General features: G+C 65.7%; 55 protein-coding genes and 2 pseudogenes (2 of these 57 running past the window's edge). 28 read left to right on the top strand and 29 right to left on the bottom strand.

Annotated features, from left to right (window positions below; all coding sequences use genetic code 11):
- Positions 1-566: the 5' portion of a S1C family serine protease gene (locus J2X01_RS10385; protein ID WP_310056529.1), read on the bottom strand. The gene continues 415 nt to the left of window position 1, outside the view; the window shows 566 of its 981 coding nt (coding positions 1-566); it begins with the start codon at positions 564-566; the stop codon falls past the left edge of the window.
- 182 nt (positions 567-748) lie between these two features.
- Between J2X01_RS10385 and J2X01_RS10380 the strand changes: the two genes are divergently transcribed.
- Complete coding sequence (locus J2X01_RS10380) at positions 749-1252, top strand: HtaA domain-containing protein (RefSeq protein ID WP_310056527.1); 504 nt, start codon at positions 749-751, stop codon at positions 1250-1252.
- A 181-nt stretch (positions 1253-1433) separates the two neighbouring features.
- Positions 1434-1793 (top strand): annotated as a pseudogene (locus J2X01_RS10375) (ATP-binding protein); the annotation flags it as partial.
- Positions 1794-1817: 24 nt separating this feature from the next.
- Here the strand turns inward: J2X01_RS10375 and J2X01_RS10370 are convergent.
- Positions 1818-1916 (bottom strand): annotated as a pseudogene (locus tag J2X01_RS10370) (response regulator transcription factor); the annotation flags it as partial.
- A gap of 157 nt (positions 1917-2073) precedes the next feature.
- Complete coding sequence (locus J2X01_RS10365; RefSeq protein WP_310056525.1) at positions 2074-2343, bottom strand: hypothetical protein; 270 nt, start codon at positions 2341-2343, stop codon at positions 2074-2076.
- Between the two features lie 307 nt (positions 2344-2650).
- Here J2X01_RS10365 and J2X01_RS10360 point away from each other — a divergent pair, with 307 nt between their 5' ends.
- Positions 2651-2953: a DUF4193 domain-containing protein gene (locus J2X01_RS10360; RefSeq protein WP_310056523.1), complete on the top strand. Its 303-nt coding sequence runs from the start codon at positions 2651-2653 to the stop codon at positions 2951-2953.
- Positions 2954-3036: 83 nt separating this feature from the next.
- Here the strand turns inward: J2X01_RS10360 and J2X01_RS10355 are convergent, their stop codons facing one another.
- From J2X01_RS10355 to J2X01_RS10345, 3 genes are all read right to left on the bottom strand, one after another.
- Positions 3037-4884 carry a glycoside hydrolase family 15 protein gene (locus tag J2X01_RS10355; protein ID WP_310056522.1) on the bottom strand — a complete coding sequence of 616 codons (1848 nt, stop codon included), beginning with the start codon at positions 4882-4884 and terminating at the stop codon, positions 3037-3039.
- 95 nt (positions 4885-4979) lie between these two features.
- Positions 4980-5324 (bottom strand): GNAT family N-acetyltransferase, encoded by a 345-nt coding sequence (locus J2X01_RS10350; protein WP_310056520.1) that lies wholly within the window; start codon positions 5322-5324, stop codon positions 4980-4982.
- A gap of 65 nt (positions 5325-5389) precedes the next feature.
- Positions 5390-6388: a pirin family protein gene (locus J2X01_RS10345; protein ID WP_310056518.1), complete on the bottom strand. Its 999-nt coding sequence runs from the start codon at positions 6386-6388 to the stop codon at positions 5390-5392.
- 70 nt (positions 6389-6458) lie between these two features.
- Here J2X01_RS10345 and J2X01_RS10340 point away from each other — a divergent pair, with 70 nt between their 5' ends.
- Positions 6459-7130 (top strand): alpha/beta hydrolase family protein, encoded by a 672-nt coding sequence (locus J2X01_RS10340; RefSeq protein ID WP_310056517.1) that lies wholly within the window; start codon positions 6459-6461, stop codon positions 7128-7130.
- A 20-nt stretch (positions 7131-7150) separates the two neighbouring features.
- On the opposite strand, the gene J2X01_RS10335 is transcribed toward J2X01_RS10340, so the two are convergent.
- Positions 7151-8434, bottom strand: coding sequence for a class I SAM-dependent methyltransferase (locus J2X01_RS10335; protein ID WP_310056516.1), 1284 nt, complete (start codon positions 8432-8434; stop codon positions 7151-7153).
- A gap of 149 nt (positions 8435-8583) precedes the next feature.
- Between J2X01_RS10335 and J2X01_RS10330 the strand changes: the two genes are divergently transcribed.
- Both J2X01_RS10330 and J2X01_RS10325 read left to right on the top strand, forming a co-directional pair.
- Entirely contained in the window at positions 8584-8943 is a 360-nt protein-coding gene (locus J2X01_RS10330) for a spore germination protein GerW family protein (protein ID WP_310056514.1), read from the top strand.
- Between the two features lie 50 nt (positions 8944-8993).
- Positions 8994-9503 (top strand): GNAT family N-acetyltransferase, encoded by a 510-nt coding sequence (locus J2X01_RS10325; protein ID WP_310056513.1) that lies wholly within the window; start codon positions 8994-8996, stop codon positions 9501-9503.
- Positions 9504-9587: 84 nt separating this feature from the next.
- On the opposite strand, the gene J2X01_RS10320 is transcribed toward J2X01_RS10325, so the two are convergent.
- Complete coding sequence (locus J2X01_RS10320) at positions 9588-10325, bottom strand: TetR/AcrR family transcriptional regulator C-terminal domain-containing protein (RefSeq protein ID WP_310056512.1); 738 nt, start codon at positions 10323-10325, stop codon at positions 9588-9590.
- Positions 10326-10632: 307 nt separating this feature from the next.
- Here J2X01_RS10320 and J2X01_RS10315 point away from each other — a divergent pair, with 307 nt between their 5' ends.
- Complete coding sequence (locus tag J2X01_RS10315) at positions 10633-10905, top strand: hypothetical protein (RefSeq protein WP_310056511.1); 273 nt, start codon at positions 10633-10635, stop codon at positions 10903-10905.
- Between the two features lie 19 nt (positions 10906-10924).
- Here the strand turns inward: J2X01_RS10315 and ligD are convergent, their stop codons facing one another.
- Positions 10925-11947 (bottom strand): non-homologous end-joining DNA ligase, encoded by a 1023-nt coding sequence (ligD, locus tag J2X01_RS10310; RefSeq protein ID WP_310056509.1) that lies wholly within the window; start codon positions 11945-11947, stop codon positions 10925-10927.
- A 243-nt stretch (positions 11948-12190) separates the two neighbouring features.
- Between ligD and trxB the strand changes: the two genes are divergently transcribed.
- Together trxB and J2X01_RS10300 are read left to right on the top strand one after the other, a co-directional pair.
- Entirely contained in the window at positions 12191-13180 is a 990-nt protein-coding gene (gene trxB, locus J2X01_RS10305) for a thioredoxin-disulfide reductase (protein ID WP_310056507.1), read from the top strand.
- A gap of 53 nt (positions 13181-13233) precedes the next feature.
- Positions 13234-14556 carry a nicotinate phosphoribosyltransferase gene (locus J2X01_RS10300; RefSeq protein ID WP_310056506.1) on the top strand — a complete coding sequence of 441 codons (1323 nt, stop codon included), beginning with the start codon at positions 13234-13236 and terminating at the stop codon, positions 14554-14556.
- Here J2X01_RS10300 and J2X01_RS10295 read toward each other — a convergent pair.
- From J2X01_RS10295 to J2X01_RS10280, 4 genes are all read right to left on the bottom strand, one after another.
- A complete protein-coding gene (locus tag J2X01_RS10295; protein WP_310056505.1) occupies positions 14547-14846 on the bottom strand; it encodes a hypothetical protein in 300 nt (99 codons plus the stop codon). The two genes, J2X01_RS10300 and J2X01_RS10295, sit on opposite strands and share 10 nt — an antisense overlap.
- A 375-nt stretch (positions 14847-15221) precedes the next feature.
- Positions 15222-17876 carry an ATP-dependent helicase HrpB gene (gene hrpB, locus J2X01_RS10290; RefSeq protein ID WP_310056503.1) on the bottom strand — a complete coding sequence of 885 codons (2655 nt, stop codon included), beginning with the start codon at positions 17874-17876 and terminating at the stop codon, positions 15222-15224.
- Positions 17877-18035: 159 nt separating this feature from the next.
- Positions 18036-19049 (bottom strand): isopenicillin N synthase family dioxygenase, encoded by a 1014-nt coding sequence (locus J2X01_RS10285; RefSeq protein WP_310056501.1) that lies wholly within the window; start codon positions 19047-19049, stop codon positions 18036-18038.
- Positions 19050-19176: 127 nt separating this feature from the next.
- Entirely contained in the window at positions 19177-19887 is a 711-nt protein-coding gene (locus tag J2X01_RS10280) for a DUF2306 domain-containing protein (RefSeq protein WP_310056499.1), read from the bottom strand.
- Between the two features lie 105 nt (positions 19888-19992).
- Between J2X01_RS10280 and J2X01_RS10275 the strand changes: the two genes are divergently transcribed.
- From J2X01_RS10275 to J2X01_RS10265, 3 genes are all read left to right on the top strand, one after another.
- Complete coding sequence (locus J2X01_RS10275) at positions 19993-20724, top strand: TetR/AcrR family transcriptional regulator (RefSeq protein ID WP_310056498.1); 732 nt, start codon at positions 19993-19995, stop codon at positions 20722-20724.
- A gap of 82 nt (positions 20725-20806) precedes the next feature.
- Positions 20807-21784, top strand: coding sequence for a dienelactone hydrolase family protein (locus J2X01_RS10270; RefSeq protein WP_310056496.1), 978 nt, complete (start codon positions 20807-20809; stop codon positions 21782-21784).
- A gap of 207 nt (positions 21785-21991) precedes the next feature.
- Complete coding sequence (locus tag J2X01_RS10265) at positions 21992-22327, top strand: YegP family protein (RefSeq protein ID WP_310056493.1); 336 nt, start codon at positions 21992-21994, stop codon at positions 22325-22327.
- Between the two features lie 41 nt (positions 22328-22368).
- Here J2X01_RS10265 and J2X01_RS10260 read toward each other — a convergent pair whose 3' ends face one another.
- The 6 genes from J2X01_RS10260 to J2X01_RS10235 all read right to left on the bottom strand — a co-directional run bounded on the left by J2X01_RS10260 (position 22369) and on the right by J2X01_RS10235 (position 30962).
- Positions 22369-23346 carry a prenyltransferase/squalene oxidase repeat-containing protein gene (locus tag J2X01_RS10260; protein WP_310056491.1) on the bottom strand — a complete coding sequence of 326 codons (978 nt, stop codon included), beginning with the start codon at positions 23344-23346 and terminating at the stop codon, positions 22369-22371.
- A gap of 91 nt (positions 23347-23437) precedes the next feature.
- A complete protein-coding gene (locus J2X01_RS10255) occupies positions 23438-23740 on the bottom strand; it encodes a DUF4193 domain-containing protein (RefSeq protein ID WP_310056490.1) in 303 nt (100 codons plus the stop codon).
- 440 nt (positions 23741-24180) lie between these two features.
- On the bottom strand, positions 24181-26112 hold the full coding sequence (gene ribA / locus J2X01_RS10250; RefSeq protein ID WP_310056489.1) for a GTP cyclohydrolase II RibA: 1932 nt from the start codon (positions 26110-26112) through the stop codon (positions 24181-24183).
- A gap of 166 nt (positions 26113-26278) precedes the next feature.
- The gene (cls, locus tag J2X01_RS10245; RefSeq protein ID WP_310056488.1) at positions 26279-27745 is read right to left on the bottom strand and encodes a cardiolipin synthase; all 1467 of its coding nucleotides are present in this window, start codon (positions 27743-27745) and stop codon (positions 26279-26281) included.
- A gap of 67 nt (positions 27746-27812) precedes the next feature.
- A complete protein-coding gene (locus tag J2X01_RS10240) occupies positions 27813-28199 on the bottom strand; it encodes an SHOCT domain-containing protein (RefSeq protein WP_310056486.1) in 387 nt (128 codons plus the stop codon).
- Positions 28200-28400: 201 nt separating this feature from the next.
- Entirely contained in the window at positions 28401-30962 is a 2562-nt protein-coding gene (locus J2X01_RS10235) for a helix-turn-helix transcriptional regulator (protein WP_310056484.1), read from the bottom strand.
- Positions 30963-31181: 219 nt separating this feature from the next.
- On the opposite strand from J2X01_RS10235, the gene J2X01_RS10230 reads away from it, so the two are divergent.
- The 4 genes from J2X01_RS10230 (at position 31182) to J2X01_RS10215 (ending at position 34355) form a co-directional block, all read left to right on the top strand.
- Positions 31182-31742: a potassium channel family protein gene (locus J2X01_RS10230; protein ID WP_310056482.1), complete on the top strand. Its 561-nt coding sequence runs from the start codon at positions 31182-31184 to the stop codon at positions 31740-31742.
- A gap of 268 nt (positions 31743-32010) precedes the next feature.
- Positions 32011-32439, top strand: a complete 429-nt coding sequence (locus J2X01_RS10225; protein WP_310056481.1) for a DUF6325 family protein — start codon at positions 32011-32013, stop codon at positions 32437-32439.
- A gap of 28 nt (positions 32440-32467) precedes the next feature.
- On the top strand, positions 32468-32776 hold the full coding sequence (locus J2X01_RS10220) for an SHOCT domain-containing protein (RefSeq protein WP_310056480.1): 309 nt from the start codon (positions 32468-32470) through the stop codon (positions 32774-32776).
- 322 nt (positions 32777-33098) lie between these two features.
- Entirely contained in the window at positions 33099-34355 is a 1257-nt protein-coding gene (locus J2X01_RS10215; protein ID WP_310056479.1) for a hypothetical protein, read from the top strand.
- A gap of 17 nt (positions 34356-34372) precedes the next feature.
- Here J2X01_RS10215 and J2X01_RS10210 read toward each other — a convergent pair whose 3' ends face one another.
- The gene (locus tag J2X01_RS10210) at positions 34373-35203 is read right to left on the bottom strand and encodes a class II glutamine amidotransferase (RefSeq protein WP_310056478.1); all 831 of its coding nucleotides are present in this window, start codon (positions 35201-35203) and stop codon (positions 34373-34375) included.
- A 111-nt stretch (positions 35204-35314) separates the two neighbouring features.
- On the bottom strand, positions 35315-35692 hold the full coding sequence (locus J2X01_RS10205; RefSeq protein WP_310056477.1) for a PLD nuclease N-terminal domain-containing protein: 378 nt from the start codon (positions 35690-35692) through the stop codon (positions 35315-35317).
- Positions 35693-36027: 335 nt separating this feature from the next.
- Between J2X01_RS10205 and J2X01_RS10200 the strand changes: the two genes are divergently transcribed.
- From J2X01_RS10200 to J2X01_RS10185, 4 genes are all read left to right on the top strand, one after another.
- The gene (locus tag J2X01_RS10200) at positions 36028-36489 is read left to right on the top strand and encodes a hypothetical protein (RefSeq protein ID WP_310056476.1); all 462 of its coding nucleotides are present in this window, start codon (positions 36028-36030) and stop codon (positions 36487-36489) included.
- 95 nt (positions 36490-36584) lie between these two features.
- A complete protein-coding gene (locus J2X01_RS10195) occupies positions 36585-36971 on the top strand; it encodes an SHOCT domain-containing protein (RefSeq protein WP_310056475.1) in 387 nt (128 codons plus the stop codon).
- Positions 36972-37102: 131 nt separating this feature from the next.
- Positions 37103-38257 (top strand): AI-2E family transporter, encoded by a 1155-nt coding sequence (locus J2X01_RS10190; RefSeq protein ID WP_310056474.1) that lies wholly within the window; start codon positions 37103-37105, stop codon positions 38255-38257.
- 39 nt (positions 38258-38296) lie between these two features.
- The gene (locus J2X01_RS10185; protein ID WP_310056473.1) at positions 38297-38962 is read left to right on the top strand and encodes a GAP family protein; all 666 of its coding nucleotides are present in this window, start codon (positions 38297-38299) and stop codon (positions 38960-38962) included.
- A 122-nt stretch (positions 38963-39084) separates the two neighbouring features.
- Here J2X01_RS10185 and J2X01_RS10180 read toward each other — a convergent pair whose 3' ends face one another.
- The 8 genes from J2X01_RS10180 to J2X01_RS10145 all read right to left on the bottom strand — a co-directional run bounded on the left by J2X01_RS10180 (position 39085) and on the right by J2X01_RS10145 (position 48261).
- A complete protein-coding gene (locus J2X01_RS10180; protein ID WP_310056471.1) occupies positions 39085-39471 on the bottom strand; it encodes a PLDc N-terminal domain-containing protein in 387 nt (128 codons plus the stop codon).
- A gap of 196 nt (positions 39472-39667) precedes the next feature.
- A complete protein-coding gene (locus J2X01_RS10175; RefSeq protein ID WP_310056470.1) occupies positions 39668-41263 on the bottom strand; it encodes an MFS transporter in 1596 nt (531 codons plus the stop codon).
- A gap of 184 nt (positions 41264-41447) precedes the next feature.
- Positions 41448-43169, bottom strand: a complete 1722-nt coding sequence (locus J2X01_RS10170; RefSeq protein ID WP_310056469.1) for a SulP family inorganic anion transporter — start codon at positions 43167-43169, stop codon at positions 41448-41450.
- 28 nt (positions 43170-43197) lie between these two features.
- Complete coding sequence (locus J2X01_RS10165) at positions 43198-44331, bottom strand: DUF998 domain-containing protein (RefSeq protein WP_310056468.1); 1134 nt, start codon at positions 44329-44331, stop codon at positions 43198-43200.
- Positions 44332-44725: 394 nt separating this feature from the next.
- The gene (locus tag J2X01_RS10160; protein ID WP_310056466.1) at positions 44726-45130 is read right to left on the bottom strand and encodes a universal stress protein; all 405 of its coding nucleotides are present in this window, start codon (positions 45128-45130) and stop codon (positions 44726-44728) included.
- Entirely contained in the window at positions 45127-46659 is a 1533-nt protein-coding gene (locus J2X01_RS10155) for a tripartite tricarboxylate transporter permease (protein WP_310056464.1), read from the bottom strand. The genes J2X01_RS10160 and J2X01_RS10155 overlap by 4 nt, the downstream gene beginning before the upstream one ends.
- Positions 46660-46669: 10 nt before the next feature.
- Positions 46670-47254, bottom strand: a complete 585-nt coding sequence (locus J2X01_RS10150; RefSeq protein WP_310056461.1) for a tripartite tricarboxylate transporter TctB family protein — start codon at positions 47252-47254, stop codon at positions 46670-46672.
- A gap of 5 nt (positions 47255-47259) precedes the next feature.
- Complete coding sequence (locus tag J2X01_RS10145) at positions 47260-48261, bottom strand: Bug family tripartite tricarboxylate transporter substrate binding protein (RefSeq protein WP_310056459.1); 1002 nt, start codon at positions 48259-48261, stop codon at positions 47260-47262.
- Positions 48262-48402: 141 nt separating this feature from the next.
- On the opposite strand from J2X01_RS10145, the gene J2X01_RS10140 reads away from it, so the two are divergent.
- The 8 genes from J2X01_RS10140 to J2X01_RS10105 all read left to right on the top strand — a co-directional run.
- A complete protein-coding gene (locus J2X01_RS10140; protein ID WP_310056458.1) occupies positions 48403-49287 on the top strand; it encodes a LysR family transcriptional regulator in 885 nt (294 codons plus the stop codon).
- Positions 49288-49436: 149 nt separating this feature from the next.
- Complete coding sequence (gene kdgD / locus J2X01_RS10135) at positions 49437-50351, top strand: 5-dehydro-4-deoxyglucarate dehydratase (RefSeq protein WP_310056457.1); 915 nt, start codon at positions 49437-49439, stop codon at positions 50349-50351.
- Between the two features lie 10 nt (positions 50352-50361).
- Positions 50362-51972 carry an aldehyde dehydrogenase (NADP(+)) gene (locus J2X01_RS10130; RefSeq protein ID WP_310056456.1) on the top strand — a complete coding sequence of 537 codons (1611 nt, stop codon included), beginning with the start codon at positions 50362-50364 and terminating at the stop codon, positions 51970-51972.
- Entirely contained in the window at positions 51969-53297 is a 1329-nt protein-coding gene (locus tag J2X01_RS10125) for an enolase C-terminal domain-like protein (protein ID WP_310056454.1), read from the top strand. The genes J2X01_RS10130 and J2X01_RS10125 overlap by 4 nt, the downstream gene beginning before the upstream one ends.
- A gap of 56 nt (positions 53298-53353) precedes the next feature.
- A complete protein-coding gene (locus J2X01_RS10120; protein ID WP_310056452.1) occupies positions 53354-54274 on the top strand; it encodes an AEC family transporter in 921 nt (306 codons plus the stop codon).
- 99 nt (positions 54275-54373) lie between these two features.
- The gene (locus tag J2X01_RS10115; protein WP_310056450.1) at positions 54374-55501 is read left to right on the top strand and encodes an L-talarate/galactarate dehydratase; all 1128 of its coding nucleotides are present in this window, start codon (positions 54374-54376) and stop codon (positions 55499-55501) included.
- Positions 55502-55511: 10 nt separating this feature from the next.
- Positions 55512-56225, top strand: coding sequence for a FadR/GntR family transcriptional regulator (locus J2X01_RS10110; protein WP_310056448.1), 714 nt, complete (start codon positions 55512-55514; stop codon positions 56223-56225).
- 11 nt (positions 56226-56236) lie between these two features.
- Positions 56237-56679: the beginning of an MFS transporter gene (locus tag J2X01_RS10105; protein WP_310056446.1), read on the top strand. 946 nt of this gene lie beyond the right edge of the window; the window shows 443 of its 1389 coding nt (coding positions 1-443); the start codon lies at positions 56237-56239; the stop codon falls past the right edge of the window.

Here is a 56679-nt window from a genome sequence, read left to right as displayed (position 1 = left end):
CCCCGTGCGTCCGCAAGGGCACCGCCGGAGCTTCCCGGGTTCAGCGCCGCGTCCGTCTGGATGACGTCCTCGATAATACGGCGGTTTCGTCCGGACCAGACCGGAATGGAACGGCCCAGGCCGCTGACCACGCCGGCGGTCACGGATCCTGCGAGTCCAAGGGGGTTCCCGACCGCAATCACCAGCTGCCCGACCCTGAGCGACTCCGCATCGCCGAGCTCCGCCGGCTTCGCCGTCGGGGCCCTGCCGCGCACGACCGCAAGATCCGAGAGCGGGTCCGAGCCGATTACTTCCACTGCGGTCCGGGTCCCGTCGGAATACACCGCGCTGCCGCTCCGGGCTCCGCCCACCACGTGCGCGTTGGTGAGCAGATAACCGTCCGACGTGAACAGGACGGCGGAACCGGCGCCCGTGCGGAATCGGCCGCTGCGGCCGGTGCCGTTCACTTCCAGCGCCGCCACATGGGGCGTCACGGCAGCGGCGACACGAATCACCGTTGCCGAATACGAATCGAGGGGGTCCTCGGACGCCTCGGGGTCAGGGACCCGGCTGATTGCAGTGGCCACAGCGCACCTCCTGAACTGGTACTCATCTAAGTCAACCACCGGCCCCGCAGGCGTAGTCCGCGCCTCCCTACGCCCTCAGAGAACTACGCAGGATGTCACGCCACCACGGCGGCAGTTCAACCCGCAGGCCATCGGCCGCTAGGCTCAGAGGAGACCAGCCTTACAGCCACAGGAGAACCTACGTGAACCCAGCGTCCGCTTCACCCGATCCGCTGCCTCCGCTGGGCCTGAGCTGGGGCATCAAGCGCAGCTTCATCGACTACATCACGGGCCTGCCGGACGGATCCGTTTCAGCGGCCGGCGGTGCGACCGTTGCCGAACATTCCCTGTTCTGCTTCAGCCCCGAGTCGTCCGACTACGACCTCGCACGCGGCACCGGCGTGCTGCGCTTCCGCGGGGACGTCCGGCTCGCCGGCCACCACGGCATGCTGCTGGTCCGGCTGCTGGACCCGTGGATCACCTTCACGAGCGGCAGCGGCGTGCTCTCAATCAGCACCGGCGACGGCGGCGGCCAGGACCGCACCGCCGTCGCGTTCCTCAGCCCTTCGCAGCCCCGCGCCACCGACGGGTCCCTGGTCTGGGACCACGTCGACGTCGTCATTTCCCCGGAAGGATCCGAACTATTCGACGGCCAGTACGCCGCCGGGCAGCCGATGGATCCGCTCTTTATCCGCGTCGCCGTCTAATCCCCCGCCTGGCCTGGCCGACGGCCCGCTTCATCACGCACAAATGACCGGCCGCACACTGGTTGAGGAGAGCGTGCGGCCGGTAGCCTGTGTCGGCCCGGGATCTCGGCCGGGGTTTTGAACCGTCCGGCGGATTCCGGGACTTCGTCCTGCCTAGCTGTGCCTCAAAGCACCTGAGAGGATGCTGAGAACGTCCCGCACCCACCCGGGCAGCGGAAAAGGGTCCTGCCGGCCGTTGTTCGGCGGGGGCGGGTGTCGCATTCTTGGAACATGGACCCGTCCACGTCCACGGCCAGGCGGTCCCGCCGCCGGAGCAGCTGGGGCTTGCGTCGCCGCGGAGCTCACACCGGTCCGTATCCGCGGTGATGCCCGGCGCATCGGCCAGGTGCTTCGCAATGTCCTGGACAATGCCGAGCGGCATGCCCTGTCCCGGATTCGGATCGCCCTGCGCAGTACGCCGGCCGGCGCTGTGATCACAGTCGACAACGACGGCGAGCCAGTTCCCGCGGCGGACCGGGTCCGGATCTTTGAGCGCTTCGTCCGGCTCGACGGGAGCCGGTCTGACGCCGTCGTGCACGACGTCGACAACGAAGCCTTCGTTCACGAGCCCGCGGCGGACGGTGTCGGCGAGGTGCCGTTCATCCTCCACCATCAGAATCCTCATCGCAGGACTCCTCTCCTCGGACACAGTATCGCGCCTGCGGTGCCTGTCGGGGGTGCCTGCGGAGCCCAGGGCGAGGAACGCCGGTACTGGCGCTTAACGCCGGAAACCCCCTCAGTGGAGGGGGTTTCCGGCGTCGGCCGATGCGGCCGGCGGATTCCTATCGGTCCTCAAGCGCCTGCTGCACCTGGGAAGCGGATCCGAAAAGCCAGCCGGAGACATCGCTGCGCAACACGAAGTGCGGTCCACCGGTGGCACTGACGCTGCCGGTGGGAACGTAGTAACCACGTCCGGCGCCTGGACCCCCCGCGGCGCGGTCCAGGGCATCGGTGAGCTGTCTGGGCAGATGCCCGGCCGGGCCGAGGGCCCTGAGGTCATCCAATTCCTCGGTGTTGAGCCTTCCGAGTACTACAGCGATATCGGCCATCATGGATCCCTTCTGGCGGACGGTGCCTGAAGAACAAGCCTAGGACCGCGTCATGAACGGCACGTGAAATCCGGACGACGATAATCGAACAGATACCCGGCCGGGACCGTGCCGGGGAACGCCACACCCGAAGTGCCGGTGGTCCACGAACAGGCTTCAGAGGCGGCCGCCATCCAGCAGTCATCCTTGGCCCCCTTCGGTGTTGTGAGTGTCACTGCCTCCCACAGCCATACACCCAGCAAATTAACGGTTGGATGCTGTACCGTTCAATTCCGGGAAACCCAGACCAACGGAATCGAGAATTTACCAGGTGGCAACCGACTATGACGAAGTCCGATCCGACGTTGCGGAATCACGCAACGCCTCGCTTGAGGCCTTGCGCTCCGCGAACGCACCGGACGCCCGCAGCGTAACCCGTGAGCTCGACGAGGCGGACACCTCCGAAGGCGTCGAGCTGCCGGGCGCCGATCTCTCCGGCGAGGAACTGACGGTCACCGTCATTCCGCAGAAGGAAGACGAGTTCACTTGCTACTCGTGCTTCCTGGTCCGGCACCGCTCGCAGCTCGCCCGCGAGAAGGCAGGCCATTCGTACTGCGCCGACTGCTTGAGTTAACAGCGGCCCTGCCTTACAGTCCGGCCGTCGACAGCCCGGCTCCAGCCACCGGCTGGAGCCGGGCTCGAGATTGGAGCCGTGCTTCAGCTTTCTGAAGCGGCACGCCGTCCGGCTTTCAGCAGACGCAATCCGCTGGCGAGGACACCTACGTGGCTGAAGGCCTGCGGAAAGTTGCCCAGGAACTCGCCGGTGTCGGGATGGATTTGTTCCGGCAGCAGCCCGAGCGGGTTCGCGCGGCCGCAGAGGGCCTCGTAGAGCGCATATGCCTCATCGATCCGGCCCTGACCGGCCAGGTTGTCCACGAGCCAGAAACTGCACAGCAGGAACGCGCCCTCGGTTCCCGGCAACCCGTCCGGTGACACCTTGGGGAGGTACCGGTAAAGCAGTCCGTTTCCGGCATCGAGGCCTTCCGAAATCGCCTTGGTGGTCGCGATCATCCGCGGATCGTCGAAGGCGATGACATTGCGGACCGGCAGAGTCAGCAGCGCCGCGTCGAGGCCACCGCTGCCACCGAGGTTTTCGGTGAATGTCTGACGTTCGGGGTTCCACGACTGTGTCAGCGCGGCCTCGCGGATGGCTTTGGCGGCGGCTTCCCATCGTCCCTTCGGGTACGAGAGCCCCTGCTTTCGGGCAATCTGGATGGCGCGGTCGACGGCCACGTAACACAAGGCCGCCGAGTAGGTGAACGGTCGTCCCGGTGCGCGGATCTCCCAGGGACCGCTGTCCGGGGTCCGCCAGCGGGCGATGGCCAGCTCGACGATCGGGACCAGTGCTGCCCACAATCTGCCGTCCACATGCCCGCCGCTGCTCGACCACTGGAAGGCGATATCGATGATCTCGCCGTACACGTCATGCTGGAGCTGGTGGATCGCCCCGTTCCCCCATCGGACCGGGGCCGAACCGCGATAACCGCGCAGCAGTGGGTCCTGGACCTCGTCCGGCGGCTGCGAGCCGTCGAGTGCATACATCACATGCGGTGCACCATCCCGCTCTACATTGGTGAGCACCCATGCGAGGAAGACATCCGCGTCGCTGGGGTCACCGATGCGCCGGAACACATAATTCGAGAATGAAGCGTCCCGCACCCAGGTGTAGCGGTAGTCCCAGTTGCGCGGTGCGCCGGGCCACTCCGGCAAAGACGACGTCGCTGCCGCCATGATGGCACCCGTCTCAGCATGGTCCAGCAGCTTGAGCGTCAGCGCCGAGCGCTTCATCAGCTCCGCCTGGGATCCCTGACAGTCCAGGCCGGAGGACCAGCGCCGCCACGCGGCAACCGTCTGGTCGATCAGCCTCCTCGAATCCGGTCGCTGCCGGAGCCGGAACCGGCCCGACCAGTGCAGCGCAGCCGTGATTGTTTCGCCGGCCCGCAACGTCAGCTCGGCCGACAGCCCCCGCCCGTCCGGGACAAGATCCACCGACGACCACAGATAGACCTCCGAAACGCGGCCGCTGTCCCACTCGAAGCGCCAGCCACCGGCGAGCTCGTCAAAACTGACGCCGGTCTTGGGCACCAGCCTGATCCGGAGGCGCACGTCCCCTCCCACGGCCTGGACAAAGCGGAGCAGCTCACTGCGGCCGGCGGGAACTGGTTCAACCAGGTCGGCACCGGAACGCAGGGTCAGGCAATCCGTGATCTGGAGGATGCCCCGGTCCGAGGCAAGGGTTGTGACCAGGACGCAGGAATCCTCCATGTAACGCTGGGCCGAGGCATGGACGGTAACGGGGGAGATTTCAAAGAGTCCCCCGTTTTCCGCGTCAAGGATTCCGGCAAGGAACGGCGGGCTGTCGAACTCCGGTATGCACAGCCAGGAGATTCCGCCGTCCCGGCCCACGAGCGCACAGGTGGACCCGTCGCCGATGAGACCATGGTCCTCGATGGGCAGGTAACCCTCCCGGCGATCAACAGTGCGCAGGTGCGCAGCAGGAAACACTACTGCGGGCTCCTTCAATTTCCTTTCGGGCTTCTGTCATCATTCTCCACCTGTCGGGCCCCGGAAACCACAGACTCGACTGCGGTATCAACGGATTAGCGACGGGCACGCTGCGCCAACGCGTTGTTGAGAAATGCAAGGAGTGCGGGGGTGGGATTTTGGATATTGGCCGCGTACTGGGTGTGCTTGACGAGGTAGTTCTTGATGTACGGGCACACCGGCACAATCCTCAAACCGGCGGCAACGGTCTCGTCGAGCGCCTGCGCCGCGAGCCGACCGGCAAGGCCCTGCCCGCCATATTCCTCGTCGATGACCGTGTGGTAGAAAATGCGGTGTCCGTCCCCATCATCCACATAGGCCGCCTGGCCGATGGCAGAGTCGCCGTCGAGCACTTGAAAGCGCTGCCGGTCGGGGTTGTTTCGGACGGTGATTGCGGTCAACAGCTTCTCGCTTCTCGTCGGGCCTGCTTGTGCACGGGCGGCGTGAACGGCCGCATGGACCTGATTCAGTCCCGGGGGCGGAGCCGGGCATTGGGCAGGGCCGGCGCCGGCAGCGGCGCGGGTTCCCCGGCCGGGAAACTCCCGAACCGCGGGGCCGCGGCGTCCGTTACGACAGCAACGGGGGGCTTCTCAACGCCGATTTCCGCCTGCCACTGCGCCCGGTACGCGACGATTTCCTCGTGGCTGCGGCCCACAAAGTTCCACCACATGACGATCTGCTCGCCCAAGGGTTCGCCGCCGATCAGCAGCACGCGCAGGGGTTCCACGCCGGCCTCCAGAGTGACGGATGTGCGCCCGACCGGCAGGTAGGCGAGGTGGTCTTTGGCGACGGCGTGCCCATCCAGGATGGGCGCTCCGGTATCAACCAACAGGCCATGTTCAAAGGACGGATCGGTATCCAGTCTCAGTGTGGATCCCGCGTCCATCAGGATCTCAGCGCCGAGCAATGCGGTATGGGTGGTGACCGGCGAGGTGGCACCGGCGATTGATCCGAGAAAGACCCGCATGATCCAGCCGGGTCCGGTCAGTGGATCGGGGCGGTAGTGCTCAAACGTGGGCTCCATCTGGCGGGCGCGGTCCGGCAGAGCCACCCAGAGCTGGGCACCGTGCAGGATGTCCGTTCCAGGCGTGGAGAATTCCGAGTGGCTGATGCCACGTCCGGCGGTCATCAGGTTGACCTCGCCGGGCCGCACCGCAGCGTGGAAGCCTGCCGAGTCGCGGTGCTCAATCTCGCCGGTAAAGAGCCAGCTGACCGTCTGCAGACCCGTGTGCGGGTGGCGGGGTACCTGCATGCCCCCGGACTCGCCCACCCGGTCCGGGCCATAGTGGTCCAGGAAGCACCAGGCGCCGATGAGGCTCCGCTGGCGCTGCGGCAGGGTCCGTCTCACGTCCATGGCGCGCGGCCCGCCGAGCGGGACCTTCCGGGGCACGAGGATTTCCACGCCCACGCGGCCGGCGTCAGACTCGCATAGGGTTTCTTGGGGGGCCACCTCGGTATTGCTCATAACGACAGCCTAGCGATCGAACCGCCGGATCCGCAGTAGCCGGAAGCTCTGCAGGCGCCATGATGGAGTAATGACCATCCCCGAGTTGCCCGTCACGATCAGTGTGGGCGAAACCTCCGTTTCAGCCGCCTATGCCCGCCCCGCGATGCCAACCGCAACGCTCGTCGTCGCCCACGGGGCCGGGGCCGGCATGGACCACCCGTTCCTGGCCGGATTCAGCCGCGCCCTGAACGAACTGGGGATTGCCACGCTCCGCTTCAACTTCCCCTACCGGGAGGCGGGCCGGAAGTTCCCCGACAGGCCGCCCGCTGCCATAGCTGCCTGGCGCGCGGCCATGGCTGAGGCCGCTGCACGGTCCACCGGCGAGCCTGTCTGGGCAGGCGGCAAGTCCTTCGGCGGTCGGATGGCCTCGATGGCGGTTGCCGAAGGCATGCCCGCGGCCGGACTCGTCTACCTTGGCTACCCGCTTCACCCTCCCGGCAAGCCGGACAAGGTCCGTGATGAGCACCTCTACGGGCTGACGCTGCCGATGCTCTTTCTGCAGGGCACGCGCGACCCCTTTGCCACCCCGGAGCTGCTGGAGGCGGTCGTCGCCCGAATCGGCCCGTCAGCAACCCTGGAGTGGCGCGACGGCGGCGGACACACCTTTGAGGTCAAGGGGACCAGACACAGCCAGGAGGAACTCGGGGCATCCCTGGCGGGGCCGGCCGCCGCCTTCATCGCGTCCCACGGCCCCCGCTGAGGCGTCCGGTGTTCGGCGCCTCAGACCCAGCCGGTTCGGCGCAGCGGCGGTTCGTCGCCGCCGGGCCGCTGCACCAGGATCTGGTTGACGCCGGTTAGTCGGGACTCGAAGCCCAGGGCACTGGCGGCCATGTAGAGCCGCCAGACCCGGGCACGCCCTTCGCCGGCAAGGTGCGCGGCCTCGCTCCAGTGATCCTCCAGGTTCCGCACCCAGGCCCGCAGGGTCAGTGCGTAGTGCCGCCGCAGGGCCTCCACGTCGAGCACTTCCAGTCCGCCGGACTCGAGCGCGCCAACCATCTCGGCAAGGCCGAGCATCTCACCGTCCGGGAACACGTAGCGCGGGATAAAGGAGTTCGGATCCGGCGGGGTTGGGCCCGCGTTCCAGGAAATTGCGTGGTTGAGCAGCCGCCCGCCCGGGCGGAGCAGCCCGCGAAGCCTGGCGACGTACTCGGGCATCTGCTCGCGGCCCACGTGCTCTGACATGCCGATGGAACTGATCGCGTCAAATGGACCATCGGTGACGTCCCGGTAGTCCTGGACACGGATGGAAACACGGTCCGTGAGGCCGGCGTCCGCTACCCGCTTTCCCGCCATGGCCGCCTGTTCCCCCGACAGTGTCACACCCACGACGTCGACTCCGAAGTTTTGCGCCGCACGCACTGCGAAGCTCCCCCATCCGCATCCGACATCCAGCACCCTCATGCCGCGTCGCAGCCCCAGCTTCCGGCAGACCAGGTCGATCTTGGCGTACTGCGCGGCCTCAAGTCCGGTGCCTTCGTCCTCCCAAACGGCGCAGGAGTAGACCATGGAGGGTCCCAGGACAAGGGCATAGAAGTCGTTACCGACGTCGTAGTGGTGGGAGATGGCCGCAGCGTCACGCGTCCGCGTGTGCCGCCGGCCGGCGCGGACGATTTTCGCTTCCTCCGGCGGTGGCGCCGGGTTGGGTCCCAGGGCGCCGAGCAGGGCGGCGTTCTTGAGGATGGTCCCGAATTCGCGGGCAGTGGGCGCCCGGAATGGTCCCGGCTGGGCGAACTTGCCGGCCGAACTCAGAGCGGCGAAGCTGGCGAAAAGGTTGCCCGGGGCGTCAATGTCCCCGGCAACATAGGCCCGGCTGAGGCCGAGCTGCCCGGGTGACCACAGCATCCGGCGCAGCGCCCGCCGCGAGCGGAACTCGATGACCGGTGCGCCGGCCGGACCGGCCTCCGAACCGTCCCATGCCTTCAGCCGCAGCGGGATTTCGTCCGTGCCCAGGACGATCGCCAGCACTTCAGCCAGCCGGGGGGCCGCCGCAGTTTTTTTCGTCATGTTAATGCCCTTTCTTCGCGTGCAATATTCCGTCCCAATGTATTCCGGCGCACGTCAGCCGCACAGGGGCCGGATGGCCCTGCCGGCCCGGCAGTTCCGGGACCACCGCCTCTGGCGCTTTCCCGCGCAGGGGGCCTATGGTCTTTGCCATGACTGAAGCTCTTGCATCCCTTACAGAAACGTTCAAGAACGTCGGTGTGTCCAGGGCCTATGGTCCGGCCGTCACTGTGGATGGTGAGGAACTGGTTCCGGTGGCCCTGGTGTCCTTCGGCTTTGGCGGCGGCGGGAACGCCGACGCCGGAACCGCCGCCCTGGACAGCAGCCAGGAAAGTGCGGCGGGCGGCGGAGGAGGCGGCTTTGTGCTCCCGCTTGGCGTGTACTGCCGGGGACGAAACGGGCGCTTGTCGTTCCGGCCCAACAGCCTTGCCGTCCTCGCAGGACTGGTCCCGCTCGTGTGCGCCGTCGGATTCTCGGTCCGCGGTGTGCTCCGCACGCTCCGCCGCAGCTAGCTCGGGCCACCCCAGGCCGACCAAGGCAGAGGGCTCTGTATGCTTGGTGCGTGCTTCCCGATGAGACGGCCCGACTACGATTTCGTGAGATGACATCGACGGACCTCGACTCCATGAGCGCCCTGCTCGGTGATCCGGTCGTAATGACTTACTACCCGGCGCCCAAGTCCAGGGACGAAGCCGCACAGTGGATTGAGTGGAACAAAGCCAACTACGCCGAGCATGGACACGGCCTATGGATCGTGGAAACCCACGCCGGCGAGTTTCTGGGTGACTGCGGCCTTACCTGGCAGGAAGTCAACGGCCGCTCCGAGTTGGAGGTGGGCTACCATCTGCGCACCGATTTCCAGGGACGCGGATACGCCACCGAGGCCGCTGCAGCCTGCAAGGACTATGCGCGCGACGTTCTTCACGTTCAACGGCTCGTGGCAATCATCCATCCGGACAACTTCGCTTCGCGTAGGGTGGCCGAAAAGATCGGCATGCGACGCATGGAGGACGACCACGGCGGCGCAACCGCCGTGCGCACGGTGCTCGGAGTCCAACTGCACGCGCAATAGGGCTCCCCTGCTGTGGCGGCAGCGGACGTACCAGTGTAGAAGCTCCGGTGGCGGCCGCGCTGAACGCCCGGAGAATGAAGAGCGTCAGCCGGGTTGTCGACTGCCCTCACCTGTCGTGATCAGCGGCGCGGAAAGGTGTGCCGAGAGCCCGGTCAAAAGGATGGTGATTCCCTCATCCAGCTCCTTGGCCCCGTCATAGTTGGCGAGAGCGGGCGCCAAGGCGCGCAGCCGGGGGAACTCCTTCGGCGGAAGGCGGTGAAGGCCAAGCCGCAGCAACGCCTCATTCTCGTCCGGGTCCACGATGAATTCCTGGAGTTCGTTGAGGATGTGGCCGTAAAGGAATCCGTAGTATGCCCGGTACACGTGCAGGGCATCGGAGGCGCCAAAGCCGGCGTCGATCAGCAGACCGAGAATTTGCTCCAGCGGCCGGAGAGTGCCAAGCGGGCGGAGGCCCAGCGGGGTTGAAAGCGGGCGGGTCACCAGCAACGGAACCACATTGGGATGGCGCAGCGCGAGAAGCCGGAGGTCGTGGGCGATTCGCCGCAGCTGTCCCTGCCAGTCCGGGTCGTCGCCGAAGATGGCCAGTTCGTTCAGGACGAGCTCGGTGACGCCGTCCAGAAGCGCGGCCCGGTTGGCTGCGTAGCGGTACAGCCCCATCGGATCCCGGTCCAGGGCCTGCCCCAGCCGGCGCATGGTCAACGCCTCCAGCCCCTCTTCGTCGACTAGTTTCAGGGCGGCTTCAAGAACGATCTCTCGGCTGAGGCGCTTTTTCCGGGTGCCACCGCCGGCATCCTCGGCTGTGTGTTGCTGCGGAGTTGTCATGGTTGCTGCCACTTCCTCAAGCCTGGGGCCCAGGCGCCGCGACCGCGGTACCACTTGCCATACTCGTAGTCTACGCCTAACATCTACAATGTAGACACTTCCGGAGAACATATTCGGTGGCATCCTTCCCAAGCGACAACGCCGGCCCGTCCGGCTTCGGGATTGCCCGCCCATCGCCTCCGGGGGCCTGCCGGTCCGCAAGCCTGAATTCCGGACCAAATCCTTGGCGCCTCGTGCACGGCACCGAAGGACCCGCTGCTGTAGCCACACGGCAGCATTCACTGCACAGCACGGAAGAGAGCCAACCATGGCCGCTTCACTGACTGCCTCTGCCCACATCAACCGCTTCCTCGCCGAGGCAACCACCGAAGGGTCCGACGAAGGTACCTCACTGCGCAGAGACGAGCTCTATGGTCTCTACATCAGCTGGTGCCTGCTGCATGACGCCGTTCCACACCCGGTATCCAGCTTTTGGGCCGCCCTGAAGTCACACCGCGTCAATCCCGCCCGCAGCGGGCTCCGGATGGCGGGACCGGCGGCCACCGACTACATCCTGGCGACGTATCCAGCCTTGAATTGAGGGCCGGGACGCTCCCGGCCTACCCCTTGTTCCTGGCCCGGCTGGGCTGCACCCGCATCGGCTCGCCCGGCATCTTCGGGAAGTCCGGCGGGAAAGGCAACTCACCCAGTCCGGCCGCGAGGTCACGCTCCCACCATTGAAGAAGAACGTCGATAGTGCCCGGCTTCGCGTGCATGTCCGCCCACGGGTCTCCGCTGGCCTTGAGGCGTTGCGGTACCGTCGTGATGGTGAAGTCCGTCGTGGTGACGCGCTCCAGCTCGTCCCAGCCGATCGGGCAGGAAACTGTCGCGCCGGGCAGGGCGCGCGGACTGTAGGCCCCGGCCATGGTGCGGTCCCGGTTCGCCTGGTTGAAGTCGACGAAGATCCGAGTACCCCGCTCCTCCTTCCACCACGCGGTGGTGACCGTCCGTGGCATCCGCCGTTCAAGTTCGCGGGCGGCTGCGATCACGGCATGCCGTACCTCGAGAAACTCATGGTTCGGTTCGATCGGGCAGAACACATGCAAGCCCCGGTTGCCGGAGGTCTTGATGAAGGACTCCAGCCCGGCCTCGGACAAAACGGAACGGAGTCCCTGCGCTGCCGTTATGGCGTCCTCGAATCCGGTGCCCGGTTGCGGGTCGAGGTCGATCCGCAACTGGTCCGGATTGTCCGGATTGCCGGCCCGCGAAGCCCAGGGGTGGAACACGACCGTGTTCATCTGGACCGCCCAGACCGCTGCGGCGATCTCGTCGATGACAAGCTGGGGATGTGAGCGTCCGCTGGGATAAACCACCATCACCGAGCGCACAAAGTCGGGGGCGCCCCGCGGCGGGTTCTTCGAGAAGAAGTGCTCGCCCTCGATGCTGTCCGAGAACCGCTGGAGAGTCAACGGACGGTTGCCGTTGCCCGCGAGGAAACTATCGCCGACGTCGATCAGGTATTGGGCAAGGTCCAGCTTGGTCAAGCCGAGTTCCGGCCACAGGACCCGGCTGGAACTGGAAATCCTCAGTTCCCGGTTTCCGCCAGGACCGCCGACAGTGACGGTGACTTCTTCTTTGGCCATGGGGACAAGGTACCCCCAGACGCGGGGTCAAATGAATACCTGACGGCCCTGCCGCATTCACCATCACGCTTGTGCGGCCGCGGGATGCTGACCGGCCGGCAGCGTCGGCCTCTTGATCGAAGTCCCGGTTCTTGTTGGACTGGTCTAGGTGGCCTGCTGCCCGCACAGGCTGCTTCACACCGCCACAGCAGCACGCTGAACTTCACCTGGAAGCACCCAGACCAACCGCCAAGGAGCACGACCGTGAGCGCTGACACCGGAACCCCTGAGACTGGAAACACTGAACAGCTGATCATCATCGGGTCCGGCCCAGCCGGCTACACCGCGGCGATCTACGCTGCCCGGGCCGGGGCCGGTGCGGTCACCGCGGGCGGTGCCCTGATGAACACCACCGAGGTGGAGAACTTCCCCGGCTTCCCCGGCGGCATCCAGGGCCCCGAACTGATGGACGGGCTGCAGCAGCAGGCCGAGAAGTTCGGCGCGCAGGTGGTGTTCGACGACGCCACCGAGGTCCGGCTCACCGGGCACCTCAAGCGTGTGGTCACCGGCGCCGGCGGGACCCATGAGGCGCCCGCCGTCATCCTCGCCACCGGCTCGGCCTACAAGGAACTCGGCCTGCCGGAAGAGAAGAAGTTCAGCGGCCACGGGCTCTCCTGGTGCGCCACCTGTGACGGGTTCTTCTTCCGCGGGCAGGACATCATCGTCGTCGGCGGCGGCGACTCCGCGATGGAGGAAGCGACCTTCCTGACCCGCTTCGGGAAAACTGTCACCGTCGTCGTGCGCAAAGGCGAGCTCCGCGCCTCCCGCATCATGGCCCAGCGCGCCAAGGACAACCCCAAAATCAGCTTCGCCTGGAACTCCGCCGTCACCAGGATCCACGGCGAATCCAAGGTCACCGGCGTTACCCTGACCGACACCCGCACCGGCGAAACCCGGGAACACGGGGCGACCGGGATCTTCGTCGCGATCGGCCACGTCCCGCGCACCGAACTCGTCATCGGGCAGGTGGAGCTCGACGCCGAGGGATACATCAAGGTCGACGCGCCCACCACGGTCACCAACCTCTCCGGCGTCTTCGCCTGCGGGGACGCCGTGGACCACCGCTACCGCCAGGCCATCACCGCCGCCGGCACCGGCTGCGCCGCCGCCCTGGACGCCGAACGCTACCTCGCCGCCCTGGACGACGCCGACAGCATCGCCACCGCCCTGGTCGAGGAACCCACCCACGCCTGAGAGTGGAATCATTCCCCTGCAGACCCTCCGCGTGGTGAGGACTAGGGTGAATCATGGACACCTCCCCCGCGTGGGACAGCCGTTTCACGTCGCTCTACACCGACCACTACGAACTGACCATGCTGCAGGCGGCCCTGCACTCAGGCGCTGCCGAGCGAAGGACCGTCTTTGAGGCATTTGCCCGCGGACTGCCGGAGGGCCGCCGGTACGGGATCGTCGCCGGGACAGGGCGACTGCTGGAGGGCCTTGCCAGCTTCCGCTTCGGTCCGTCGGAGCTGGAGTTCCTGGAGCAAACGGGCGTCGTCAACGGGGCCACCCTTGCCCGCCTCGCGGAGTTCCGGTTCACCGGCGACATCTGGGGCTACCCCGAGGGTGAGGCGTACTTCCCCTACTCCCCCGTCCTCATCGTGGAATCCACCTTTGCCGAGGCCTGCATCCTGGAGACGTTCGTGCTGTCCGTGCTCAATCATGACAGTGCCATTGCCTCGGCGGCCTCCCGGATGGTCAGCGCGGCAGCCGGACGGCCGTGCCTGGAGATGGGTTCGCGACGGGCCCACGAGGAGGCCGCCGCCGCGGCCGCCCGCGCTGCCGTCATCGCGGGCTTCGCAGCAACGTCGAACCTGGAAGCCGGCCGGCGCTTCGGGCTCCGGACAGTCGGCACTGCGGCGCATTCGTTCACGCTGCTTCACGACACCGAACGCGATGCCTTCCGGGCCCAGTTGGACTCGCTTGGATCCGGGACCACGCTGCTCGTGGACACCTACGACGTCGAAGCCGCCGTCCGTACCGCCGTCGACCTCGCAGGCGACAAACTGGGGGCGGTCCGGCTCGATTCAGGTGATCTGGTAGCGCAGGCACATTGGGTCCGTGAGCTATTGGACAGTCTGGGAAACGTCCACACGAAGATCGTCGTCACCTCCGATCTCGATGAATACTCCGTTGCCGCCCTCCGTGCCGCCCCTGCCGACGCGTATGGCATCGGAACGGCGCTGGTCACGGGTTCCGGCGCCCCCACCGCCGGCATGGTCTACAAACTGGTCGGCCGCACCAACGACGCCGGGAAGTTCGCCGCGGTGGCCAAGAGCTCCAAGAACAAGATCAACGTCGGCGGACGGAAGCATGCGCTGCGCAGGCTGGACAGCTCGGGCACGGCCACCCACGAGGTCCTGGGCGTTGGCCGCCTGCCGCCGAAGGAACCTCACGGCAGGCCACTGGTGCAGCAATTCATCAGCGGCGGAAAGCTCCTGCCGGGCTGGACCGGCCCCGAGGCCGTGGCGCGGGCCCGGCGCCGGCACGCCGACACCATGGCCGAACTGCCCGCCGTCGTCAACAGGCTCCAGCGTGGCGAACCCGCCATCCCGACGATCTATGCGTGAGGTCGCCGCCGGGCGTGCCGAAATCCTGCCGGCGGGACGGCGGGGCCGGCTGAGGCGCCATTACGGCGCTCCAGCTCATCGGTGACGAGCTGCAACAGCCTTCGGGCAGAATCCGAGGGATCCCTGCCGTTGTCCGGCGAGGCCAGCTCGACGCACTGCAACAGCGCCGATCGGAGCCTCAGCAACTGCGAGGAAGGCACCAGGGGCCAGCGGCGGAAGGCATCGAACATCAGTTCCGCACCGTGGGCGTGGGCGACGTAACCGGATCCGACAGCCAACTGGGGCCTCATGCCGCTCGCTCCCAGCCAGCTTTGCCGGCTCCGAGCATGTGGTTCCCCTGCCATCCCGAATCGCGGATCATCGCGACCGCTGCAGGATCCGCGGCAGTCAGCTTCCGCAGATCCACGACAATGTCGAGGCCATACCCGGAGGAGCCAGCCCGACGGGCTACCGCGATAAGGCTTGGGACGTTGCGAACGGTGAGTTGACCCTCCGCTGCTACTAGTGCAGATTCCGAACTTAGATCGACAGCGACGGTGATGCCGAGTTTGCTGGTCATAATAAAAATCCCCTGTAAAGCGCGCGAACGGCCGACTTCCTGACCGCTACTAGGATACCCACCGCTCCGTGAGCCACGTCACAATGACGTAACAGCTGCCCCAGAATCAGCTCTTACGCTTGGTGCGGGCGGTAGCCGGCGCCGTCCACGGATCCTCCGGCCAGGGATGCCGGGGATACCGGCCACGCATCTCGGCACGGACCTGCGCGTAGGGTCCGGACCAAAACGAAGCCAGGTCGTCCGTCACGGCCAGCGGCCGCCGGGCCGGCGAGAGCAGGTGGAACAGCACCGGCACCCTGCCGCCCACGAGGCGCGGCGTCTGGTCCCAGCCGAAGCACTCCTGTAGTTTGACGGCCACCACCGGGCGGCCGCTCTCGTCCCCCACGGCGGGATAGTCAATTTTCACCCAGGAACCGCTCGGCACTTCCAGCCGCTCCGGAACCAGCTCACCAAGCCGGGCGGCGTCGGGCCACGGCAACAGCCGCCGCAACGGGTCCGCCAGGTCAATTCCGCTCGCTCCGGCGCCGCCGGCCAGCGCCTCAAGCTCCGGTGCCAGCCATTCGTCGAGCCGGGCCAGCAACGCCGGCTCGGACACGTCCGGCCAAGGGTCCCCGAGTTCCCGGCGCACCAAGGCCATCCGGCGGCGCAAGGCGTCCGCCGCGGGCGCCCACCCCAGGGTACCGAGCCCTTCCTTCTCCAGCGCCCGGGCCACCGCCGCCCGGCCTTCAGCGGCGGAGGGACGCACCGGAGTGGAGGAAAGCACGATCGCGCCCAGCCGGCGTTCCTTCCGGGCGGTGACCCGGCCCTGGCTGAACCGGGCCTCCACGGTGTCTCCGAGGAGGTGCCGGGCCGCGGCTTCGGCCGTGTCTTCCGTCAGTGGCGCAGCGGAGCGGATCACAGCGCCGGTGCCGGCCGCGTCGCGCCCCTGGGCCCGGGATACCTCGGCGACGGCCAGCCATTCGTGCCCGGACAGGGAGCTGCCGGCCGGAAGGCCCGCTCTCGTCCCCGAGCTGAGCAGGTAGCGCTCCGGCCCGTCCCCGGGGACCCGGCGCGCGACACGGTCAGGGAATGCGAGAGCGACGACGAAACCGACCGCCTCCGCAGCGGACATCGCCGCCGCCACGGCAGGCGGTACGGCGCCGGGCGCCTCCTGGCGCGCAATTGTCTCCATCCGGCGGACGTCATCCGTCCATCGTCGGGACACCGGATCCTTTCCCGTGCGCAGGGCTGCCAGGAGGCGGGGAAGATCGGCGCCGGGGGCACGCTGGTCGCCAGCGACGAGCGCGACAGCCTCCGCCGCGGAACGGTAGCCCACGGCGGCGGCCCCGTCCAGCAGTGCCCGGGCCAGCCGCGGATCGGCGGGAACCCTGGCCAGCGTCTTGCCAAGAGCCGTGGCACGGCCGTCCGGAGCCACCGCACCGAGTTCACGCAGCACCTCAACGGCATCGTCCATGGCGGCCCGTGGGGGCGCATCCGGCAGCGACAGTCCCCGGCCGCGGGGCGAACCCCAGCAGGCCAGCACCAGGGCTGCCCCGGTGAGGTCCGCCACGGCGATCTCCGGCGTCTGGTGGGCCGGTGCGGCGCCGAAGGTCTTTTGGTCGTAACAGCGGACCACCCGTCCCGGTCCCTGGCGGGCAGCCCGCCCGGCGCGCTGGTCGGCGGAAGCACGCGAGCAGGACACGTTCACGAGTCCGGACATTCCCCGGTTCGCATCGCGCCGGGGCTCGCGTGACAGCCCGGAGTCGATGACCAGCCGGACGCCGGGAACGGTCAGCGAGGATTCAGCGAGCGACGTCGACACGATGATCCGCGGGCTGCCGCCGGCTTGCCGCCCGGAGACAGCGCGGTCCTGCTCTGCCGGCCCGATCTGACCGTGCAGTTCCAGGACTTCGGCACGGGTCCGGCCGCGCAGGCGGCCCGCGACATGGGACACTTCCCGGGCCCCCGGGACGAAGACCAGCGCGTCGACATCCCGGCCGGACGCGGCCGCTTCAGCATGCGCCGAGGCGGCGGTGTCCGCCACATGGTCCAGGAAGGCGCGCGTCACCCCACGTTCATCGAGCCGAGGCACCGCGGCCGGCGCCCAGTCCACTTCGAGGGGATACAGCGCGGCCGGGCAGTCGACGACGGGGGCCGGCCCGCGGCCGCCGGCGTCCCCCGCTCCAATGAGGGCGGCGAAACGTGGCGCGTCCAGCGTGGCCGACATGGCAACGAGCGCGAGGTCACCACGCAGTTGCCGGACTTCGGTGAGCAGACCAAGCAACAGGTCGGTGTCGAGGCCGCGCTCGTGCACTTCGTCGAGGATGACGGCGCTCGCGGTTTCCAGTCCCGGGTCCGCGAGCAGGCGGTTCAAGAGTATGCCCGGGGTGACAAATTCGATCAGTGTGCCCGGTCCGGCCTGGCGTTCGCCGCGGACCGTGTAGCCGACGCGGTCCCCGAGCCGGCTGCCGTCCAGTGCTGCGAGACGGCGGGCGGCCGATCGCGCGGCAACCCGGCGCGGCTGGGTCACCAGAATGCGCGGCGGGCCCGCCGCGGTCTGCGACCCGACGGCCGCCAGAGCGAGGTTGGCCACCAGGGGCGGGACGAGGGTTGTTTTGCCTGTGCCTGGCGGTGCCTGCACCACGGCCGTGGCACCTGGCCCTCCGGCCCGCAGCGCGTCGGCCAGTTCGCCGAGCGACTGCGCAAAGACCAGACCAGACCCGATGACCGCCAGTTCGAAGGGGGCAGGGGCAATGGTCAGCGGAAGAGCCGGAGAAGTCACGCCTCCATTGTGCCCGCATTGCCCGGCCGCCGGGTCCGCGCGAACTCCCACGGCTGATGACTTGCCCACGACGGGGCACAAACACGCTGGCGCCGGCACCTGTCCCTAGTGCCGGCGCGTCTTGGGGCGATCAGCGCAGTGAAGACGTCAGCAGCCGTGTCAGCCGTTCTGTAGATCGGCGTGGTGGGCGGCGACGACGTTAGGGTGGGCCCGAAGCCGGTAACGCAGAGCGTTGTCGCCATAGGTTTCAAGAATCGGGCTGTTCGTCGGGTCAACCGACAGGCCGCGGGCCTTGGCCTGGAACTCCGGACTCACAGCGAGCTGCGGCATCGTCGCGTCCAGCGCCGGATTGAAGAAGAACGGCAACGAAACACGGTCAGTGCCGCGCAGGGGCGAAATCACCCGGTGCAGGGTCGCCTTGAGGTAGCCGTTCGTGGCAAGTTCGAGCATCTCGCCGATATTGACGACAAACGTTCCCGGCACCTGCGGGGCGTCGATCCATTGCCCCTGGTACTCGACCTGAAGTCCTCCTTTTCCGGGCTCCACCAGCAGCAGCGTCAGGACGCCGCCGTCGCGGTGGGAACCCACACCCTGCTTGGGCTCCGGGTCGGACTCCCCCGGGTACCGCACAACCTTGAGCAGGGGAAAAGCCCGTGCCGCAAATGCTTGGTCGAAGGTGTCTTCGGGAGCTCCAAGGGAGACCGCCAGGGCACGCAGGAGGTTCAGCGAGATGGTGCTCAACCGCTCGTTCCATTCCAGGACGATGTCCCGCATCTCGGGGAGCGCGTCCGGCCACAAGTTGGGCCCTTCGAGACGCCAGTAGTCAGCGACGCCCGGCCCCGGCTCTACGGCCGCACGCTCGACGCCGATATCGATCTGCTCGCGCCAGTCGACCGCTCCGTCCGTGAGCTCGCCGCCGACCCGGGTGTAACCCCGGAACTGCGGGCTGTGGACGTTCTCGACCGCGAGTTTCTGCTCCTCGGGCAGCTCGAAGAAGCGCCGTGACACATCGAGCATGGCGTCCGTCAAATCCTGCGGGATTCCATGTCCGGCCAGGTAGAGGAAGCCGACCTCGTGCATGGCGTTGCGCAGGTCGTCACGAAACCGTGAGGCCTCCGCCGGGCCCGCGCTCAAACGGGAGTAGTCCAGGACGGGCAATGATTCGAGTGGCACCTTAATAGTCCTTTTCGACGAACTTGGCAAGCTGAGTACTGCAGTGGCTTCTAATGTTACGGACCATACATCCGGGACGGGCATTCACATGTCGAATTAAGACAATTGAGCCAGCAGACGGCGGCCGTCATCGTGATATCCCGGCGGCCGTCCGGACAACTCGGCCTTCGGAACGTGGCGCACGGGCGGAGAGCCGGGCGCGCCGGTGGATGACGTACTCTGCCACTCCGAGGTTTATCAGCCAGGCCGCGGCCATCAGTAGAGCCCGGGTCAGCTCGTCAGGCGCGCCCACCAGCAGCAGCCAGGGCAGGATCACCAGGGCCTGGGTTCCCGCGGCGACGCCGATCGCATAGCCGCGCGTCATCCAGGCGCCGTGCCGGACGAAATCCCGGCGCCGGATCGCGACGAGCCCGAGCACGATGCTGACAAGCATTGCCGAGCCGAAGAACAACCGGATTGGGACATCCGCGTCGCCATCCGGGAGCGGGTAGAAGGCCGACATCCACAGTCCGGAGAGCGCGGAGAACAGGCCTGCCGGGATGAGGATGCTCCCGCTGATGCGGTGCCAGCCGCGCCGGCCCCGAAGCGCGGGGACAAATTGGAACGCGCCGAGCAGGCTGTAGATGGTGACGCTGACAATGTGGATCACTACGGGCACCGGCGAAGCAAAAAACCGTGCGTTCTGCGGCGTGATGGCGGCACCTCCGGTCAGCTCCGTCATCCGCGACGCGCCGGCGATCACGGGGATCAGACTGAGGAGGATCAAGGCGGCGGGCACCGGCCACTGGTGTCGGGGGCGCCTGCTGGACTGCGTGTTGCTGCCGGGTTTTGTGCTCATGGCCAGGTCCTCCGGTCAGTGGGTGTACGACGTACACCGCTGCCCCAAAGCTAGGTGTACGGGGTACACTTGTCAAGGGCAGGCAGCTAGGGAAGGGTGGTCCGGATGACTCAGCAGTTGGACGCCGTACGCCGTACGCCGCTAAACCGGGACCGGGTACTCAAGGCCGCCGTCGCACTCGCCGACGCCTCGGGCTTCGACTCGCTGAGCATGCGGCGGCTCGCCGACGTCCTCGGCGTGGTGCCGATGGCTCTGTACAAGCACGTTGCCAACAAAGAGGAGCTGCTCGATGGGATGGTCGCCAGCCTCATCGGCGAAATAGATCCCCCGGTCCCAGATGCAGACTGGAAGAGCGCCGTCCGGTTGCGGGTCCTCTCGGCGAGACGGGCATTGCAGCGGCACCCATGGGCGCGGCAAGCAATTGAATCCCGCACCAACAAGACGCCCGCTGTCCTTGACTACATGGAGTCGTTCATTGGGACGTTCCTGACCGGCGGCTTCACGGCCGACCTTACGCACCACGTGATGCATGCCCTCGGGGGCCGCATGTGGGGCTTCACCCAGGAGCTGTTCGATGAACCGGCAGGCACGACGGCGGAGTCCCCGCCGGACGCGCCGCCGGAGGCGCAGGCCGCCATGTTCGAGCAGATGGCCGCGCGGTATCCGAACATCGTGGCGATTGCCACCTCGGTGCGGCACGACGAAGGTTCGGTCGTCGGGCACGGCTGCGACGACCAGTTGGAGTTCGAGTTTGCCCTCGACCTGCTCCTTGACGGCTTTGAGCGACTGCGCGAGCAGGGCTGGTCATCGAGGCAGGCCAGGTCGGACCGCAGCTAGCCGGCATGCCAGGCACGCAGGACCGCCCTTGCCTGTCCACGGGCTTCGGAGGAGGATATGCGCACACTCCAGGAGGACCTTCATGACCGAGCTTGGCAAGTTTGAGAAGTACCTGATCGAGGAATTCTTCGACGATTACCGCGCTGGAGCCATGAGCCAGCGCACGTTCACGCGGCGGGTAGCGTTTATCACCGGCAGCATGGCGGCAGCGTCGGCCGCGATGCTGCTGGTCGGTTGCACACCGGACGAAGTCCCGCGCAGCACCGACCCCATGCCGACTCCCAGCCCCTCGCCATCGGGCGCGGGGACCGGCACCGCTTCCACCAGCCCCGTGCCCGGGGCCAAGAGCCCACTCTCCGTTCCCGAGGGAGCGCCGGGGCTCGTGACGGAGACGGTGCGGTTCCCGGCGGACGGGACCGAAATCAGCGCCTACCTGGCCCGGCCTGAGTCGGGCGCACCCGGACCGGCCGTCCTGGTCTGCCACGAGAACCGCGGGCTGACGCCGCACATCGAGGATGTGGCGCGCCGCTTCGCCAAGGCCGGCTACGCGGCTCTGGCACTGGACCTGCTCAGCAGGGACGGTGGCACGGCCAAGATGGACCGCGACGCCGTGCCCGGTGCCCTGACAGCTGCCGGCGCAGCCCGCCACGTTTCCGATTTTGCTGTGGCCTTCGATTACCTGCAGTCAAAGGATTTTGTCGAAGAGGGCCGGATCGCCATGACCGGGTTCTGCTTCGGCGGGGGCATAACCTGGCAGGCCGCGACCCAGCTTCCGGGTCTGAAGGCAACCGCGGCGTTCTATGGGCCCGCGCCCGATCTGGCCAAGGTCCCGTTTATCAAACCGGCGGTCTTCGGCGTCTACGCCGAACTCGATCAGCGGATCACCGGCGCACTGCCGGCGCTGCGGGACGCCCTGGCAGCCACCGACGTCCGCCACCAGCTCACTGTCTATCCCGGCGTCGACCATGCCTTCCACAATGACACCGGGGAGCGCTATGTCGAGGCGCAGGCCACCGCCGCCTGGAACGACACGCTCGCCTGGTTCGCAGAGTACATCTGAGCGCGGGCGTTGCACAGCTTTTACCCAGGGTTTACGTGCCGTGCCTTGTGAAGCCCGGCGGGCCTGCAACAGACTGGTCATGACCAGATGTACAAATCCCTCGCGATTGTTCGACCAGGGCAGTGGGCAGGAATGCAGTGATGCGTTCCGCCCGGCTCCGCGGTATCGGCGCAGGGGCAGGCTCCGCAGACGGGGAGGATTACCAAAATGGCTGGCAGTTTCGAAGTGTTCGTTGACGGGCAATCAAATTTCCGATTCCGGCTTAAAACACCGGACGGCACCGTAATGGCGGTATCGGCCGCGTTCAGCGACAAGTCCGCAGCCGTCGCCGGCATCGCGGCGGTACGGGAATGCGCCGGCATGGGCCTGATCACCGATTTGTGCCCCAGCAGCGTCCGGGGCAGCGGCGTTCAGGAATCAGCCCACTCCAGCGTCGCGGCGCGGGCCCGTCACGAGTGGCACAAACGGGCCGATGGCTTCCACACCCGCGCCAAAATCATCCGCCGGGCGGCAATGGCTCCGAGGTGGACGGGCGCGGCGTAGCACCAGCCGGAGAAGGAATGCCGGAAGAGGCCCCGCGTTGCCTACGGGCTCACTCCGTTGTCGTACCACCGCAGGACGCGCAGCGCCCGCAGCGTGTTCCACCGGCTGGACCGGCCGTCACCCTCCTCGAGTTCGAAGTGGGTCTCCCCGGCGTGGGTGTTTTCCAGCAGCCAGGTGCCGTCGCGCTGTTTCTTCGATCGGAGCAGCTCGACGGCCTCGGCCACGCGCGGGTCGGGCAGCTCCCCGGTGGACCGGAAATAGTCCAGGGCACGGAGGACGTCGTAATACCAGCGGGTCGGAAAGCTGAACTCCAGCCAGGCAGGGTCTATCACCTCACCGGTTCTTTTGCGCCGGAAAAGCCTGCGTTCGAGGACGTACTCCTCGCCGCGTCGCCGCGCCTTGAGGGTCTCCGCTGAGCCGCCGGTTGCCTGCTCGTGCGCCAGCAACCCTTCAAGCACGTTGATCGTGGTGGCGGCCGACGAAACCACAGCGCCGTACTCAGCCCAGCAGTTCCAACCGCCGTCGTCGAGTTGCTCACGCAGGAGCCGGGCGACGACGCCGTCAACATCCTGGTCGAAGTAGGCTCCCAGCCCGACCGTCATGCCATTGATGCAGGGCTCGACCTCGCCGCTGAAATAGGGCTGGCCACCCTCCTCCCAACGGCAGTTTTCCCGCACCAGCGCGACGGTCCGGCGCATCTGCGCATCCGCTGGGTCGATACCGAAGTCGCGTAGCTGCAGGAGGCTGTATGTGGTGGCGGTCCACGGCTGGCTCCCGTCGTCGGGTGCTTCACGGGGCCCGCCGCCGGCGTCGGCGTCGCCGCCTTGCGCGGGAAAGTAGGCGCCCCCGGCCCATTGCCCATCCTCCCCGCGCAACGCCAGCAACCGGGCTCCCCACCCCTCGGTGGCCACCCGTGCGCGCTCGGCAGCCACGACGTCGGCCGGGGCGCCGGCCAGGTCCCGCAGCGCCTGCCAGCGAACCGACGGATCAGAATCCAGCAACCACTGCAGCACGTTCATGCGGCGATTGTAGTGCCCGCAGCGTTTCCCTCACATAGTTTCGGGCCGTGGCTGCCGCGGCGGATGCGCCCTGCCGGACCGCAGCAGCGGCTTAGCCCTCGCAGTCAACGCAGTAGAAGTGTCCGTTCTTTTCGCGCGCGATTTGGGAGCGGTGCCGGACGAGGAAACAGGAGTAACAGGTAAATTCGTCCTCCGCCTGGGGAATGACCTGGACGACCAGTTCCTCGGCGACGAATTCTCCGCCCGGGGTAATGGATCCGTCCAGCGAATCCGCCTCATCCAGCTCGCTCACCACGCTGCGGGCGTCCGGAGCATTGGCAGACTGCAGGGCTTCAAGGGATCTGTCCTGCGATTCCTTGACGTCGGAACGTACTTCGTCGTAATCGGTTGCCACTGGGGTGATTCTCTCTTCTTCGGATTGCGTTCGGATAGCACTTCAACATACAGAACCGTTCCAGTATTCCCACTTGCTGGGGAATTTTTCGGCTGAGGAACCAGGCAGGTGACGTGTTCGGGGAGCCGGACGGCAGAATGCCGGATCCACCGTATTTTGTACATTCGTTGGACGTATGGCTATATTCGGCTTTGAGTTATTTGGGGGGAATGATGAACAAAGCACAGAGGCGCGCCCATGTCGAGCCACTTTGTCGGGAGTGCGGCTCGCGGGTGATCCCGATCTGGAAGGATGAGCGTTCCACGGCTTCCAACCAGCCAGACTGGCGCGTGAGCGCCCGGCAATGCAGCCGCCAGGGGTGCGGATCGGACGACGCCGGGACCTGGCGCGAATCCTGAGGTCCGGCGGCGACGCTCCAGCCACCGCCCCCGCAGGCACGGTCAGAAGGAGGGAATCGTAAACCCGAGACCCAGCAGGCCGCGGCCTGCCTGCTCCAGGATCGGATCGATCGTCAGGGTTGGGTGGTTGAGAAGAACGTTGACGTCGCGTTGGATCCGCTGAAGCGGGTGCGAAAGCCGGTGCGCACTTCCGCCTGATCCCGCCATGACCAGACGGACCGCCTCAGCCGAAGCCTCCCCGCTGAGGGCGAGCGAGAGCCGATGCCGGGCACGTTCCTCCTCCGTCAACGCTGCAGGCTGACGCTGATAGGCGGCGGAAACAACCCTGATCGCCTCGTCCCACTGCAACCGTGCCGTGACCACGAGCCCGTGCGCCTGCGCGTAACGGGCCTGTGCGAGCGGCGAATCCGCCTGGCGGTTCTCCACGGTGTTTTTGACCTTGCGCACCAGCATCCCCGTGCGGAACAGTTCGACGGCGTGCTCGGCGGCGCCCAGGGCGGCGGCCGGTGCCACCAGGTTCAGCAGCGTGGCCATGGGCGTATGGATGATGGGATCCGAATGGATCAGGCTGCCAGGATTGTCCGCTGCCCCCAGCAACGCCCAGTCCAGCGTTCGGTACTCGGGAACAAAGAGCCGCTCGGTCCGGATGTCATTGCTTCCCGTCCCCCGCAACCCTGCCGTGTGCCACACGTCCAGCAGTTCGACGTCGGAAATCGGGACAAGGCACTGCAGCCGCGTGGAGTCATGCTGCGCCGCCAACAGGACCCACCCGGAGTGCATCACGCCGGAGGCGAAGCTCCACCGGCCCGAAATGACATAGCCTCCCGGGACTTTCTCGGCTGCCCCCACCGGCGCGCCGGTGGCGGCCGCCATGGGAGTGGGACCGTTCGCGAAGACTTCGTCCTGAACGTCCTGCGGCCACCGCGCCAGCATCCAGACGTGCTCGATCAGATGACCAACGGTCCAGGCCGTGGAGGCGCAGCCGCGGGCAAGCCGGCGGACGGACTCCGCGTAGGTCTCGACGCCCATGCCAAATCCGCCGGCAGCCTTCGGAGCCAGCAAATGGAAAACTCCGGCATTCTTCAGTTCCTCCATCGTTGACGTAGGGATCCGGCGGATATTTTCCGTTTCCTCGGCCCGCTCCCGCAGCCGGGGAATGAGACCGTCGATACGGCTGAGCATGTCGTCATGAGTGGGCAACGCGACGTTCGTCGCCGGGTTCATCGCGCGTGCGCCCCCGCCGGCAGGAATGCCTTCGCGGGCGTCGGCCTCGGGTGCGGCGTCGGGCCCGGCTGCGACACCGGCGGTCAGGTCAAGGGTATGGCCGGTATGGTCGCGTTTCGCCGCGAGGTAGCGGTGGTTGGCCGGGGACAAGTGCACCCCGGTGGGGAGCTGTTCAGTGACATCGATGCCAAGGGCGGTAAGCTGGGCAGCCTTGTCCGGATTGTTGCTCAGCAGGCGGACCGTAATCGCGCCGAGGGCCCCCAGCATCTGCGCGGCGGCCTCGTATTCCCGCTCGTCCTCGCCGTGGCCGAGGGCCAGGTTCGCTTCGTAGGTGTCCAGACCGGCATCCTGAAGGGCATAGGCATCAAGCTTCGAGTACAGGCCGATGCCACGACCCTCCTGGCGGAGGTAGAGGAGGAACCCGCCGGCGTCGGCTATCCGCTCGACCGCCTCCCGCAGTTGCGGTCCGCAGTCACAGCGCTCGCTGCCGAACACGTCCCCGGTGAGGCATTCACTATGCAGCCTGACCAGAGCCCCCGGGCCGGCGGGGCCCGGATGCAGCAGCGCCTGCTCCCACTCGCCCAATGCGAGCAGCAAGTGTTCTTTGCCGTCGGCCAGCCCCCGGAACGTCAACACCTCGGCCGTGGTGGTGAAACCGTCCGGAAAACGCAGTGGAACGGTGACCTGGCTGCGGACGGTAGCCGGCGCGGTCGCCAGGAGCGGCGCTGATGACTCGGACAGTACGGTCATCTCAGGTCCAAAAGAGGTGCGTGCATGTGTGGTCCAATCAAGGGGGCATTACTTGAAGATTCAAGTTAACCGTAACTGTGCTTGGTTCACGATGCAAGTGATGTGACGTCCACGCGCGGCTGTGGTCTGCCGAGGGTCCGGTATGCCGCGGACCCGCGGCACGGCGCTATTGGAGTGATGCGGTGAGGCGCGCCAGGTTGTCGAACGCTTTTTGGGCGACGGGTCTCCGCAGCCAGTCCTCGAGCCGCAGTTCGCGGCTGTTCACGCGGTTCTCGTCTTCAATCCCGCGAATGGCGTCCACGAACCATCTTCCGTGCACCAGCACGGATACTTCCATGTTGAGGCTGAACGAGCGAACATCCATGTTGCTGGAGCCGATCACCGCGACCTCTTCATCGATGGTGAAATGCTTCGAGTGCAGCACCTTCGGGGCCCGGTACAGGTAGATCCTGACGCCAGCGCGGAGCAGCGCCTCGTAATAGGACCGCTGCGCGTGATAAACAAGGCTCTGGTCTCCGACCTCGGAAACGAAGAGCTCGACACTTAGCCCCCGCCCGGCGGCCGTGACAATAGCCAACAGGATAGATTCGTCCGGAACGAAGTAGGGGCTAGTGATGCTGACCCGGCGTTCGGCTTTGTGGATGAGCGTGGCGTAGAGCTTGAGATTGTTTTCGTTGTCGAAGCTGGGACCGCTGGGCAGGACCTGGGCATCGATGAAGGCAGAACCCTGGCCTGGGACTCCGGGGCTCGATTCCAGCGCCAGCAGGACACCCGTCTCGCTGTACCAGTCCGTCGCGAATACCGCATCGAGCTCGCGGACCACAGGGCCTTCAATGCGCATCATCAACTCGTGCCACATGAGTCCGCGCTTCAGGTTGCCCTTCTTGTTGTAACTGGCATCGATGAGGTTCTGCGAGCCGGTGAACCCCACCCGGCCATCGACGACGACGATCTTTCGGTGATTCCGAAGGTCCGGCCGCTGCCATTCGCCCCGGAACGGCCGCACCGGCAACATCGGGTGATATTCAGCGCCGATGTCCTGGAGAAGCGCCAGGGTTTCTTTCCGGCGCGGAAACATCAGCCCGGACAGGTGATCGGAGAGCACTCTGACGGCAACGCCCCGTCCCGTGGCCCTCTCCAGTGCCTGGAAAAACGGGGCCGTGGTGGCATCAAGCGCCAGAATGTAGAACTCCACGTGCACGTAACTCGTCGCCGAATCGATCTCGGCGATCATGACATCGAAGGCGCCGTTGTACTCGGGCAGGAGCTCCGCGCTGTTGCCTTTGACCATGGGGAGCGCCCCCAGGTTGTTGTTCAACGCCACCGCGGAATGCAGCCACTCCGGCCAGTCCTGGCCCTGGCTGACCAACGGGCTTCCCTCGGTCCGGGACAGGACCAGGCTATTGACCTCCCGCTGTTTGTCCCGGCGGGCCTTGGGCAGTTTCGAGTACCCGACAAAAAAGAACACAATGGCACCGAGTATCGGTATGAATATTATGGCGAGAACCCACGCAATTGCAGAGGAAGGGCGGCGGTTCATCGAGACGAGGACGGCTGCGACGGCCACGAGGAAGATATGGGTGGCCAGCAGGAGGGCCGCAATCGTTTCCGGGCGCTGGAGGAAATCTCGCACAGCTAACCTGCGGCACTTCGGACGGGCACGACGTCCGGCAACCGGTTTGGGAGGACCTCGGGCGCTTTCAGACCAGCACCCGGCCCTTGATTTTTTCAAACTCTTCAGGGCTGATTGTTCCAGCGTCCAGCAGAGCCTTGGCTTTGGAGATCTCCTCGGTCGGGTTCGCCGTTGCGACCTTGCGGATATACGAGTCGGCGGCGTCCTGGTCACGCCGGGCACGTTCCACCGACCGCTCGGCCATGCCGTCACCGCGGGCAGCCAGGTACACCAGCAGGCTCAGGAGAGGCACGAAGCAGAGGAAGAAGATCCAGACGGCCTTCCACCAGCCGTTCAGACCGTGGTCTCGAAAGATGTCGCCGATGATCGCGAATACGCCAAACAAGTAGGCAAAGAAGACACACGCGGTGAAGAACCACCAGAAGATATCCCAGAAGTTTTCCCAGAAACTCATTTCAATTCGCTGCTTTCAATTAGTCGCGTCCGACGGCGGACGTCGGAAGTTGACACCGAGTGCGGCGTTGACATGTCGAGGTTCCTCTCCGGGATGGACTGTCCCCCAGCCCGACCAGTGGCAGGCTTAACCAGTGTCGGCGGGCAGCCGGCCGCGGGCCTCACCCGCTGCGGATGAAATCCCGGTGGTGCCCGGACAGGTTCAGACGATCCCGCGTTCGGCAGCCGTTTTGAGGGCATCGCGCCGTCCCGCCGCGCCGAGTTTGCGGTAGATGGACCGTTCGTGCGTCTTGACGGTGTTGACGGAAATGAAGAGTGCATCGGCAATCTCGGCCGCTGTCATTACTGAGCGCATGTAGGCCAGAACCTCACGCTCGCGGTCGGTCAGGGTCCAATAGGATCGTGTCCGGAGGTGTGGATGACTTTGCGCATGGCGAGCCATCCGGGCTGCAATGAACGCCTCATGCGTGGTGCCCCAGACGGCGTGCCGGATCAGTAGTTCCGCCAGTTCGTCTCTTCGCTCCGCGAAAGGAAGCAGGACGGACTGGGGCTCGGCCAGATAGACCGCATGTTCTATCCGCTCGTGGACCATCGCCTCATCCCCGTTCCCGTGGGCAAGGAGCGCTTCCGTCAGACTCAGGCTCGTGTCGAGATAACGGTTGTGATGTCGGCCAGACAATGCCTGGGCACAGAGTTGCGCGGCGTCAGCTTCCCCTCCTCGCCGCAGGAGTTCCGCCAGGAGCGTGTCGACCAGGGGGGCATGCCCGCCGGCCCCGAGAGGCTGGACAATGGTGAGGGCGCCGTCGAGGTCGCCCCTTGCTTCGGAAATCTTCGCCCTGGCTATGGTGTGGAATGCGTTCCACGACGCTCCGTACAGCCCCCGGTCATGGAAGGTCTCCAGCGCCGCGCCGGAATCCGCAAGATGGGATAGATCACCGGTGGCACAGTCAACCAGGACCCGGTAGACGACGCTGAGCGGTCCGAGCGGGAACAGCCGGCCCCCAAGTCGCTGGGCTTTTGCAAGGTGGGCGCGGGCCCCCTTCAACTCGTCCCTCCAGTAGAAGGCAATCCCGCGCGCCAGCCAGGCCGCCGCCATCTTGTCCTGCGAGCTCCAGCCGAGCCCGTCTGCCGTCTCCAGCGCCCGCGTCGCCTGTTCGTCGGCGGTCGTAAGGTCTCCCGCTGCTGCGAATGCCAACGCGAGTTCCGCATCGGCGCACACTTCCACTGCCTCCAGCTGCTTTTCGGCGCCGGCGGCCGTGGCCGATTGCAGCAGGACGGTTGCTTGGTCCGCGATTCGGTGCAAACGGAACTCCGCCTGGGCGGCCAGGAACAGGCCTGAGGAACTGCCGGAATTACCGTCGGCGGCAACGTTGGCGAGTGACCCGAAGTCGGCGGCCGGGCCGCGCAAAACGACAGCTCCGCTGGCCGGGGACGGTTCGAAGAGCGCCCGGAATTGGTCGAGCTTCCCTCGGCGTACTTCATCAAGCACCGAGGTACGCGCCAGGGCAAGCTGAGTGAGTTCCGAGGCGGCCGCGCCGTCGTCGTCCAGGCCACGGCAGACGGACCTGATCATCAAGACCTCAGGGTCGTCGCCCCACGGAGCCGGCAACTCCCGGCACATCTTCTCGAGGGCTTGGGCTCCATGCTGCAGCAAGAATTCAAGCCAGTGTTTGCCTAGCGAGGCGACAGCCAGTCCGGGCGCACGACCCTGAAGCGCGTGCGCGACGCTTTCACTCACGTCGGCATCCTGGTAATAGCGCGCAGCAACGCCGTGCAGACTTTCGGCAAGAAGAGGGTCCCTCCGCTCCAGAATTCGCCGGCACTGCGCTGCAAACAGCGAGTGCCAACGGTACTGGGATTCGCCGCCGCCGTATTGGTGTTCCTCGATGAACAGACCGTTGCGCAGGCACGCCTCAAGCAGCATGCCGCCGTCGGGCCTGCCTTGCAGCTCGACGGCGAGTCGGCGCCCAAGCCACTCGGACGTCGTGGCGCGAAGGACGAAGTCCGCAAGCGACGTGTCCAACTGGTCAAGGATCTCCTCGGCGATGTAATCGGCGAGGGGTAGGTTGGCTGGCACGATAGTGGTGATCCGGCCGGGCAAGTTGCCGGCCGGCGCCAGGGAGCTGAGGCTCGCGTGGACGGCCACCGGCCATCCTGCTGTCAGCATCCAGAGCGATCCGGCATCGAACTCTGCGTCCTGCCCCAGCGAACAAGCGAACTGGGCGACTTCCGCCGTCGTGAAGGCGAGTTCCGCGGCGCCAATCTCGCCAAGGCCCTCCCCGTACCGGAGCCTCTCCAACTGGATGGGAGGATGACCCCGTCCGGAGAGGACCAGCCGCAATGTTGGAGGGGCCGAGGCGGCGAGCACTCCGACGATTCCGGTGGACAGTCCCGGCCCGGCCAAGTGGACGTCGTCGATGACCAGCCCAATCGGCTCGGTGAGTTGCTCCAGGGCCCCCAGCAGAAGGTCGTAGGAGGACGCACGGTCGTGGGCAAGATTCCGGTCCAGGGCCACCAGGGCGTTGTTGCCGGGCATGGGAAGCTGGCTTGCCGCGGCCTGAATTGCCCCGACGACCCCGTGAAAGAGCCGTGCTGGCTGAGTGTCGAAACGGTCCAGCGACAACCAGGCACAGGGCAAATCGCAATTTCGAACCCAGTCGCCCAGCAGCGTGGACTTGCCATAGCCGGCCGGCGCTGCCACGACAGTCACCCGGTGGGAATCAGCGGCCGCCGTCAGGGCGTCTTCCAGACGCGGGCGCTCCAAGGCCCCCAGGCCGCGCAGTGGTGGCCGGATTCTGAATTGCGGGCCAGGCACTCGGCCGGGAGTTTTAGATTGTCCCACGCGATTTATCCTAGGGACGTGCATTTCGGTCCAATAGGGTCATTAGGTCCTTGTGCCTGCCTCCCGGACGCCGGAATGTCCGGCTCGCAGGCACGGTTGCCGCGGCCCGGGAGAAGAATCTGCGCGGGAGTAACATCAGTCATGGCCGCAAAGCAGGGTACCCGGAAAGATCCGGTCTTTGTCCGTCAGCTCGATAGGGCAGCCAGGCGTCACGTCGTAATAATCACGGCATTCCGCCTGGCTGCATTTCTGGCGATAATCCTCTTTCTCTTCTTCGCCATTCCAGTAGGCGGATTCAACGAGGACAATCCTGCGGCGGCGTGGATCCGCCTCGTGGCCGTCCTGCTCGTATTTCTGAGCGCCCTGGCCCTTCAATTGCGCTTGATCACCGCGGCGGAGGTACCCCAGGTCCGGGCCGCCGAAGCCGTCGTCGAGACCGTCCTGATGTTTCTGTGTCTCTTCGCTTTGCTCTACACATCCATGGCCACCACCGACCCTGCGGCCTTTACCGAACCCTTAACAAGGCTCGACGCCCTGTATTTTACGACGGTCACATTTGCCACCGTCGGGTTCGGGGATATTACGCCCGTGAGCCAGCTCGCGCGGGGAGTCGTGACGGTCCAGATGATCGCTGGGATGGGTGCCCTAGTCATGGTCGCAAAGGTCGCCTTCTTTGCGGCAGGGCGGCGGCTTCGCGGGTAGTCACCGGCACGCTTTCCCTGCTGCCTTCACGCGGACGCGGCCATGCCTTTCGTGCCGGAGCGCAGCCGGGATGCTCACCCGAAAGGGGTGAGCGCTGCCCTGGACACCGGATGCGCCGTCCCCGGGCGCCGTTCCCGCCGCAAGTGTGTTTCCACGTGCCGGACCAACAGATCACCCTAGGCGGGTGGGGCTGGGCCGGCGTTCCGCCCGGACAATGAAGATTGTCACGACTGCCGACGGGGGAACAGACGGGGGAACAGGAGTTCACATGAAGATCGGCCCATTGGAAGTGATTATCTGTGCCTTTCCAAAACCAGCCATCGACGCGACCGTTATCAAAGCGCTCAGCGAGACGGTCAAGTCTGGTGCGGTGGCCCTGGCAGATTTTGCCCTCGTGAGCAGGGATGGAGAGGGCGTGGTTCACGTCCGCGACCTGCAGGATGATCTGCCTGCGGCATGGTCCAGCATGATCCCCGATTCCCGGCCGCTGACTCTGCTCAACGACTCCGACCTTGAGTTGGCGGCGGAAGCGATCGGGCACAACGAAATAGCGCTGGTCGCTGTTCTCGAACACCGCTGGGCGCAGCGGCTTTCAGAAGAAGTACGTCGCTCAGGCGGTGTTACCGCGCTGCAGGCCAGGATCCCCCAGGAAGAGGCTGTCGTGGCCATCGAAGCGGACGGCGTCGCAACAACCTGACGTGATACATGGACGGAAGGAACCTCCCATGCCATTTGCCAGAGGCGGCCGGCCCGGGCTGCTCGGAACGGTCGCTCAAACGACCGGCATTTCGGGCACGGCACAGGTGAGGGCCAACACCAACAAACGCCGGGCGGCGGGACCGAACCAAGAACCGACGATCCGCGACGCCCCGGCCCCGCATGCTCCCGCGCGCCGGCCGACTCCGGCCGACCCACCCGCGCCGAAAGACGGAGGCCAGCTGGCCGACCAGCTCTCGCGACTGGCCGATCTGCGCAACGCCGGCCTCCTCACCGACGACGAATTCACCGCAGCGAAATCCCGGCTCCTGATGTGATGCCCGTCTGGGAAACCAGTCACTCTTACCCGAAACCAGACCTTGGAGGTGGTTCGCGTGTTGCGATCCAACAGTCTCGCTTCTGTCCCGGCGCTGGGGGCTGCACCGGCCCGTCCGGCCCACGAGGGCCCGAATGTGGAGTCCGCACGACGAGACCCTATCCAGGCGGAGCGCCCTCATGTCACTCCATGACGACGCCAGCGGCCCCGGCAGCACGGAACACAACGAAATACTGCGCTTGCGCGCCGAAGTCGCCCGCCTTCAGCTCGAAAGAGACGATGCCCAAAGGGCCAGCCTTAAACCCGCAGGACCTGAACGGAGCATGGCCCGCCGGGTTGTTGCGGTTGTCCTGGTGGTGCTGACCGCCGTCCTGGCCTGCGCCGCAGTGCCTGCCCTGTACCTGCGCAGCGAAGTCCTCGACACTGACCGCTACGTTGCAACAGTCGCACCGCTGGCCTCAGACCCGGCGATCCAGGCGGAGATCGCCAACAAGGTCACCACGCAGATCACCGACGCAGCGGACATCGAAGGGATCACTCGGGCGGCGATGGTTGAACTCGGAACCGTCGCACCCCGTGCCGCCGCGGTGATCACCGGGCTGGCACCCGCCATCGCGGAGCAGACCAAGTCCCTGATCCACACCGCTGTCTCCAAATTCGTGGCGAGTCCGCAGTTCCAGGACCTCTGGATCCAGGTCAACCGGGTGGCGCACCAGGGGCTCGTCAACCTTGCTACGGGAAACACGGGCGGCACCGTCAGTATTGACCAAAGCGGTACTGTAACGATCTCCACCAAGGAGATCATTGCCCGGGTCAAGACTCTCCTTGTCGAGCAAGGGGTGGGCATCGCCTCGAGGATTCCTGAAGTTGACGCCCAGATTACGCTGTTGCAATCACCGGAACTGGCCAGGGCCGCCGCGGCAATCAGTACGCTGGACCGGACCGCGCCAATCCTGGCCTGGATGACCGTGCTAAGCGCCTTGGGTGCCATTGCGGTGGCGCCGCGAGGCTGGAGGCGTCGCACGACAAGCAGAGTCGGGTTGGGGATAGCAGTGGCGATGGCCTTGCTGGCCCTCGGCCTGGCCATTGGGCTGGACATATTCCTCGGCACGATCCCGTCGGCCAGTGTCTCCCCCGCGGCGGCTCAAACACTCGTTGATACCCTGCTGACGCCACTCCGGAGCGGCATTCGATTTGTATTCGTGGTGGCTTTGCTGATGGCCCTGGCCGCATTCCTTAGCGGCCATTCGCGCCCTGCTGAATATGTCCGGCAGGGATTGGCGCGGACCGGAGATTACCTGACCGGGAAGGTCGGCGGCGGACAAGCCAAACCGTGGCAACACTGGCTGGCCCGCTTCCGGCGAATCCTGGAGGCCGCCATCGTGGGCGTCGCGGTGCTGGTCCTTATCCTCTGGCAGTACCCGACGGCGGCTGTGGCCATCTGGACGGCAGTCCTGGCCGGTCTGGCAATTCTCCTTATCGAGCTCCTGTGCCGGCCTGCCGTAGCCGCTGGGCATGCCGCCGAGCCCGTGACGGGCGGTACCCCGGCGGAGCCGAATCCAACACGTCCGCTCCCATGAAGGCCGTGGCGCTGGCGCTAGGACACTGAGGGCGAAAACGGGAATAGGTCTTCGCCGCCCCCGTGCACCACAACGCAGGTGGCATCCGGTACTTCCCGCCACGCGCCGCGGAGGTCCCCCAGAGGCTCGGAGACGACCAAGCGGGCATTGTCCGCGAGCTCCTGAAGCACCGGATTGTCCGGGTACTGGGCGCGGAGCGTGGCGATGTCAGTGTTGTGGAAGAGCGACCTGGAGTGGCGTTCGCTGGAGTAGCGGAACGCCCAGGTGGTGTCGCCGTCGGTAGTTGCCACGGTCATCTGGATGGGATGTTCGATGCCGTGGCGCCGTCCGGTGTCTTCGATCAGCCCAACCGCTGCAGCGACCGCCCCGCGGGGGTCCTGTTCCAGTCCGAAGGTGAGCGCGAGGTAGAAGAACATTTCGGAGTCCGTTGATCCCTCGATCTCGGGATACAGCCCAGGCTCGACGGCCATGGCCAGCTCGCGCTTCACAGCCGGAAAATCCGTGATGAGCCCGTTGTGCATCCAGAGCCAGCGGCCGTGCCGGAAGGGATGGCAGTTCGTCTGTTGCACCGCGCTGCCGGTGGTTGCCCGGATGTGCGCGAAGACGCGGCGGGAGGATGCCTGCGCTGCGAGCTCGCGCAGGTTGCGGTCATGCCACGCGGGTTCCGTGCTGTGGAAAACTCCGGGTTCCGGGGAGGTTCCGTACCAGCCCACGCCGAAGCCGTCCCCATTGGTGGTCTCCACCCCCATACGCGAGTGTTTACTCTGAATCACGAGCGAGTTAGCGGGCTTATAGAGCAGCTCTTCCAGATTCACGGGCGAACCCGAATATGCGAGCCAACGGCACATGTCATTCTCCTTCTCCTCAGGAATCACCACGATTCCATCACCGGTTTCGAGCCGGCACATCATCTCCCGCGGGTGAACCACCCGCACAGCGGTCCGGTTACTGGCGCAGCACTACTGGCGCAGCACGCGTTGCTTGAGCGCAGTGAATTCCTCCGCAGTCAGGGTGCCATCGTCCATCAGGGTCTTGGCCTGGGCGATCTGTTCCGCAGGGTTGGTTCCGGCCGTTCTGCGGAGGTAGCCGTCGAAATCATCCCTGGCCGCATCAGTCCGGGCGGCCTGCCGCAGCGACATGGACTGCCCGTGGGCTATCAGATACGCCAGGCCGCCGAAGACCGGGAGAAAGATCAGGACGAGCACCCAGATGGCTTTGCTCCACCCAGAGCGGTTGGAATCAGCGAATAGGTCTTTGACGATCAGAACGAGAACCACCAGGTACGAAACGTAGAGAACAAACGAAATCATGAGCCAAAAGAAATCCCAGAAAGTCATCTATCTTCCTCCCAGCCGAATTGTTTGGGTTCCGCCGTCACGCCAAACGCACTGCCCGCCGGAAACCCCGGCAGGGGCATGCCATCGCATCCGTGGAATGCCCGCATCTTCCCACAATCCCTGCCACGCCGGAAAGGTCCACCGGCCTGGATCCCGCACACTTCGGCCAGGCTGGGAGAAGCGGATCAGAAAGCACACGTCGTGGGGCCGAACCTTGCCGCAGCACCCGCCCATATCACTCCCTGCGGGTGATTCATACGCCCTGCTCCGGGCTAACGATGGTTCTACCTGCCAGTGATTGGGCTGCCAGGGGAACGCCCCGAGAAAGGCCTCCCATGTCGAGACCACAACCCGCACTCGCGCGATTCATCGCGCTGGGCGTGGCGGTCGCGCTGCTGACCGGCTGCAGCACCACCAGTCCCCCGGCCAGCACGTCCAGCCCGCAGGTGAGCACCGCCAGCCCACAACCGACAGTTTCCCCGGTCTGCACTGCCGCCGACGCCCTTGCCGACGCGCTCACTGCGTTCAAGGACACCGTCACAGCAGGTGCCACCGTGGAGCAGGTCCGTGCCGCCCGGGATCAGGTTGTCGCGAGCTATGACGCACTGGTCAAGGAGATTGGAAACGTGGCCAAAGGGCGCGTGGACGCAGTTGTGGCGGCCCACGACAGGTTCGCGGCCGCAGTCAACGACGTTCCCGACGACGCCACCCTGGCCGAAGCAGCCGACTCCCTGCGGGACGAAGCCGCGAACTTCCAGGGCGCGCTGAGCGACCTCGTGACGGAGGCTAAGTGCTAGGTCCGGACTTCTCCGGTGGACCTGACGTCCGCCTCACATCCTTCCAACGCCGCGTTCACGGGCAACGCCGCATCAAATGAAAGTAGGGCATCCAAATGAGTTTCTGGGAAAACTTTTGGGACATCTTCTGGTGGTTCTTCATCGTTTATGCATTTTTCGCATTCCTGTATGCGCTGTGGATCGTCATTGCCGACCTGTTTCGCGATCGCGAGCTCAGCGGCTGGTGGAAGGCCGTCTGGATTGTCTTCCTGGCCTTCCTGCCCTTCCTGACGCTGCTGGTGTACATGGTTGCCCGTGGCAAGGGTATAGCCGAGCGGTCCAGGGAACGGGCACAGCGGGACCAGGAATCCGCAGATTCCTATATCCGCAGTGTCACGAGCACGAGCCCGAGCGACGAAATCGCCAAAGCCAAGTCCCTACTGGACGCCGGCACCATCAGCGCTGACGAATTCGAAAGGATCAAGGCGAGGGTCACCAGCTGACACAACCAAGGTCTCGCTGTGCATCTGCCCCTGCGTCGACCCGGGCACGGGCAGGCAGGCTCGACGCCGCCCTGAACGACCGCCTCGACGACGTGGCGGCCAAGTTTCCAAGGCCAATGAAGGAGGGCTCAATGGGGCAGGAACCATCGGAGTCCGGCCCGCGGCCTGCACTTCCCCGCTCGGTCATCATCCTGCTCGCCCTGGCCGGCGCCGCTGTCGTCGCTTTCGGCCTTGCCGCGGTGCGAGGGATCGTCACCCCCATGTTCTTCGCCTTTGTGCTCACACTCTGCGTCCACCCGCTGCGGCGCTGGATGCAAGGTCGCGGGGTGCCCCGGGGAATCGCCACAGGAACCACCATCGCGGCCGTCTTCGCCCTGCTGACGGGATTCACCGCAGTCCTGGTTGCCTCACTTGCACAGTTCTCCGCGCTGTTGCCGCAGTTCGCTCCCCAGATGGAGCAGCTGGGTGACTCCATCGCCCAGATGCTGCAGTCTATTGGATTCGGCCCAGAACAGACGCAGACAGTCCTGGAGGGGCTGACTCCCGGCCGCATCATCGGGTTCCTCGGAGGCCTCCTCGGGAACATCGCAAGCCTTGCTGGCAGCCTCGTGATCATCCTGACGTTGCTCATCCTGATGGCGGTGGACGGATCAAGCATCCCTGCCCTACTGACCCACCTGCAGTTTCACCGGCCGGCCCTGGTCACCGCATTCAACGGCTTTGCAGTCGGCGTTCGCCGGTACATGATCGCCACCACTGTCCTCGGAGTAGCCCAGGGTATCTTCAACTGGCTCGTCCTGGTCGTCCTGCAGGTCCCGGGCGCGCTGCTTTGGGGGTTGCTGTCCTTCATTTGCAGCTTCATCCCCAACATTGGCTACTTCATCGCGATAATCCCGCCGCTGTTTTTTGGATTTCTCACCGGCGGATGGCCGACCGTCCTTGCTGTCATCGTCATCTACGGCGGGATCAACAGCATTGTACAGTCCATCATTCAGCCGAGATACGTGGGGAACGCAGTTGCCCTCAGTGAGACGTTAACCTTCATCTCCGTGTTGTTTTGGGCCGTCGTCCTGGGCCCTGTCGGTGCCATCCTGGCCGTGCCCCTGACACTCCTTGTCCGCACGATCCTTCTCGACTCAGACCCGTCCGTCGCCTGGTGGCGTCCCTTGACGGGTGACAAGAAGGACCTCGAAGTTCTCCTCAAACAGGAAGACGACGCGATCCGCGCCCGCAGGGCTCGGCGGGGACCGGACAGCCCAGACGACGGCAGCACCCCGAAGGCATGAGATGCCGTCGGCGTGCTGCCCAGGCAAGGTGACTGCCACGTGCTGAGCCTCGTCACCAATCTGGCGCTGTTCGCCCTCGCCGGGGCGATCAGCACCGTCCCCGTGAGCATCACCATCATGATCCTGCTCTCCCCCAATCCACGCCGCGGGGCCCTGCCTTTCCTGATTGGCAGCCTCACCGGTTCGGTCGCGCTTGTCGGCCTTTCCGCTGTCGGGTTGCACTTCCTGCCCGTACGGCGGCAGCTCGGTCAGGACACCCTCCTGACGTCGCTCGGCCTGTTGATCGGTGTCTTTCTCATCGGCTACGCGGCATACCTGTTCCGGCGCAGTGACCAGGCCGACAGTGCCGTGCTGGGGAAACTCCGAACGCGGTTCCAGTCGGCCAGGCCCTGGGAATTCGTGGTCCTGGGACTGGGCATGAATCTGCGCCCCAAGGCGATCCTGCTCGGTGTGACCGCCGGTGCGCTGATCAGTCTCCGGGAACCGCCGCTGCTCCAGGGAACACTCTTCGTGTTGGCTTATGCCGCCGTCACCCAGTCCGCCGTCGTCGTACCTATCGCCGTATGGCTGCACTCCCCCGAGCGGGCCGAAGTGCCCCTGACCGCCATCTACACGTGGATGCAGCACAACGGACGCATCATTGCGGCGATCACGACGCTGGCAATCGGATTGTTCATTGTCTTCTACACCGTTGCCCAGCTCTGAACGTACAAGTTCAAGGCTGACCGCGCAGAAGCTGACGGCGCGAACTGTCGTGGCGCGCAGGAGCGTCCCGGCGATGACCGCCGGGACGCTCCTGCTCCACGTGGTGCTACGCCAACCCGCTGTCAGACCAGCGCGCTGCTCTTGATCTTGGCGAACTCGTCCGCGCTGATCGTCCCGGCGTCCAGGAGAGCCTTGGCCTTGGAGATCTCCTCCGTTGGGCTCGACGTCGCGACCTGGCGGATGTACGCATCGGCGGCCTCCTGGTTTTGGCGGGCCCGTTCCATCGCCCGCTCAGTCATGCCCTTACCGCGGGCAATCAGGTACACGAGCAGGCTCAGGAACGGCACGAAGGCCAGGAAAACAATCCAGACGGCCTTCAACCAGCCGTTCAGCTGCTGGTCGCGAAAAATGTCACCGATGACGATCCACAGCGCATACAGGAAAGCGAAGAATGCGTACACGCAAATAAACCACCAGAAGATATCCCAAAAGTTCTCCCAGAAACTCATTTAACTTCCCTACTTTCAGTTATTGGCTTTGTACGCGTACGCGGCCATGGGTGGGAATGGAGTTAGTTACAGGTCTCGGTCATCGCCTGGCGGCCTGACCACACCGGCCGGTAAAAACATTGTCTGCCGGGCGCCCCGTGGTATTCCTCATCCACTGGGGGTGAAATCCCCGGTCGGGAAAAGCGTGCTGCGACGCTTATCCCAAAATCGCGCCTTCGCCGGTGCCGGAGGGTCTGGGATCAGGCAGCCGCATCATGCGGAAAGAAGTGACCAGCCCGCTGAGCCCGGCCAGGATGGGAACCAGCAGGGCAATCTGGAGGGCCAAGGGCCGTGCCTCCGTGTTGATGCGGAGAATTTCGTTCTGGATATCCTCCGGTTGGCCGGCGAGCTGTTCCTGGAGTTGCGCGTCGCTCATCAATTGGGCGTCGTTTTCCAGTACCGTCGCGACCTGCTGCTGCTCGGCGGGCGGAAGGACGGTGCTGGAATTGGACAAGCCGATGAAGATGGTCGAGAGCGATGCCAGCATGATGCCGCCGGCGAACGCGAGTCCGAAGGACAAACCGAACGATCCCGCCGCCGAGTTCACGCTGGCGGCCTCGCTGACCCGCTCGTCCGAAATTGGGGACAGGGTGTAGTTGTTGAGCTGGGATACCAGCAGCCCCAGGCCACCGCCTGAGATGATTAGCGGGATCAGGAGCCACCAGCCGGAGTCCGCGCGCGGCACGATCGGGACCAGCACCACCAAACCCACGATCAGGAGCAGGAAGCCCCACCGGATGAGACTGGCCGGGCGCCGCGTCCCGGCCCTCTTCCCGGCGATCATGGCGACCGCGAACATGGTGAGAGAGAGCGGGGCGATCGACAGCCCTGACTGCATCGCGTTGTATCCGAGCACCATCTGAAGGTAGATGGGCAGCACGATCATGGTGCCGCCCAGAGCGATCTGCTGGAGCATTTGGCCCGTGGCACCAAAGCGGAAGGTTTTCGACTGGAACAGGTCCGGGTCCAGCAGCGTCGGCTTGTTACGGCGTTTGCGCTGAACGAGCCAGTAGACCAGGCCGCCCAGTCCGACCGCGCCCACGGCCAGGAGTGCGGCCACCGATTCGCCGCCTTCCTGCCAGACCAGAATGCCTAGCACCACTCCGCCCATACCCACGATGGACAGAATGGAACCGAAGATATCCAGCTCCCGGGGCCCGGTGTATGGTACGTCGCGAACGAGCTTGATGCCTGAGAGTACGACCGCGATGATGAGGGCCTCTAGCAGGAAGGCGACGCGCCAGGACAGGAACGTGGTGATGAAACCGCCGAGCAAAGGCCCGACGGCGGCGGCGATCGCTGCCGAGGCTCCGACCATTGCATAGACCCGGTGCTGGGCCTCGCCCTCGAAATTTCCGTGGATAAGGGACTGCATGGCAGGGAGCAGGAGGGACGCACCCAACCCGCCGATCACCGCCCAGAAGATGATGATCGGGAGAAGGCTCTGGGCCAGCGTCATCGACAGGGCACCGACCGCGTAGCAGGCAAGACCGATCACGTAGGCACGCTTGCGCCCGATGAGGTCACCAATCTTGCCGCCGATCAGGATAAAGGCAGCGGATACCAGCGCCTCAAGGGCGATCGTCGACTGGAGTCCGCTGACGGTCGCGCCGATGTCCTTCACCACGGCGGAGATCGAGACGTTCATGATCGAGGTGTCGACCACGAGCACGAACATCGCCATGGCCAGCAGCAGCGCGAGTCTGCCGTTGAACGGCTTCACTTCCGGGGTGCCGCCGACAGGTGTGCTCATCCGTGGTCCCCTTCCGGGCTCGTGGCATCCCGGTACATGGTCAAACCAAGCATGTCGCCTCCTCTGGAGTGGCCTTCCAGCAACTCATCCGGCACTGGTCGACACCTATCGCGTGCTGACCCCAAGCTAGCTGTTCGGCGTGGGGCGCAAATCATTCCCGACGGGTGAGCTTGCCGGCAGGCTGTTAGCCCTGCCCCTCCGCATGCCTCTTCAGGGCTGCCGCCTGTTCCGCCTGCACGGCTCTGAAGACGTTGCCGTGGATCATGTCCGCGCCGATCCGTTCGATCACGCCATCCCTTTCCAGCGTCGCCCGCACCGCGGGCTTCAGCCGGACCAGGCGCAGGGTGACGTCCGACTCGTGGGCGAGGTCCGCGATCTCCGCCATCTTTGCCGTGCCCTGGGAGTCGACGAAGTTGATCCCGCCGCATTCGAGAACAATTCCGGTGAGCCCCGGCGTTGAGTGAATCACCTCACGCAGGCGATCTTCCAGGGCGTCCGCGGTGGCGAAAAAGAGGCCGCCGTCGAACCGGATCACCGCGACGCCGGGAATCACTTCGTCGCCTGGGTTCTCGTCGGCTTCACGGAAGACCTGCGTACCCGGTTGGCGGCCGAGGGAGGGCATCTCCGGATGGGTAGCCCTCCCGACCAGCCAGATGAGCGAGAGCCCGATCCCGATCATGACGCCCGCGAGCACGCCAAAGACCAGGGTGCCGACGACTGCCGCGACGGCGATCCAGAAGTCGAATCTTTGCACCCGGGCCAGCCGCCGCATCTCCGGCAGGTCCATCATGCCCATCACAACGGCTTCGATAATGAGGGCTGCCAGTACCGGCTTGGGCAGGATCGAAAAGAGCGGCGCCAGGACAAGCAGCGTGAGCAGAACGGTCACACCTGAGGTGAGTGACGCTACCCCCGTCTTGGCCCCGGAGTGGTCATTCAGCGAACTCGCCGACAGGCTCGTCGAGACCGGCATCCCCTTAAACAGTCCCGCGGCGGTATTGGCGAGCGACTGGGCAATTGTCTCCTGGTTGATGTCGATCTGGTAGTGGTGTTTGGCGGCGAACGCGCGCGCGTCCCCTGCGGTCTGGGAAAAGCCGATCAGCACCAGCGCCACCGCTGCGATGGCGACGGTGCCTGCGTGCTCCCACATCAGTTGACCGTTGGGGACCTCCAGCGACGGCAACCCCCTGGGCACGTCCCCCACCAGGGCCACTCCCTTGGCCCCAAGATCGAACAACGCCGCCGACAGCAATCCGCCCACCACCAGGACCAGGGCCCCGGGGACGCGGGGCGCGATTGCCCGCAGCCCGAACACGACGGCGAGCGCGATCACGCCGACGACCACCGTGGCCTGCTGCGCCTCGCCCAGGGTCCCCAGCCAGGACCGCAGTTCCTGGATCGGGTTGGAGCCTGTGACCTCGGTCCCGGTGAGCTTGGGGAGTTCCCCGATAACAACGTCAATTGCCGCGCCGAAGAGGAACCCGGTGACCACGGCGCGCGAGAGGAACTGCGCAATCCAGCCCATCTTCAACACAGCGAGAAGCAGAAACAGGACGCCGGAGGCCAGAGTGATCCCCGCTACGAACGAGGCGACCTCCTCACCGCTGGTGATGCCGGCGGCGAGCACCGCGCTCGCCGCGACCGCCGCCAGTCCTGAGCTGGGCCCCATCGAAATTTGCCGGCAGGAGCCGAGGACCCCGTACACGATGGCGCCGGCTGCCGCGGCATACAGGCCGTTCTGCAGGGGAATCCCCGCGATACCGGCGTACCCGAGATTCTTGGGAACGATAAGGGCCGCGACGGTGAGCCCTGCGATCAGATCCCCCCGCAGCCAGGTCCGGTCATAGGATCGGAGCTGGCCGACGAGGGGCACCACCGACAAGCGACTTCGCGCTGATTTCTTCATGCCTCGTCCTACTCGTGGCTGCCACCCATCAGGGCTCGGTAGTTGACTTATCCTGCCCGGGGGCAGCAGGGCGGCGCCCGGCCTCCGTTCGCTGGAACTGCCGGCGGGCCGGCGGGTTCGCATCGAGCTGGTCGGCATCGACGGCGGCGAGGTTTCGGATCAGGACGATCAGCCAGGCGAAGACCAGGGAGGCCGCGATGAGCTCCACCGCGGTGAGGTTGTAGTAGCCGAAAGGGAAGTACATCAGGACGGCAAAAGCAATGACCGCCAAAAAGACTAACCCCAGCGCATTGAAGGTCGCAGGCATCGAAGGAACGAGGGCCCGCATACGGACAATGAGCGTCCCGAATACGAGCACCATTCCGGAGGCGGCCAGCGTGTGGAGGCCGAAGCGCTCATCGACGGGGAACAGGCCCACACAGGCGAGCAGAATGCCGATAAGGACGATGCCGCCTTCCAGCAGTCGCACCCGACGGCGCGAGGACGCGGTATTTGCCTGCCATGCGAGCGTCTTCGTCGAGTATCCGGCCAGGGTGGTGACCACGACGCCTGCCACGATCAGTGTCACGTTGAAAGTCACCCCGGAGACATCCGAGGTCATCCCGAGGGCACTGAGGTGTTCCTGCCACCACTGGGGGTCCTCTGCGGTGAGCATGCTTGTGAGTATGCCGGCGACGAGGAAGACGGCCAGGAGCGCGGCGAGCCGGTAGGCGTTCATGGTGACCGCGGAGAGGTACGCGGTGTAGGCACTGACGGCTCCCGTGGTCCCGACGATGATGGCCCCTGCCAGGGGGTACAGGACTGCACCCACGAACGCCTGCTGGAAAATGGCGAACAGCGCCAGCCAGCCAAGCAGGAAGATGGAGGCGTGGGCCAGCGCAAGCGCGGTGACGTCAACGATATTGCGTGTCCGGCCGGCCTCCGGGACTCGGGATGGTTCGGGGCCCCGCCGTTGCAGGGAACCGATCACTGCTGCCGCGGCGCCGAGGACCGCCGTCCCCAGCGCGGCGATGTCGCCCACCGAACCCCGTCCCGACAGAGCCACGGGTTCCCGCCCGACCAGCAGGAGCCCCGCGACGCCGAGGATGAGAAAGGCCCCGCCGCCGATGATGAGCGCCCGCGACTCGGATGTGACCGCTGCGTGGTTCTTCAGGGCTAACATCGCTCACTTCGCTTCGCCTGGGAGTATCCCCACGCTACGGCTGCCGCGGCCGGGTGCCGTCACCCGCAAAGGATGAAACCCGTCGGCCGGATCTGCCCACCGGACGGCAGATCCCCTCTCCCCGATTCGGCCCGCAGGGTGTTGAATGGTAGTGGAGGCGGCGCCTGCGCGGAACGCGGCAAGGGGCTGGTCTCATGTTGCTTGCCGGAGCCGTGTAGTCCGGCGCGAAACGGGGTCGGCGACGCTTGAGAGCCCTCTGAGACCGGGGTTCTCTCCCCCAGCCGTCGTCGGCCCCCCGGCTGTTCCGGCAAACTTCTCCGGGCGACGCGCGGCAGGGCGGGTCCCAACCTGGTGGTTCGGACCCGCCCTGCCGCGGGCCTCGCGCAGTGGCCCCCTAGCGCCCGGCGCCGTCGGCCTTCACGGCGAGAACCGGACGGTCAGCCTGGATCAGGATGCGCTGGGCATGGCTGCCCATGATGAATTTGCCCACTTGGGAGCGGTGCCGCAGGCCGATGACAATCAATGAGGCATTGACCTCCCGGGCGAGGTCAAGAAACTCGTCCGCCAAGTCTTGCTGATACGAGGATTGCATCACCGAGGCCGTAACGCCGGCGTCCGCGGCGCGTTTGGCCGCCTCCTCAAGAAGCGCGGCGGTGGCAACGGCCTTGTCTACCAGTGCGCCCTGGCGTGCCGAATTGACGATGACGAGGTCTTCGTTCCGGAGGGAGGCCTCCGCGATGCCGGCCGTGAGTGCGGCCTCCCCCGCAGGCGTGGGGACGAAACCGACAATGATGCTCATACCTTCTCCTTGATTTGTTCAGGTGCGGGCACTCCAGGGGCGGAGGGCTTGCGCTTGGCCAGCACGGTCCGGATGCCCGGGAAAACTGCGACCAGCACGAAGACGATGAGCAGCGTCGCCGAAATCGGGCGGCCGAAGAATCCCGTCGGGTCCCCGCCGAACACGAGCAGGGACCGGCGCAAGGAGCTTTCCAGAAGGGACCCGAGGACGAAGGCCAGCACCAGCGGTCCCGGTTCGAAGCCGAACTTCTTCATGAGGTAGCCGATGATGCCGAATACGACGACGAGCGTTACATCGAACATGCTGTTGTTGATGGTGTACGCGCCCAGCAGAGTGATGAGGGCGGTGACGGGGGCAAGAATTGCCGCCCGCACCCGAAGGATTTTTACGAACAGCCCAACCAGCGGCAGGCTCATGATGAGCAGCAGGATATTGCCGATATACATGGAATTCACAACGCCCCAGAACAGGTCCGGGTGCTCTTCGACGAGCTGGGGACCGGGCGTCACACCTTGGATCAGGAGTGCACCGAACATCAGCGCCATGGTGGCGTTCGCCGGGATCCCCAGCGTGAGCAGGGGGATGAACGACGAGGTTGCGGCGGCGTTGTTGGCCGTTTCGGGACCGGCGACGCCTTCGGGAGCACCCTTTCCGAACCGTTCAGGCTGCTTGGCCCGCTTTTTCTCCATGGCATAGGACGCCATCGAGGCAATGGTTGCGCCGCCGCCGGGCAGGATTCCCAGGAAGAAGCCAAGGACCGAGCCCCGGCCGATCGCTCCCGAGGCCTGCTTGAGGTCAGCGCGGGAGGGCCAGACGTTGGTGACCTTCGAGGGGGCCTTGGCGGCGCGGTGCCGTTCCTCGAGGTTGTAAAGGATTTCGCCAAGTCCGAACACGCCCATCGCGATCGGGACGAAGTCGATGCCGTCAGCAAGCTCCAGGCTTCCGAATGTGAAGCGGCTCTCGCCGGTAAAGATGTCGCGCCCCACCGTGGCGAGGAGCAATCCGAGGGCCGCGGCGATGAGCGCCTTCGTCTTGGATCCGTTGCTGATGGTTGCCACGAGGAGGATCCCGAGCAGAGCCAGCGCCGAGTATTCGGCCGGGCCGAAGTCGAGGGCAAAACTCGCCACGATCGGCGCCAGGAAAGTGAGGCCGATGATGGCGGCCGTACCGCCGACGAAGGAGCCGATGGAGGCCAGGCCGAGTGCGGTGCCCGCCTTGCCCTGTTTCGCCATCTGGTAGCCGTCAAAGACCGTGACCACCGACGATGCTTCGCCTGGGAGCTTCAGCAACACAGACGTGATGGTGCCGCCGTACTGTGCCCCGTAGAAGATGCCGGCCAGCATAATGATGGCGGTGACAGGTTCGACGTTGTAGGTGAGCGGGAGCAGGATGGCGATGGTTGCCGCGGGCCCCAGTCCGGGCAGCACACCGATCAACATGCCGATGACGACGCCGATCAGGCAGTACAGGAGGTTGGTCGGCTCCAGGACAACGGCAAATCCGTTGATCACGGGATTCAGAAAATCCACGGGGGTTCTCCTAGAAGAGGTGGGGAATGGAGGTGTTGAGCGCCAGGACAAAAATGCCGTAGAACGCAGCCACGACGATGGCACTGACCAGCAGTGTGGAGCGCCAGGTTTCGCCGCCGAGGAACCGCATCCAGATGATGCACAGAACGACGGCGGGCAGCTCAAAGCCGATCACCGGCATCAGTGCCACCATGGCGGCGAGTGTGACGAGCCCGGTCAGGGGAGCCATCGACATGCGGGTGAATTTCTCCGCGTCCCGGTTGTGCCGCCCGATGACGAGCTGGAAGAGTCCAAGGACCACCATGACGCAGCTGATCATAAACGGCCACAGTCCGGGCTGCGGCGCTGCCGGAGTACCCAGGCCCATCGCCAACGACAGGAGCAGCGCACCGGTGCCGACGCCGAGGACCACGAGCGAGGCGGCGGCATTGGCCAGGGCACCGGCGGCAGGAGGCTTTTCGTCCTCCCACTGGGCGGCCAGCTGCTCGGGCGTGAGATCCTCCGGAAAGTCATCGGGAGTGCCGGGGGCGTCCCCGCCGGAGCGGGAAGCGGCATGGCTTTCCTCTCCGGCGGACACGGGGTGTGCTGCTGTCACACGAATCACTTCGTCCCGCTGAGGCTGATGCTGTACTTCTCCACCAGGGATTTGTACTTCGCGGCGTAGTCCTTCCACTGTGTGACGACTTCCTCGCCGGAAATCTCCTTCGGGGTCAGCAGGTTCTGCTCATTGAATGACTTGTAGGCGTCCGATTTGAACGTCTCCCGGAGGGCGGCGAGCAGTTTGTCCTTCACATCCTGCGGGGTTCCCTTCGGAGCAGCAACTGCCCGGTACTGGGCCACGGGTACGTCATAGCCAGATTCCTTGGCGGTGGGCGTGTCCGGAAGGAAGGAGTTCCGCTCTTCGGAGAACACCAGAAGCGGGGTAACTTTCCCTGCCTTGATCTGCGGCATCGCTTCGCCGAGCTGGACGGTTGCCAGTTCCACCTGGTTGCCCAGTACCGCAGTCAATGCCGGTTTGCCGCTGTCAAAGGGCACATCGGTTCCCTTCACGTCGGCCTGCTTGAAAAGCACCGTCTGCGCCAGCTGGCTGCCGGTGCCCACGCCCGTGGTGCCGAATGTGATGTTCCGGCCTGCCCCGGTCACATCCTTGATGGTCTTGAACCCTGAATCCCCGCTGGCGACGAGCACGTAGTCGTCCTGGGACAAACCGGCGATGACATCGAAGTCATCGATGTCCACTGCCTCGTCCGGGGTGACAGCCAGTGGGGTGATGGTGATCAGGGAGGCGTTGAGCAGAACCAGGTTCTGTCCGTCGGCCGGCTTGCCCGCGACCTCCTTACTGGCCAGTGCGCCGTTGGCTCCCGGCTTGTTCACCACCGGCATCGGGGCGCCGAGGGTCTTGGCGGCGCCTTCCGAGATGGCGCGGGCGATGAGATCGGTGCTGCCCCCGGGCGCTTGGCCAACCGTGAAGTTGACCGGCCCATTCGGATATTTTGCGGAATCGGTGCTGCCGCCGGCGACGTTGCCACAGGCGGTCAGTGCCAAGAGCGTGACGGCGGAGGCCACCCCGAGAACGGCGCGGCGCGTTGGGAAGTGCATCATTGAAACTCCTCATTGGTGGTCGGGGCCTGAGCCCTGGAAGCATGTGAACCGCATCACGCCAGTTCGCTGAATTGAGTGTAGGGAGACGCTATGATGCGTGTCTAAGCCCAAATGTGCATCAAGTGATACCCGGAAGGCATAATGTTTACCTTTGACCAGCTGGCAGGATTTATCGCGGTAGCGGAGGAGCTTCACTTCGGCCGGGCGGCCGAACGCCTCAACATGACCCAGCCTCCGCTGAGCCGGCAGATCCAGAAGCTGGAACGGAGTGTCGGCGCCGAACTCCTCCAACGCGACAACCGGAAGGTTCAGTTGACTCATGCCGGCGTTGCCTTCCTCGATGAGGCCAGGCGCCTGCTGGCGCTCGCCGAGCGTGCTCCCCTGACCGCGCGGCGCATCGCCTCGGGCCGTTCGGGCCTCCTGCGCATCGGCTTCACTGCCGCGAGTGGCCTCAGCATTCTGGGCCCCCTGCTGGAGGAGATCGCCACCAGGCTGCCCGACGTCGACATCGACCTTCAGGAACTGGTGACCGGCGAGCAGGTTCAGGCGCTGCAGACCGGCGAACTGGATCTTGGCCTGGCCCGGCCACCCTTTGACGGCGAGGTGTTTGATTCCCATTTGCTCTACCGCGAGTCCCTGGTGCTCGCCGTCCCGACGGGTCACCCACTGGCACTCCTGGGCCGGGACATCGACAACGACGAACTCAAGGATGAGCCGATCATCATGCACTCGCCACTGCAGGCGCGGTACTTCTACGACCTCGTGATTCGCACGTTCCCGGTCCAGCACGGCAACGTGGTCCACACGGTGAGCCAGATCCTGACGATGGTTTCGCTGGTGGCAGCCAACCGCGGCGTCGCTTTCGTGCCGCACTCCGCGACGGCCCTGGGAATCCACGGTGTTGAATTCCTGCCCTTGGCGGGCAGCAAGGGGGAACCCGTGGAACTCCACGCCATCTGGAATCGCAAGGTGGAAAACCCTGCGCTGGGTCGACTGCTGACCGAACTGGAATATCAAATGGAATGACCTTGTATCAACCGGAGGGCTCGTCAGGACGATGCACGCAGGGTATCAATACATACAAAAATGAACTTAGACAGGCATGAGAGGCGAGCCTACGCTGAAGGGGAAGCACACCATTTGCGCCAATACGGCGCCCATCCGGAGGACATATCGTGGCAAAATACACACCCCAGGAACTGGCCAACGCCCTCAAGGAGGGACTGCTCTCCTTCCCTGTCACCTCGTTCGATGCGCACCTGCAGTTCGACGAGGAAAACTACCGCAAGCATCTTGCCTGGCAGGCGAGCTTCCCGGTTGCGGGCCTGTTCGCCGCCGGCGGCACCGGTGAGGGATTCTCCCTGACTCCTGCAGAATCGGAGCGGGTGGTCCGTGCCGCTGTTGAGGAGGTCGGAGCCCGCGTACCCGTGCTGGCCTCCGCCGGCGGATCCACCGCCCAGGCCATCGAAAATGCCCGGGCCGCCGAAGCGGCAGGGGCCGACGGGCTCCTCCTCCTCCCGCCGTACCTGACGGAGGCGGACCAAGGCGGCCTGATCGACCATGTCAGTGCCATCTGCCAGTCCACCTCCCTCGGCGTCATCATCTACAACCGTGCGAACGCCATCTACAAGGACACCACCGTCGCCGCCCTCGCGGACCGGCACGCGAACCTGATCGGTTTCAAGGACGGGGTTGGCGACCTCGAGCACGACGCCCGGGTCTACGCCAAGCTCGGCGACCGGCTCTTCTACCTCGGAGGGCTTCCCACGGCCGAGACGTTCGCCCTTCCGCTGCTCCAGCTGGGCATGAGCACGTATTCGAGCGCGATGTACAACTTCGTCCCGCAGTTCGCCCTCGACTTCTACCAGGACGTCCGCAACGAGGACCGCGTTGCAGTCAACAAGAAACTCAACGAGTTCGTGATCCCGTACCTGGACATCAGGGACCGGGTTAAGGGTTACTCCGTCTCTATCGTGAAGGGCGGCCTCGACGCGATTGGCCGTTCCGCCGGAGGAGTCCGTCCGCCACTGCAGGACCTCGCGCCGCAGGACCTCGCTGACCTCAAAGCACTCATCGCAACTGTTTCCTAGGAGGAACACCGTGACCCTCACCGGACACTCCCTGATCGCCAACCGGCCGCTCGCTGGCCACGGTAAAACCACGTTCGGCGTCAACCCCGCCACGAACGAAAAACTTGAACCGGCCTACTCGTTACTCACCGAGAAGCAGCTCACGGAGGCGACCGTGGCAGCCGCCGAGGCCTTCGCCTCGTTTAGCACGCTCGACCCGGAAACCCACGCCCGGTTCCTCGAGGCCATCGCCGACAACATCGAGGCGATCGGCGAAGAGCTCATCATCCGGGCATGCCTGGAAACCGGCCTGCCGGCCGCCCGCCTGCAGGGTGAGCGCGCCCGCACCACCGGCCAGCTCCGGCTCTTCGCCGGCGTCGTCCGCCAGGGAGATTTCCGCGGCGTCCGGATCGACCCCGCACTGCCGGACCGCACTCCGCTGCCGCGCGCCGACATCCGCCAGCGGCAGATCCCGCTCGGTCCCGTCGCCGTTTTTGGTGCCAGCAACTTCCCGCTGGCCTTCTCGACGGCGGGCGGCGACACCGCCTCCGCCCTCGCCGCCGGCTGCCCGGTGGTGTTCAAGGCCCACAACGCACACCCCGGTACCGGCGAACTCGTCGGGCAGGCCATCGCCAAGGCGGTGCGGGACTTCGGGCTGCACCCCGGCGTGTTCTCGCTGGTATACGGCCCGGGCAGCAGCATCGGCCAAGCCCTCGTCGCCGATCCGGCCATCAAGGCAGTTGGCTTCACCGGCTCGCAGTCCGCCGGAATTGCCCTGATGCGCACCGCGGCCGCCCGGCCGGAGCCCATTCCGGTCTATGCGGAAATGTCCTCGCTCAACCCGGTCTTCGTCTTCCCCGGAGCCCTCACCGGCGACGTCAACGCGCTGGCTTCGCAGTACGTCGCGGCCGTCACGGGCAGCTCCGGCCAGCTGTGCACCTCACCCGGACTGTTGTTCGCGCCCACCGGTGAAGCGGGCGACAAATTTGCTGCCGCCGTCGGCCTGGCCGTGTCCTCCTGCGCCGGGCAGACCATGCTCACCGCAGGAATCGCAGGATCCTGGAATGCAGGCGCGGAGGCGCTGGGCTCCGCCAACAAGGTGGACGTCATCGGGCAGGGCACTCCCGGCACCACCGAAAACGCCCCGGCCCCTTCCATCTTCGGCACCAGCGTCAGCGAGTTCGTGTCCAACCCCGTGCTGCACGCAGAAGTCTTCGGCGCAGCCAGCCTGGTGATCCGCTATTCGACCAGCGAGGAACTCGTCGACGCCGCCCAGCGCCTGAAAGGCCAGCTCACCGCATCGCTGCAGCTCACCGCGACGGACTACGCGGCGGCGGCTCCCCTCATCCCGGTACTGGAGCAGAAGGTCGGCCGGATCATTGTCAACGGCTGGCCCACCGGCGTCGAGGTCGGGCACGCGATGGTCCACGGCGGCCCGTTCCCCGCCACCTCGGACACCAGGACCACCTCCGTGGGCACGTTGGCAATCAACAGGTTCCTGCGGCCCGTCGCCTACCAGAACCTGCCCCAGGAACTGCTCCCCGTGCCGCTCCAGGACGACAACCCGTGGCGGCTGAACCGCAGGATCAACGGCGTCGGGAACAATGCGGCAGCAACAGTGAGAGCAGAGGTCAACGCGTGACCACCCAGCCAACCATTGCCCACGTTGAAGTGGTCCCGGTCGCCGGGCACGACAGCATGCTGATGAACCTTAGCGGCGCACACGGCCCGTTCTTTACCCGCAATATCGTGATCATTACCGATTCGGACGGACGCACCGGCCTCGGCGAAGTGCCGGGCGGTGAGAAAATCCGCACCACCATCGAGGAGGCCGGAGCCTTCCTGGCGGGCAAGCCGGTGGCCCGCTACCGCTCGCTGCTGCGGGACGTCGCAGCGGACTTCGCCGACCGCGACGCGGGCGGCCGCGGCCTGCAGACCTTCGACCTGCGCACGACCGTCCACGCGGTCACGGCGGTCGAATCCGCGCTCCTTGACCTGCACGGGCAGTTCCTCGGGGTTCCCGTCGCCGAATTGCTTGGCGATGGGCAGCAGCGCAACTCGGTACCCATGCTCGGCTACCTTTTCTTTATCGGCGACCATAGCCGGACGGATTTGCCGTACCTCGTCGAGGACGCACCGGCGGACCGGTGGGAAATGCTCCGCCGGCAGGAAGCGATGACCCCCGAAACCGTAGTGGCCCTGGCCGAAGCAGCTCAGGAACGGTACGGCTTCAGCGACTTCAAGCTCAAGGGCGGCGTCCTCTCCGGCGACGCGGAGGTGGACGTGGTCACGGCCCTTGCTACGCGCTTCCCGGATGCCCGCATTACCCTGGACCCCAACGGCGGCTGGCTTCTGGACGAAGCGATCCGCCTGGGCAAGCGCATGCAGGGCGTCGTGGCCTACGCCGAAGATCCCTGCGGCGCCGAAGGCCGCTTCTCCGGACGTGAGGTCATGGCCGAGTTCCGCCGCGCCACCGGGCTGAAGACTGCCACGAACATGATCGCCACGGACTGGCGCGAAATGTCCCACGCCATCCGCAGCAACTCCGTGGACATCCCCCTCGCCGACCCGCATTTCTGGACGATGCACGGCTCGGTCCGCGTGGCGCAGCTATGCGCCGAGTTCGGCCTGACCTGGGGCTCGCATTCGAACAACCACTTCGACATCTCCCTGGCCATGTTCACCCACACGGGAGCGGCCGCTCCGGGCGAGATCACGGCGCTGGACACCCACTGGATCTGGCAGGACGGCCAGTGCCTGACCCGGGAACCGCTGCAGATCCGGAACGGCGCCATCGAGGTTCCTGACGCCCCGGGCCTGGGGATCGAACTGGACCGCAGCGCCCTGGACAAAGCCCACCAGCTTTATCTGGAACACGGGCTCGACGCCCGCGACGACAGCATCGGCATGCAGTTCTACCTCGAGGGCTGGACCTTCGACCCCAAGAGGCCGTGCCTCGTCCGCTGACGCACTCTCGGCGGGGACAGGCAAGTCAATGTGAACAGCTAAGGTAAGGGCGAATTTTGGTCGGCGTGGTCTCCGGGATCCTGATAGTTTCCGCCGTCATCGCCGTCGGCTATTGCGCCGCCCGGATGCGGATCCTGGGACCGGAAGTGCAGGGCGCCCTGACCCGGACGGCCTTCTACGTCACCAACCCGGCGTTGCTGTTCACCGTGGTGGCCGGCAGCGACATCCGGGCCGCTCTCGGCACGGACGCCCCGCTGGCGCTGCTCTCAGCAGCGGCAGCGGGGCTTCTTTATTGCCTGCTCAGTTTCCTGTTTTTCCGCCGCCCGGTCGCCGAGACAGCCGTGGGCGCGATGGCGAGCAGTTACGCCAACGCCAACAACATCGGCATCCCCGTCTCCCTCTACGCCGTAGGGACGGCCCAGCACGTGGCTCCCGTGCTCTTGGTCCAGATCCTCGTTATGGCCCCCTTTTACCTCACCGTGCTGGGCTTGGCGTCGGGAGCCAGAATCTCCTGGAAAAGGCTCCTCGTCCAGCCGTTCGCCAATCCGATGATCATCGCCTCCGGGCTCGGCGCCGCCGTCGCGTTGACGGGCTGGACGGTACCGGACCTGCTTGCGAGGCCCATCGACATGCTCGCCGGCGGAGCGGTCCCCATGGTCTTGCTCGCTTTCGGGCTCTCGCTTGCGGGAAAGGCGCCGCTGCAGAAGGACGACGGACGCACCGAAACGATCGTGGCCACGCTGCTGAAGGTCGCCGGAATGCCACTGATTGTGTGGGTCCTGGGCCGGTTCGTCTTTGGCCTGGAGGGCCAGCACCTCCTCGCCTGCGTGATCATGGGAGCCCTGCCCACGGCCCAGAACGTGTTTCTCTTCGCCTCCCCGTATGGCCGCGGCATGACTGTGGCCCGCGACGTGATCCTCTGCACCACTGTCCTCAGCGTCGGTGCGCTGCTGGTCGTCGCCTGGCTCCTGGCCTAGGGACTTCCTTCCGGAAAGTACTTGTTATACAAGTAGGCTACTTGTAATCTAAGTGTGTGCAGGGCGGTTCAGCCCGGCCACCGCCTCCAGGGAGAATCCATGACCAGCGTTGATCTGATCCGCCACGTAAAACTTTCCACCGCAAGGCTGCCGCTCGCCGTCCCCATCAGTGACGCGAAGGTCTTCACCGGCCGCCAGAAGCCCATGACCGAAGTCGTCTTCCTCTTCGCCGAGATCACCACCGAGCAGGGCCACAGCGGCATCGGTTTCAGCTACTCCAAGCGTGCCGGAGGCCCGGCCCAGTATGCCCACGCCAAGGAGGTCGCCGAAGGCATCATCGGGGAAGACCCGAATGACATCGGCAAGCTCTACACCAAGCTCCTGTGGGCGGGCGCCTCAGTCGGTCGCTCGGGTGTTGCCACCCAGGCACTGGCGGCGATCGACATCGCGCTCTACGACCTCAAGGCCAAGCGCGCGGGACTGCCGTTAGCCAAGTTCCTTGGCTCCTACCGGGACTCCGTGCAGACCTACAACACCTCCGGGGGCTTCCTGAACGCCTCGCTCGACGAGGTGAAAGCCCGCGCCACTGCCCTCCTGGACGAGGGAATCGGCGGCATCAAGATCAAGGTTGGACTGCCGGACACGGCCGAGGATCTCCGCCGCGTCGCCGGCGTCCGCGAACACATCGGCTGGGACGTGCCGCTGATGGTTGACGCCAACCAGCAGTGGGACCGCGCCACCGCCCTGCGGATGGGCCGCCAACTGGAGGAATTCAACCTCATCTGGATCGAGGAGCCCCTCGACGCCTACGACTACGAAGGCCACGCGCACTTGGCCCGGGTCCTGGACACCCCCATCGCCACCGGCGAAATGCTGGCATCGGTCGCCGAACACCAGGGCCTCATCAACGCCAACGGCTGCGACATCATCCAGCCCGACGCCCCGCGCGTCGGCGGCATCACGCAGTTCCTCCGCCTCACCGCTTTGGCGGACGAGCGCGGGCTGGGCCTTGCCCCGCACTTCGCCATGGAAATCCACCTCCACCTTGCTGCCGCCTACCCGCGGGAACCATGGGTGGAGCACTTCGACTGGCTGGACCCGCTCTTCAACGAGCGCCTCGAAACCAAGAACGGCCGCATGCTGGTTCCGGACCGCCCCGGCCTGGGCATCACCCTCAGCGACCAGGCGCGGGCCTGGACAACGGAGTCGGTGGAATTCGGCAAGTAACCTAGAAGCCATGAGCCGGAACCTGACCGCGGACCTCGCCGCCGATCTTCGCACACGCATCGTGGACGGCGTGATCCAGCCGGGCGGCAAGCTCCCCAGCGAGAACGCCCTGATCGACGAATTCGGCGTCAGCCGGACAGTGGTCCGTTCCGCGCTCACGCGCCTGCAGGCCGAAGGGCTGGTGGAAACCGAACGGGGGCGGGGCAGCTTCGCGCTGACCCCTCCCCCGGCGGACGCGCGGCCGGCACCGGGAAGCCGGCCGGTGGCCAGCCTGGAGGACCGCGTGCAGCTGCTGGAGTTCCGCATCGGCGTCGAATCCGAGGCTGCCGCCCTGGCCGCCCGCAACCGCTCGGAACGGCAGCTGCACGCGCTCCGGAAGGCGCTCGAGGAATTCACGGCCGGCGCGGCCCACCCTGCGCACGCCATGAAAGCGGACTTCGAGTTCCACCGGGCCGTCGCCGCGGCCAGCGGCAACCCGTTCTATTCCGACTGCCTGGCCTCGCTGGGACCGACCATGATCGCCATGCCGCGAACCCGTCTGATGACCGGCGGGGAGCACGACGTGAGTGAGCATTTCGAACAGGTGGTGCAGGAGCACGAATCCATCTATGCCGCCATTTCGGAAGGCGACGGACCCTCGTCGTCAGCGGCCATGCGCAGCCATCTGGCAAACTCCCGGCGCCGGCTGCGCACGCCCGCCACCGGGCACCGGACCGACAGCTGAGGACGTCGCGGATGCAGGTCGTGGATACAGCCGTCACCGACGTGGCAACGGCCACGAAGAAGTTCTTCAGGCGCGTGCTGCCCGTCATGTTGGTCATGCTCGTGTGCAACCAGCTCAACCGGTCCAACATCGGCTACGCCCAGGCACAGCTGGAGGCCGACGTGGGAATCGGTGCCGCAGCCTACGGTCTTGGCGCCGGACTGTTCTTCGTCGCCTACGCCATCTTTGAGCTTCCCAGCAACGTCATGATGGAGAAGTACGGTGCGAAGATCTGGCTGTCCCGGATCATGGTCAGCTGGGGCATCGTCTCGTTCCTGATGGCGTTCGTGCAGAACGAGACCTGGTTCTTCGTCCTGCGGTTCCTGCTGGGCGTTGCCGAGGCCGGATTTTTCCCCGCTGTCATCTTTTACTTCGCCCGCTGGGTGCCGGCCGGCCAGCGTGGCAAGGCCACCGC

Origin of the sequence: Arthrobacter ginsengisoli (assembly GCF_031456935.1) — a bacterium.
In the GTDB taxonomy this organism is placed as follows: domain Bacteria; phylum Actinomycetota; class Actinomycetes; order Actinomycetales; family Micrococcaceae; genus Arthrobacter; species Arthrobacter ginsengisoli.
This window is presented reverse-complemented; position numbering and strand designations above follow the sequence as displayed.

Coding starts and splice junctions, on each gene's coding strand:
- J2X01_RS10365 (WP_310056525.1), bottom strand. CDS start 2,343: ATGATGGCCGATATCGCTGTAGTACTCGGAAGGCTCAACACCGAGGAA.
- J2X01_RS10345 (WP_310056518.1), bottom strand. CDS start 6,388: ATGAGCAATACCGAGGTGGCCCCCCAAGAAACCCTATGCGAGTCTGAC.
- J2X01_RS10340 (WP_310056517.1), top strand. CDS start 6,459: ATGACCATCCCCGAGTTGCCCGTCACGATCAGTGTGGGCGAAACCTCC.
- J2X01_RS10335 (WP_310056516.1), bottom strand. CDS start 8,434: ATGACGAAAAAAACTGCGGCGGCCCCCCGGCTGGCTGAAGTGCTGGCG.
- J2X01_RS10330 (WP_310056514.1), top strand. CDS start 8,584: ATGACTGAAGCTCTTGCATCCCTTACAGAAACGTTCAAGAACGTCGGT.
- J2X01_RS10320 (WP_310056512.1), bottom strand. CDS start 10,325: ATGACAACTCCGCAGCAACACACAGCCGAGGATGCCGGCGGTGGCACC.
- J2X01_RS10315 (WP_310056511.1), top strand. CDS start 10,633: ATGGCCGCTTCACTGACTGCCTCTGCCCACATCAACCGCTTCCTCGCC.
- ligD (WP_310056509.1), bottom strand. CDS start 11,947: ATGGCCAAAGAAGAAGTCACCGTCACTGTCGGCGGTCCTGGCGGAAAC.
- J2X01_RS10300 (WP_310056506.1), top strand. CDS start 13,234: ATGGACACCTCCCCCGCGTGGGACAGCCGTTTCACGTCGCTCTACACC.
- J2X01_RS10295 (WP_310056505.1), bottom strand. CDS start 14,846: ATGAGGCCCCAGTTGGCTGTCGGATCCGGTTACGTCGCCCACGCCCAC.
- J2X01_RS10280 (WP_310056499.1), bottom strand. CDS start 19,887: ATGAGCACAAAACCCGGCAGCAACACGCAGTCCAGCAGGCGCCCCCGA.
- J2X01_RS10275 (WP_310056498.1), top strand. CDS start 19,993: ATGACTCAGCAGTTGGACGCCGTACGCCGTACGCCGCTAAACCGGGAC.
- J2X01_RS10270 (WP_310056496.1), top strand. CDS start 20,807: ATGACCGAGCTTGGCAAGTTTGAGAAGTACCTGATCGAGGAATTCTTC.
- J2X01_RS10265 (WP_310056493.1), top strand. CDS start 21,992: ATGGCTGGCAGTTTCGAAGTGTTCGTTGACGGGCAATCAAATTTCCGA.
- J2X01_RS10260 (WP_310056491.1), bottom strand. CDS start 23,346: ATGAACGTGCTGCAGTGGTTGCTGGATTCTGATCCGTCGGTTCGCTGG.
- ribA (WP_310056489.1), bottom strand. CDS start 26,112: ATGACCGTACTGTCCGAGTCATCAGCGCCGCTCCTGGCGACCGCGCCG.
- J2X01_RS10240 (WP_310056486.1), bottom strand. CDS start 28,199: ATGAGTTTCTGGGAAAACTTCTGGGATATCTTCTGGTGGTTCTTCACC.
- J2X01_RS10230 (WP_310056482.1), top strand. CDS start 31,182: ATGGCCGCAAAGCAGGGTACCCGGAAAGATCCGGTCTTTGTCCGTCAG.
- J2X01_RS10225 (WP_310056481.1), top strand. CDS start 32,011: ATGAAGATCGGCCCATTGGAAGTGATTATCTGTGCCTTTCCAAAACCA.
- J2X01_RS10220 (WP_310056480.1), top strand. CDS start 32,468: ATGCCATTTGCCAGAGGCGGCCGGCCCGGGCTGCTCGGAACGGTCGCT.
- J2X01_RS10215 (WP_310056479.1), top strand. CDS start 33,099: ATGGCCCGCCGGGTTGTTGCGGTTGTCCTGGTGGTGCTGACCGCCGTC.
- J2X01_RS10210 (WP_310056478.1), bottom strand. CDS start 35,203: ATGTGCCGTTGGCTCGCATATTCGGGTTCGCCCGTGAATCTGGAAGAG.
- J2X01_RS10205 (WP_310056477.1), bottom strand. CDS start 35,692: ATGACTTTCTGGGATTTCTTTTGGCTCATGATTTCGTTTGTTCTCTAC.
- J2X01_RS10200 (WP_310056476.1), top strand. CDS start 36,028: ATGTCGAGACCACAACCCGCACTCGCGCGATTCATCGCGCTGGGCGTG.
- J2X01_RS10195 (WP_310056475.1), top strand. CDS start 36,585: ATGAGTTTCTGGGAAAACTTTTGGGACATCTTCTGGTGGTTCTTCATC.
- J2X01_RS10190 (WP_310056474.1), top strand. CDS start 37,103: ATGGGGCAGGAACCATCGGAGTCCGGCCCGCGGCCTGCACTTCCCCGC.
- J2X01_RS10180 (WP_310056471.1), bottom strand. CDS start 39,471: ATGAGTTTCTGGGAGAACTTTTGGGATATCTTCTGGTGGTTTATTTGC.
- J2X01_RS10175 (WP_310056470.1), bottom strand. CDS start 41,263: ATGAGCACACCTGTCGGCGGCACCCCGGAAGTGAAGCCGTTCAACGGC.
- J2X01_RS10170 (WP_310056469.1), bottom strand. CDS start 43,169: ATGAAGAAATCAGCGCGAAGTCGCTTGTCGGTGGTGCCCCTCGTCGGC.
- J2X01_RS10165 (WP_310056468.1), bottom strand. CDS start 44,331: ATGTTAGCCCTGAAGAACCACGCAGCGGTCACATCCGAGTCGCGGGCG.
- J2X01_RS10160 (WP_310056466.1), bottom strand. CDS start 45,130: ATGAGCATCATTGTCGGTTTCGTCCCCACGCCTGCGGGGGAGGCCGCA.
- J2X01_RS10145 (WP_310056459.1), bottom strand. CDS start 48,261: ATGATGCACTTCCCAACGCGCCGCGCCGTTCTCGGGGTGGCCTCCGCC.
- J2X01_RS10140 (WP_310056458.1), top strand. CDS start 48,403: ATGTTTACCTTTGACCAGCTGGCAGGATTTATCGCGGTAGCGGAGGAG.
- J2X01_RS10115 (WP_310056450.1), top strand. CDS start 54,374: ATGACCAGCGTTGATCTGATCCGCCACGTAAAACTTTCCACCGCAAGG.
- J2X01_RS10110 (WP_310056448.1), top strand. CDS start 55,512: ATGAGCCGGAACCTGACCGCGGACCTCGCCGCCGATCTTCGCACACGC.